Source organism: Streptomyces sp. NPDC048523, assembly GCF_043199815.1.
Classification (GTDB): Bacteria; Actinomycetota; Actinomycetes; order Streptomycetales; family Streptomycetaceae; genus Streptomyces.
The window spans coordinates 1-42,451 of the sequence record NZ_JBICWQ010000003.1; the positions used below are offsets into that span (position 1 = coordinate 1).

Genomic DNA, 42,451 nt, shown 5'->3' on the forward strand with positions numbered 1-42,451 from the left:
GGTACTGCAGGGGGGACCCTGTGGGAGAGTAGGACACCGCCGAACAATTTTTGGGAAAACCCCCGTGCCATTCGGCACGGGGGTTTTCTGCGTTTAGGGTAAATAGTATGCGCTATGACCTCGTCATCTTTGACAACGACGGTGTTCTTGTCGACAGTGAGCCGATTTCCAACCGGCACCTCGCCGCCTATCTGACGGAGCTCGGGCACCCGACCTCCTACGAGGACTCCATCCGGGACTACATGGGCTCCGCCATGCACCGGATCCACGACCTCGTCCTGGAGCGGACCGGACAGCGATTGCCTGGGGACTTCGACGACATCTTTCACGCGAGGGTCTTCGCCGCGTTCGAGCGGGAGTTGAAGGCCGTGGACGGCGTCACCGGGGTGCTGGAGAAGCTGACAGCGGATGGGGTGCCGTACTGCGTCGCGTCCTCCGGGAGCCATGAGCGGATCCGGGTGGGGCATCGGGCGGCCGGCCTTGACCGGTGGTTCGAGGACGAGCGGATCTTCAGTTCGGAGGACGTGGGGCGGGGGAAGCCGGCACCGGATCTGTTTCTGCATGCCGCCGAGCGGATGGGGGTCGAACCGGGGCGGTGTGTGGTGGTCGAGGACAGTCCGCTGGGCGTGCAGGCGGCCAACGCGGCACGGATGGACGTGTACGGGTTCACCGCCATGACGCCCGCCGCGAGGCTCGCCGGGGCCACCCAACTCTTCTCCGACATGGGCGAGTTGGCGGACCTGCTGGTCTGACATTTGTCATGCCGAGGTCCGGACGATCGTTTCTACTGGCAACCCCCGGCCGGACGAGAAGCTGAGGGCATGACGACGAAGACGAACTCGAAGCGCGCGAACCTGACTCCTCTGATCGTGGACGTGGCGGTGCCGATCGGGGCGTACTACCTGCTCAAGGACGGGCTCGGGATGAGCGCGTTGATGGCGCTGGGCCTCAGCAGTGTCGTCCCGGCCGTGCGGACCGGCTGGAGTGCGGTGAGGGAGCGGACGGTCAACGCTCTGGCCGCCCTCATCCTCGTGGTGAACGTCGTGGGGCTGCTGCTCAGCTTCGTGGCCGGCGACCCCCGGCTGATGCTCGCGAAGGACAGCGGGGTCAGCAGTGTGATCGGGATCGGCGTCCTCGTCTCCGTGGCGCTGGGCAGGCCGATGATGACGGCCGGGATGAAGCCCTGGCTGGTGAAGGGGATCGCGGAGCGGGAGGCCGCCTGGGCGCGGCTCCAGGACGAGTCGGCGGACTTCCGGCGGGCCGAGCGGCGGTTCTCCGTGGTGTGGGGTGTCGTACTGCTGACGGAGTGTGTGGTGCGGGTCGTGGGGGCATACACGCTGCCCGTGGACACGATGGTGTGGCTCGGGTCCGTGGTCATGGTCGGGTCGATGGCGGTCGCCTTCCTGGTCAGCGGGGCGATCGGGGCCGGGCCCATGGCCGGGATGCTGATCGCCGAGACGAAGGCCGGCGCCCCCGCGATGCCCGAGGTCGCCCTCGCCCGATAAAGCTGAGGGAAATTCATCTTTGGCTGGATCTACCCACGAGTACGCCGGGGCCCTACGCTCGCCGCCATGACAGATGTGCTGCGGCGCGGTAGGGCCTCATTGGCGTTCAGCTTCTTCGCGCAAGGCGTCGCCTTCGCTCTGCTGGTGACGCGCATCCCCGCGATCCAGGACCGGTACGGGGTCTCCGACGCGCTGCTGCCGGCCTTCCTGGCCGCCGTGCCGATCCTCGCCGGGGTCGGGAGCGTCTCGACCGAGCACCTGGTGAAGCGAATACGGCCCAGCCGGCTGCTGCGGTTCGCCCAGCCCGTCGTGCTCCTGGCGCTGCTCGGGGTGGGGGCCGGGGACTCGACGGTCGAGTTGGGTGTCTCGCTCGGTGCCTTCGGGCTTGCCGTGGGCATGCTCGACGCGTCGATGAACATGCTCGGGGTGAGTCTGCAGCGGTCGTACGGGCGCAGTATCATGCTGAGCTTCCACGCGGTGTTCAGTCTCGGCGGGATCGTGGGGGCCTCGCTCGCCTGGGTCGGGGCGCACTGGCATCTCGCGCTGTTCGTGTCCTATCTCCCGGTCGTGGCGGTGCTGGTGCCGCTGTGCCTGGTGGGGAGCCGGTGGTACGTCGACGGGGACATCACGGGAGTGGAGGAGAAGCCGCAGGGGGGCGACGGCGTCGTCTTCAAGCTGCTGCTGCCGCTGTGCCTGGTGATGACCTTCGCCTACATCGGGGACTCCACCGTCTCCAACTGGAGTGCGAAGTACCTCAAGGACGTGCTCGGCAGCAGCGAGCAGGTGGCGACCGTGCCGTACAACGTCTACATGGTGACGACCCTGCTGGGGCGGGCCGTGGGGGACCTCGGGGTACGGCGGTTCGGGGCGGCCGCGGTCGTGCGGCTGGGGGCGGTGGTGGCGGCCGGGGGGTTCGCGGTGGTGGCCGTGGCGCCCGGGCCGTGGGTGGGGATGCTCGGGTTCACGCTGTTGGGGATGGGCTTGTGCGTGCTGGTGCCGCAGACCTTCGCCGCGGCCGGGCGTTTGTTCCCGGGGGCGTCGGACGCGGCCATCGCGCGGCTCAATGTCTTCAACTACGTGGGGTTCCTGATCGGTTCGCCGTTGGTGGGGGCCCTGGGGGACGCGTGGAGCTATCGCGGGGCCATGCTCGTGCCGATGGTGTTGGTGCTGGTGACACTGGTGTACGCCAAGTCGTTCGAGGCTCAACCGGACCGATACGGTGGCGAGCATGAGCGGCCGCGCACAGCTGATGTGGGACGAGGCAGTAACGGGCTATGACTTCGGCCCGGACCATCCGATGGATCCGGTCCGGCTCGACCTGACCCGGCGTCTGGTGGACGCCTTCGGGCTGGACCGGGACATGGCGGTCGTGGCCGCGAAGGCGGCGGGCGAGTCGACGCTGCGGCTCGTGCACCGGGAGGACTACGTCCAGGCCGTGAAGGCGGCTTCCGTGGATCCCGGGGCGGCCGACCAGTCGTACGGGCTGGGGACGATGGACGATCCGGCCTTCGAGCGGATGCACGAGGTGTCCGCGCTGATCGCCGGGCAGTCGGTGGGCGCGGCGGAGGCCGTGTGGCGGGGGGACGCGCTGCACGCGGTGAACTTCGCGGGCGGGCTGCACCACGCGATGCCGGGAGGCGCCTCGGGGTTCTGCATCTACAACGACGCCTCGCTCGCCATCGCGCGGCTGCTGGAGCTGGGGGCGTCGCGGGTCGCCTATGTGGATGTCGACGTGCATCACGGGGACGGGGTGCAGGCGGCGTTCTGGGAGGATCCGCGGGTGCTGACGATCTCCCTGCACGAGCACCCCCGGACGCTGTTCCCGCAGACCGGGTGGCCGGAGGAGACCGGGGCGGACTCGGCCGAGGGCAGCGCCGTGAACGTGGCGCTGCCGGCGGGGACGGGGGACGCGGGGTGGCTGCGGGCGTTCCACGCGGTGGTGCCGGAGCTCATCGCGGACTTCCGGCCGGATGTGCTGGTGACGCAGCACGGGGCGGACACGCACTTCGAGGATCCGCTGGCTCATCTCGCGGTGTCGTTGGACGCGCAGCGGGCCGTGCAGGTGGCGTGTCATGAGCTGGCGCACGAGTACGCGGGCGGGAAGTGGATCGCGCTCGGGGGCGGAGGGTACGCCGTGGTGGACGTCGTACCCCGGTCCTGGACGCATCTGGTGGCCATCGCCGCGGGGCGGCCGGTCGAACCCGAGGAGATGATTCCCGAGGGGTGGCGGCAGCACGTGTTCGCCCGGACCAGGCAGTTGGCCCCGGCGCGGATGACCGACGGGCGGTGGCCGGTGTCCTACGCGGAGTGGGATGCGGGGTACGACCCCGCGGACCGGCTGGACCAGGCGGTGCTGGCGACTCGGCGGGCGGTTTTTCCGCTGCGGGGGTTGCTGGCGTAAGGCCGGCCGGGACGGCGCGGCGCTACTCCGACCGTGCGGTGTTTCCCCGTTCCCGTCTCCCGACCCGCCCTCATCCGCCAGCATCGCTCCCGTGTTGAGCACCGGTGCCCTCCGCGCCCATCTGCTGGCCGCTCGTCTGGCCGGACCCGTGGCCACCTCCCGGGAGGAGAGTCTGCGGAGTTATCGGTTGTTCGCTGCTCGGGACCCGAGGCTGCTGATCGGACTCGATCCTGAATGGGCATGGAATGAGCGTGATCTGATCGGTCTCATGGCTGACAAGTGCGGGGTTTCGGGCAATCCTCGACACACAACCGGCCGTGATGTGATCGATCCCGAACGGACGCTCGCCGCGCTCGACGCCTTCGCCGAGCGCCTCGCGGCAGTCGCCCAGCGCAGCGGGGCCGTGCTTCTCGGCACCGGCCATCCGCACCGGCTGCTCGGGTTCTACGCCGCTCTCGCGGACGCCCTGTCGGCGGCGGGATGTGCCGTCCTCACCCCTGCGCATGGTCGCCGTGTCGACATAACGACCCGGTTCGGTCTACGCACGTACAACCTCGAGTACGTACGAGGAGTCGCGCTCGTGCGGGGACCGGACGCGGAGAGCTCCGGTGGTGAGCCCGGCGCACACACGCATTCGCCGCTCCCGGTTCGTACCGCCCTGGCGGCCGCGGCGGAGAGCGGGGGGCCGCTTCCGGAGCTCGTGATCGGGGATCACGGCTGGGTCTGCGGAGCAGGTCAGCTGGGGTTCGAGGCCATGGGGCCGGCGGACACGGACGACCCCGCGCTCTTCGTGGGCGAGGCCGAGGGGGTCGTGTCCGTCGTCGTTCCACTTGATGACGGCGTGCGCTCCGATTACTACCTGCCGCTGACCCGCTACGTACTCAATCGAGCGTGTCTGTCACAGTAGGCCGCCGATGGGTGCACCTCTTCCCCACTTGCATCACCCGCCCCTACATTGGGGAGTGAGCACGCAGCGACGAAGAGTCACCGGAAGGGGAAGCCGGTGGCCGTCGAGTGCGGAAGGTTCAGGTGTGTCATGGCTGCTGAACAGAGGCCTCTGAGTGAGGTTCAGTTTCTGACCGTGGCGGAAGTCGCCTCGGTGATGCGAGTGTCGAAGATGACCGTGTACCGGCTGGTGCACAGCGGTCATCTGCCCGCGATCAGGGTGGGACGGTCTTTCCGTGTCCCCGAGAACGCGGTTCACGAGTACCTCCGCGAGAGCTATGTGGGGGTGGAGACAGCCTGACGACGACCGGACTCGGAGAGGTTCCCAGAGGTCTCAGGGCACTCGTGGACCCCTGCCGGATCTCCCCGGTTCACCTCGATTACGACCTCAGCGCTCGGGCGGGTAGGCTAACCCCTCGTAGGTCGTGTGGGCCCATGATGCCCAGCACCGAGTGATGAGAAGTGAGCGAGGGTAGTCGTGGGCTCTGTTATCAAGAAGCGGCGCAAGCGGATGGCCAAGAAGAAGCACCGCAAGCTGCTCAAGCGCACGCGCGTTCAGCGTCGCAACAAGAAGTAAGCGACGCCGCGGAAGCGTGCGTGTGGCCCCCCACCCGTTACCGGTGGGGGGCCACACGTGTGTCAGGACGCGCGCGTGGGCCTGATGTCGTCACCTCACGCAGTGGGCGGTCATCACAGCGCAACATCGAACCGCTAAGTTGGCGGGACACGGGGAACGCGGCACAGGACTGGGGCTGTACCAGAGCTGGACTACGGCTGGAAGGAAGGCGCTGATCTTGGGAAAGGTCGTGCTCGTTACCGGAGTGGCCCGACAGCTGGGGGGCCGGTTCGTACGACGCATACAGCGTGACCCGCAGGTGGACCGGGTGATCGCCGTGGACGCGGTGGCGCCGGAGCATCACCTGGGCGGCGCCGACTTCATCCAGGCGGACATCAGGCAGCCCGGCATCGCACGGGTCCTGGCCGAGACGGCCGCCGACACCGTCGTACACCTGGACGTGACGGCGATGGCGCTCGGCAGCGGGAGCCGGACCACGGTCAAGGAGACCAACGTCATCGGCACCATGCAGCTGCTCGGTGCCTGCCAGAAGTCGCCGAACGTGCAGCGGCTCGTGGTGAAGTCCAGTACGAACGTGTACGGGTCCGCGCCCCGCGATCCCGCCGTGTTCACGGAGACCACCCCGCCCAAGTCCCTGCCCTCCGGCGGCTTCGCCAAGGACACGGTCGAGGTCGAGGGGTATGTACGGGGCTTCGCGCGGCGGCGCCCCGACGTGGCCGTGTGCGTGCTCAGGTTCGCCAACATCCTGGGGCCGACGGCGGACACCCCGCTCGCCTCGTACTTCGCGCTGCCGGTGCTGCCGACCGTGTTGGGGTACGACCCGAGGCTGCAGTTCGTGCACGAGGACGACGTGATCGAGGTGCTCAGGATCGCCTCGCACGAACCGGAGCGGGGCACGCTCAACAGCGGCACCTTCAACATCGCGGGCGACGGTGTCCTGTTGCTGTCGCAGTGTTCGCGGCGGCTAGGCCGGCCCACCGTGCCCCTGCTGCTGCCGGCCGTCACCTGGGCCGGTTCGCTGGTGCGTACGCTGGGGATGACGGACTTCTCGCCCGAGCAGATCCGGTTGCTCACCCACGGCCGGGTCGTGTCGACGGTCCAGATGCGTGAGACGCTCGGATTCCGGCCGAAGTACACGACGGCCGAGACCTTCGCGGACTTCGCGCGCAGCCAGGGTCCCGGGCTGCTGCCGCCGGAGGCCCTCGAGAGGGCCGTCGACCGGATCGCCGCGCTGCCGCCTCTCGCCGGCAGCGGCCACCCCCCGACGCAGAGCGCCAACTGAGGAGCGCATCAACGATGGCGGACGCCAAGGTCATTCCGTTCGACGACGACCGGTCCCGCGCAGGCGCCGTACAGCGGCCGACGCGGCGCCGGAGCGCGGGGAGCCGGCGCAAGGGCACCGAGCCCGCGCTGGTCCGTGAGGTCCAGCCCCTGCCCAGCGGGGCTTTCGCGCAGGATGATGTTCCTGTGACGCGTGAGGAACAGCCGGCGCAGCAGGCGAACGACGAGGGCGGCCTGGAGCGGCGCATCGCCGGGGGCCTCAGCTTCCTGCGCCGGCGGCTCACCGGGGACTACGAGGTCGACGACTTCGGGTACGACGAGGAACTCACCGACCAGGTCCTGATGTCCCTGCTGCGGCCGGTGTACGAGAAGTACTTCAGGGTCGAGGTGAAGGGCGTCGAGAACATCCCGGCGGAGGGCGGCGCGCTGATCGTCGCCAACCACTCCGGGACGCTGCCGCTGGACGGCCTGATGATGCAGGTCGCCGTCCACGACCACCACCCCGCGAACCGGCATCTGCGGCTGCTGGCGGCGGACCTGGTGTTCATGCTGCCGGTGGTCAACGAACTCGCCCGCAAGCTCGGCCACACCCTGGCCTGCGCGGAGGACGCCGAACGGCTGCTCGGGCAGGGCGAAGTGGTCGGTGTGATGCCCGAGGGCTTCAAGGGCATCGGCAAGCCCTTCAGCGAGCGCTACAAGCTCCAGCGCTTCGGCCGGGGCGGTTTCGTCTCCACGGCTCTGCGGCAGCGCACGCCGATCATCCCGTGCTCGATCGTCGGCGCGGAGGAGATCTACCCGATGATCGGCAACGCGAAGACGCTGGCCCGCGTCCTGGGCTTCCCGTACTTCCCGCTCACCCCGACCTTCCCGTGGCTGGGCCCGCTCGGCGCGGTCCCGCTGCCGACGAAGTGGACGATCCAGTTCGGCGAGCCGATCCCCACGGACGGCTACCCGCCGGAGGCCGCCGAGGACCCGATGCTGATGTTCAACCTGACGGACCAGGTCAGGGAACAGATCCAGCACACGCTGTACAAACTGCTGGTGCAGCGGCGGTCGGTGTTCTTCTGAGGTTGCTTGTTGTACGACAGTGGGGGCGCTCTTCCTGAGAAGGGCGCCCCCACTGTCGTACCGGAAGAGCTAGTTCGCGTCCTCGCCGTTGATGCCCAGGCCGGGGAGGAGGCCTGGGAGGAGGGGTGGGAGGGTGACGTCCGGGTCGGCCGAGGGGGCCGGGGACGTCGGGGTGGCGGTGCCGGTGTCCTTCGGGGGGTCGAGGAGGCCGCCGGTGTTGCCGCCGAGCAGGCCGTCGTCCTCACCGCCGGACGGGGTGGACTTGCTGGGGCTGCTGCCGCCGGTGTGCTCCGGGGAGCCACCAGGACCCGGGGCCGTCGAGCGGCCGGAGCCGGTCGAGGTGTCCGAGGACGCCGAGCCGGAGCCGCCCTGCCGCTGCCCTCCCTTGCCGCCGCTCTGCGCCGGGGGTTCCGGGAGCAGGGACTGCAGCGGCGCGACCTCTTCGTCTATGGCGTCGAAGACCTCGGACACCTGCTCGCTGACATCGCCGAGCTGGACGGGCAGCCGGTCGCGGAGCGCGCCCCATGCCTCGCGGTGCGAGCGCGAGAAGCCGGCGAGGGCCTGGATGGGGCCCAGGGAGTTCGGGTCGCGCTCGTACGCCGCGTGCAGCAGGCGGTGGCCCTCGGCGGCGTCGTGCTGCATGCCCGAGAGCGCGCGGCGGATCTCGCCCACGGACTCGTGGTCGAGGTGACCGCCCCGGCCGCGCTCCATCAGACGGCGGGCCTCGTTCAGCCGGGTGGAGGCCTGGTCGAGGTAGGCGACACCGCGCTCGTCGTCCCCGTCGGACAGATAGGTGAGCTTGAAGTCCTCGATGCCGCGCTTGAGGCCGTACAGCGAATCCCCGGGCAGCGCGTCCGAGCTGGCCGCGGCCACACCGCCGAAGGCTCCGGCGGCGACTCCGACGCTCAGGCCGCCCGCGGCCAGGCCCTTGGTGAGCCGGGATCGCGGTCGCAGTTTCCCGAGCCCACTCGCCCGGTGGGTGCCCTTGGCCCGACGGGAGCGCTGCTCGGGGACCGCGGGTTCCGCCCCGTCGCCCTCCAGCAGCATGGCCTCCATCGCGGCCACCAGCTGGGCTCGCTGGACGACCTTGACCTTCGGGTCCAGCTCAGGTCTGGGCAGCTCGCCGAGACACTCCGCGAGGGCCAAAAGACGGTCCGGATCGGGGTGTTCCGCGGCGGCCGGCGCTGGTCCTTCGGACTGCTGCTCGGCCGCCGGTTCCCGGTCGGACTGCTCCTCCAGGGCCTGGGCGAAGGCGTTCGCCCGCCGGTGCGCCGATACGTTCGCGATCACTGGCGGCACCTCCTCTCGTCATGACGGTCGACTCCCCAGGGGGTCCTGAGGGTTGCACGCCCTGACCACAAGCACACGATCGGGTGATCGAAGTCGGCCAGGGAGTGACCACAGGGAGCCTGCATCCCGCACAACGAGTGGCGTGGCACTTGGGTTACGGACTGCGGATGATCGGATCGGGGAGTCAACGGACTTTCACCGAGAGCTAGTTGACGGTTACCGGACGTGTGCTCTCAGCGGGCGTCGTCCGGGAGGAGCCGGGCCAGGGTGCGGACGGCCCGGTACTGGAGGGTCTTGATGGCGCCCTCGTTCTTGCCCATCACCCGAGCGGTCTCGGCGACCGAGAGTCCTTGGAGGAAACGGAGGGTCACGCATTCCTGCTGCTGTGGGTTGAGCCGGCGGACGGCGTCCAGCAGCGCGGCGTTGGAGAGGGACTCCAGGACGGAGTCCTCGGGTGAGCGCTCGACCTCGTTGGCGTCGAGCATCTCGCCGGTGGTGATCTCCAGCCGGAAGCGGCTCGACTTGAAGTGGTCGGCGACGAGGTTGCGCGCGATGGTGACGAGCCAGGCGCCGAAATCGCGGCCCTGCCAGGTGAAGGTGCCGATCCTTCGGAGCGCGCGCAGGAACGTCTCGCTCGTCAGGTCCTCGGCGGTGGCCTTACCTCCTACCCGGTAATAGATGTACCGGTACACCGTGTCGCTGTACTGGTCGTACAGGCGGCCGAAAGCGTCGGCCTCGCCGGCCTGGGCGCGTTCGACCAGGTCCATCATGCGGGCGCTGTCGCTGTCCGCGGCCGGACGGCGGGCCGGTGCGGCACCGGTCGAACGCCCTCGTCTGCCGACGGCCGCGGAGCCCTCGGCCAGTGCGTAGCACGGGCCGATCGGTGCCGCGGCTACGGCGAAGGCGGGGACGGCGTACGCGGTGGGGACGAAGCCGCGCAACAGGTCTTGGACCGTTGTGCGCAGCGTAGCCAGGCCCGAGGCGTCAACCCCGACGTGTGGGTACACGGGACTCCCAGAGGCAGAGCTTCCATCACGTGCAGTGCGGGACCGTTCACCCGTCGTAGCGACGGAGGGGTACCGGATTGCGTCTGAGGAGAATAACGCTTAGTGCAGGCGCTGCTACACCCAGTTGCTCTATTCATCGATTACGTCGCTTCCGTAACCGATTGGGGGCCGTTCAAGTGCCTGAGAGTGACCGGTTGTTGATCGAAAACGGTCGTGTTCTGTCAGGGAACGGGGCGTGTTGTGGCCGTGTGCAGCCAATGCGCCTGCACACGGGGTTACGCGTACAAAACCCGGGGATTGGTGTGTTTGCCCGGTTACCGGCGGCGCTTGTGCAGGGCGATCGCCGCCGCCGTGCCGCCCGCCACCGCTCCCACGCCCGCGGCCGCCGGGATGCCGACCTTCGCCGCCTTGCGGCCCGTGCGGTAGTCGCGCAGCCGCCAGTCCAGTCGGCGGGCGTGCTTGCGGAGCTTGGCGTCCGGGTTGATCGCGTAGGGGTGACCCACCAGCGAGAGCATCGGGATGTCGTTGTGGCTGTCGCTGTACGCCGCGCAGCGCGACAGGTCGAGACCCTCCGCCGCCGCCAGGGCCCGGACCGCCTCCGCCTTCGCGGGGCCGTGCAGGGGTTCACCGACCAGCTTGCCCGTGTAGACGCCGTCCACCGACTCCGCCACCGTGCCCAGGGCGCCGGTGAGGCCGAGGCGGCGGGCGATCACCTGGGCGATCTCCACCGGGGCCGCGGTGACGAGCCACACCTTCTGGCCGGCGTCCAGGTGTGCCTGCGCCAGCGCGCGCGTGCCCGGCCAGATGCGCTCGGCCATGTACTCGTCGTAGATCTCCTCGCCGATCGACTGGAGTTCGGCGACGCGGTGGCCCTGCACGATGGAGAGCGCCGAGTCGCGGGCCTCCTGCATGTGTTCGGGGTCCTCGACACCGGCGAGGCGGAACCACGCCTGCTGCCAGGCGAATTTCGCCAGCTCGCGGGTCTCGAAGAACTTCCGTTTGTACAGGCCACGGCCGAAGTGGAAGAGGGCGGCGCCCTGCATCACCGTGTTGTCCAGGTCGAAGAAGGCGGCGGCCTTGTCGTCACCCAGAACCGGGAACACTGACGCCGGTTGCGTACCAGGGGTCTCCTCGACCTCCTGGGAGGACTTGCGCGCGGCCTCCGCCGAGGCCTCGCCTGCCAACACGCTTCGCGCCGTGGCGGAGCGCCTACGAGGAGTGAGCCATCCGAGAGCGGCCATGGCGTGAGCATAGCCATTCTGTTCGGTGGTTCCGGAGTCGAGAGGTTTGGAGGGTGTGAACACTCCACGACTGTGCCGTTAAACAGGCGGTCACGGTCGGCGGCGACGCGCGGGAGAATGGCCCGCATGAGTCCCATCTTCCGCCGAAAGCAGGCCAGGGCCCCCGAGGACCGGCTCGTCACCCTGATCCGCAAGCCCGGTTGTCATCTGTGCGACGACGCACAGCTGGTGATCGAGAAGGTCTGTGGAGATCTCGGGGTTCCCTGGGAGTACAAGGACATCGAGCAGGACCCCCGACTCCACGAGCAGTACTGGGAGCAGATCCCCGTGGTACTCGTCGACGGTGAGCAGCACACGTTCTGGCGAGTGAACGAGGAACGTCTTCGCAAGGCACTGACGGACTAGTCCACCTGGCCCGGCCGGTCGCTTAGGATCGATGGCGAAGTTGCCTCGGGGGCGGGATTGAAGAGGGAAGTGTGCGGTTTTGCCTCCGAGAGAGACACGCGTGACCCCGGTCACGTTGGCCGGGCAAATCGGACACCATCTTTGTGCACGCGTTCACAAAGACATAGCCTGCATTCGACGGGGCGGTCCGGGGACGTGTGACCGCCTACAGCCCCGCTCTACCCGCAGGAGCACCGTGGCAACTGGCCGAACTCACCGACCGGCGACCCGTAGCCGAGGGATTCCCGAGGCCACCGTCGCCCGCCTTCCGCTGTACCTTCGAGCCCTGACGGCACTGTCCGAGCGCTCGGTACCCACGGTGTCCTCCGAGGAACTCGCCGCCGCCGCCGGGGTCAACTCCGCGAAGCTGCGCAAGGACTTCTCCTACCTGGGTTCCTACGGAACGCGCGGTGTCGGCTACGACGTCGAGTATCTCGTCTACCAGATCTCCCGCGAACTGGGCCTGACCCAGGACTGGCCGGTCGTGATCGTCGGTATCGGCAACCTCGGCGCCGCTCTCGCCAACTACGGCGGCTTCGCGTCCCGTGGGTTCCGCGTCGCCGCGCTGATCGACGCCGATCCGGCGATGGCCGGCAAGCCCGTCGCGGGCATTCCCGTGCAGCACTCCGACGACCTGGAGAAGATCGTCGAGGACAACGGCGTCTCCATCGGTGTCATCGCGACCCCCGCCGGTGCCGCCCAGCCGGTCTGTGACCGGCTCGTGGCCGCCGGCGTCACCTCCATCCTGAACTTCGCGCCGACCGTGCTGTCCGTGCCGGACGGCGTCGACGTGCGCAAGGTCGACCTCTCCATCGAGCTGCAGATCCTCGCCTTCCACGAGCAGCGCAAGGCCGGTGAGGAGGCCGCCGCCGCTTCCGACGGCGCCGCTCCGGTCGTCGCCGGCCGCGGCGGCTCCGCCGACAAAGGGCCCGACGGGGACGTACCCGCCGTGATGCCGGCATGAGTCTCCTCGTCGTCGGGCTGAGCCACCGCAGCGCGCCGGTCAGTGTGCTGGAGCGGGCGGCGCTGCATGCCGATGCGCAGGTCAAGCTGGTCCAGGACACGGTCGCCGCGGAACCGGCCACGGAGGCCGCGGTGCTCGCGACCTGCAACCGGATCGAGCTGTACGCCGACGTGGACAAGTTCCACGCGGGCGTGGCCGAGCTGTCCACGCTGCTCGCCCAGCACAGCGGGGTGGGGCTCGAGGAGCTCACTCCGTATCTCTACGTGCACTACGAGGACCGGGCCGTCCATCACCTCTTCTCCGTGGCCTGCGGGCTCGACTCCATGGTCGTCGGCGAGGGGCAGATCCTCGGGCAGATCAAGGACTCGCTGGCGCGGGCGCAGGAGCTGCACACGGCCGGGCGGCTGCTGAACGACCTCTTCCAGCAGGCGCTGCGGGTCGGCAAGCGGGCCCACTCCGAGACGGGGATCGACCGGGCCGGGCAGTCGCTGGTCACCTTCGGGCTGGAGCAGCTGGCTCTGGGTGCCGAGGTGCCGGACTGGGCGCGGGGCAAGAAGGCGCTGGTCATCGGCGCCGGATCGATGTCCTCGCTGGCCGCGGCGACGCTGGCGCGGGCGGGTGTCCCCCAGATCGTGATCGCCAACCGTACGGCCGACCGGGCCGAGCGGCTCGCGGAGATCCTCAACGAGGGCGCTTCGGGCGGGGACGTGGTGGCCCGTGCGGTACCGATGGCTTCGGTGCCGGACGAGCTGACACGTGCCGATGTCGTGGTGTCCTGTACGGGGGCGACCGGGCTCGTCCTCAGTGCCGAGACCGTCGCCGCCGCGCGGGGGTGGGTCGCACAGCCCGGCGCCGACGAGGTGTCGCCCCTCGGCGGATCGGGAGCCGCCCCGGCGGCCCGAGTGCCCGCGGGCTCCGGAGCCGACGAGAACTGTCCGCTCGACCTGGCCCCCGTGCAGGCCACCGCCGGTTTCTCCGTGCTCGGTGAGGCCGCCGTGGCCGGAATGGCCGCCTCCGAGCTGGAACAGCACGCCGCCTGGGTGGACAACGCTCCTCGGCCGCAGAGCTCCGGGCCTGCCGTGACCGTGCTCGACCCCGCCGAGGAGGCCGACGCCATCGCCGCCCTCGCGGCCACCGCCGCCGTCATCGGGCGGGTGCCCGAGCGGCGCAGGCCCGAGCCCGTCGCCGAGATCCCGCGCCCCACCCCCTCGCTCTTCCTGCTCGACCTCGCCATGCCCCGGGACATCGACGCCGCCGTGCACCGGCTGGCCGGGGTACGGCTCGTCGACATCGAGTCGCTCGCCGACGCCTCGGCGGACGCTCCGATGGCGGCCGACGTCGACCAGGTCCGTCGTATCGTCGCGGACGAGGTCGCCGCCTTCGGGGCGGCGCTCAGGGCCGCGCACATCACGCCCACCGTCGTCGCGCTGCGGACCATGGCCGCCGATGTCGTCGCGAACGAGATCGCGCGGCTCGACGGGCGGCTGCCGGGCCTGGACGACAAACAGCGCGGGGAGATCACGCAGACCGTACGGCGAGTGGTCGACAAGCTGCTGCACGCGCCGACCGTACGGGTCAAGCAACTCGCGGCCGAGCCCGGCGGTGCCGGGTACGCGGACGCGTTGCGGACTTTGTTCGACCTCGACCCCGAGACGGTGGCCGCCGTCTCCCGCGCCGAGGACAGCACCACCGATGAGAAAGACCGAGGCTCGTCATGAGTACCAAGGCGCTACGGCTGGGGACCAGGCGGAGCAAACTCGCCATGTCCCAGTCGCGGCAGGTGGCGGACGCCGTGAGCCAGGTGACCGGGCGGCCCGTCGAGCTCGTGGAGATCACCACGTACGGCGATGTGTCCAGGGAGGCGCTCGCGCAGATCGGCGGCACGGGAGTGTTCGTGACCGCGCTGCGCGAGGCCCTGCTCAAGGGCGAGGTCGACTTCGCGGTGCACTCGCTCAAGGACCTGCCCACCGGGCAGCCGGACGAGCTGGCGCTGGCCGCGATACCCGCACGCGAGGACCCGCGGGACGTCATCGTCGCCCGGGACGCCCTGAAGTTCACCGACCTGCCCCGCGGAGCCCGCATCGGTACCGGTTCGCCCCGGCGCACCGCACAGCTGAACGCGTACGCCCGCGCACACGGACTTGATATCGAGACGGTTGCGATCCGGGGGAACATCGACACCCGGGTGCGGTTCGTGCGCGATGGTGAGCTGGATGCGGTGGTGCTGGCCGCGGCAGGGCTGCAGCGCATCGGCCGTATCGACGAAGTGACCGATTTCCTCTCGGTCGACACAGTTTTGCCTGCTCCCGGCCAGGGAGCACTCGCGATCGAGTGCACCGCGGACAACGCGGAGCTGATCGCAGCGCTCGGCGAGCTCGACGACCCGTTCACGCGGGTCGCCGTGACCGCCGAACGGTCACTGCTCGCCGCCCTGGAGGCCGGCTGCTCCGCCCCTGTGGGCGCGCTGGCCGACCTGCTGGCCGACGGGCAGATTGTCAAGGAAATGCGCCTGCGGGGCGTCGTCGGCACCACCGACGGCTCGCGCACGGTGCAGTTGTCCACCACCGGTCCCGTGCCCGAGACGTACGACCAAGCAATGGCGCTCGGCCGTGAACTAGCGGCCGAGATGCTTGCCCAGGGCGCGGCCGGTCTGATGGGGGAGCGAGCACTGTGAGCCCCACCACACTTCCCGTCGGTCCCGAACACGGGCACGTCACCTTCCTGGGTGCCGGACCCGGAGATCCGGGACTGCTGACTCTGCGCGCCGTCGAGGCGCTCACGAACGCGGACGTTCTCGTCGCCGGGCACGAGGTGCTCGACGTCGTGCGCGTCCACGCTCGGTCGGGCGTCGCCGTCGTGAACACGGACACCGAGTCGCCTTCGACTCCGGTTCCGGGCACGGGCGCGCCCCAACTGACAGTTGTTGACGGCACGTCAACAACCGCCCCTGCCCCCGCTGTACGGGATGCCGCACATCTTGTCATGGAGGCCGCGCGGGGCGGCAGGCGGGTCGTGCGTGCGGTGTCCGGGGACCCCGGGCTCGACGCGTACGCCGCCGAGGAGATGCTGGCCTGCGCCCGCGCGGGCGTGCCTTTCGAGGTCGTGCCCGGTGTCGCCGCGGCCGTCGGCGTGCCCGCGTACGCCGGTGTTCCGCTGCGCGACGCGCAGGGCGCGGACGTGCGGTTCGTGGACGCGCGGACGGCCTCCGACCGGTGCTGGACGGAGGTGGGGGTGTCGGACGGGACCGTGGTCGTGTCGACGACCCTGGACTCCGTGGGCGCCGCCGCCGGTGAGCTGGTCGCGGCCGGGCGCAAGCCCGATACGCCGATGACGGTCACCGTCGCCGGTACGACCACGCGCCAGCGGACCTGGACGGCCACCCTGGGCACCATCGCCCAGACACTCAAGCAGGCCAGGGTACTGCCCTCGCCCGAGGGCGGGCGGCCGGTGATAGCCGTGGTCGGTGAGCGTTCGGCCGCCGCGCAGCGCGACCAGCTGTCGTGGTTCGAGAACAAGCCGCTGTTCGGCTGGAAGGTTCTCGTGCCGCGTACGAAGGAGCAGTCGGCCTCGCTCTCCGACCAGCTGCGGTCCTACGGGGCCGTGCCGCACGAGGTGCCGACGATCGCCGTCGAGCCGCCGCGCACGCCCCAGCAGATGGAGCGGGCGGTCAAGGGGCTCGTGACCGGGCGCTACGAGTGGATCGCCTTCACCTCCGTCAACGCCGTCAAGGCGGTACGGGAGAAGTTCGAGGAGTACGGGCTCGACGCGCGTGCCTTCGCGGGGATCAAGGTCGCCGCGGTGGGCGAGCAGACGGCGAAGGCGCTGGTCGCCTTCGGTGTGAAGCCCGATCTGGTGCCGAGCGGTGAGCAGTCGGCCGCGGGGCTTCTCGAGGACTGGCCGCCGTACGACCCGGTCTTCGACCCGATCGACCGGGTGTTCCTGCCGCGCGCCGACATCGCGACCGAGACGCTGGTCGCCGGGCTCATCGAGCTCGGGTGGGAGGTCGACGACGTCACCGCCTACCGGACCGTGCGGGCCTCGCCGCCGCCGGCGGAGACGCGGGAGGCGATCAAGGGGGGCGGGTTCGACGCCGTGCTCTTCACGTCGTCGTCGACCGTGCGGAACCTGGTGGGTATCGCCGGGAAGCCGCACAACGTGACCGTGATCGCGTGCATCGGTCCCGCCACGGCCAAGACGGCCGAGGAGCATGGGCTGCGGGTGGACGTGATGGCTCCCGAGCCGTCCGTGCACAAGCTGGCCGAGGCGCTCGCCGACTTCGGTTTGAAGCGGCGTGCGGCGGCGCTGGAGGCGGGGGATCCGGTGACGCGGCCGAGTGAGCGGCGGCCGGGGGCCAGGCGTCGGCGGTCGACTACCTGAGGTCTGGGGTTGTCTGCGGGTTCGGTGGGGGCGGGCGTTGTGCGCAGTTCCCCGCGCCCCTGATGCCTGCGGCGGCCTGTTGCGGTCCGGTGGGGGCGGGTGTAGCGCGTGGGGTGCACGGGTCCCACCCAGGGGCGCAGGGGAACTGCGCGACCGGCCCCCACCGGCCCGCAGCCGCCTGGCAACCTCACCCGGCACCCCATGGGCGCCCCGTCCAAGTCCGACGCAACGTCGGCAAAGGGACCCTTGAGCCGGGCGTAGCGTAGGGATATGACGACGTACGGATCCTTTCCCGGTACGCGGCCCCGGCGGCTGCGGACCACTCCCGTCATGCGCCGCATGGTCGCCGAGACCCGGCTGCACCCCGCCGACTTCATCCTTCCGGCGTTCGTGCTGGAAGGGGCGAGTGAGCCCGTGCCGATCTCGGCGATGCCCGGGGTCGTGCAGCACACCCGGGACAGCCTGAAGAAGGCGGCCGCGGAGGCCGTGGCGGCCGGGGTGTCCGGGATCATGCTCTTCGGGGTGCCGGAGGAGTCGAAGAAGGACGCGGTCGGGACGCCGGGGACCGATCCCGACGGGATTCTGCAGGTCGCCATCCGGGACGTGCGGGCCGAGGTCGGGGACGACCTGCTCGTGATGTCCGACCTGTGTCTCGACGAGACGGTCGACCACGGGCACTGCGGGGTGCTGGACGCGGAGGGGCGCGTCGACAACGACGCCACCCTGGAGCGGTACGCCGAGATGGCCCAGGTGCAGGCCGACGCGGGCGCCCATGTCGTGGGACCCAGCGGGATGATGGACGGGCAGGTCGGGGTCGTCCGGGACGCGCTCGACCAGATCGGGCGGGAGGACGTGGCCATCCTGGCGTACACGGCGAAGTACGCGTCTGCCTTCTACGGGCCGTTCCGGGAGGCCGTCGCGTCCTCGTTGCAGGGCGACCGCAAGACGTACCAGCAGGACCCGGCGAACGTGCGGGAGTCGCTGCGGGAGCTCGCCCTCGATCTGGAGGAGGGCGCCGACATGGTGATGGTCAAGCCGGCCGGGCCGTATCTCGACGTGCTCGCGCGGGTCGCGGACGCCGTGGACGTGCCGGTCGCCGCCTATCAGATCTCCGGTGAGTACTCGATGATCGAGGCCGCCGCCGAGAAGGGCTGGATCGACCGGGACCGGGCGATCCTGGAGACGCTGACCGGAATCAAGCGGGCCGGAGCGCAGAACATCCTCACCTACTGGGCCACCGAGGTGGCGCAGAAGCTCGGCTGACGAAGCCGCCGGACGGCGTGTCACGGCAACGGTTCGAGCTCGGTCCGGATACGGGCCGAGCTCGTTCCGGCCAACGTCCGGATAACACCGCCCACTTAGCTCGGTGATCTTCTGGCGTTGTGTCCGTAATGCGCATCCGGATGTGGTGGATTTGTCGGGTTGCGTCGAGTCTTCCGCTTGATGGAATGCTTACATCCATTGAATTGACGAGTTCCCGACATCCTTCATATCTTCTGCGCCTGGCCTGATCCATTCGGAACGGTTCCGAGCGGCGATCTATGGGGGGACACCACCATGAGCTGGTTCATCGAGGCACTCAAGAAGTACGCGGTCTTCAGCGGGCGTGCGCGCCGCAAGGAATACTGGATGTTCGCCCTGTTCGCGGGGATCATCTACGTCGTGTTCCTCGCCATCGGCCTCGCCACCAAGCAGTCGTGGCTCCCGCTCCTCCCCTACATCGCCTTCCTGCTGCCCGGCCTTGCCGTCACCGCGCGCCGTCTGCACGACACGGGCCGCAGCGGCTGGTGGATCCTGTTCGCGTTCGTCCCGCTCGTCGGCGGCATCACCCTGTTCGTCTTCTCGGTGCTGGACAGCGAGCCGAGCGAGAACAAGTACGGCCCCAACCCGAAGGGCTTCGCCCCGGCGCACGTGTGATGCCGTAGCTCTGCTTCAAGAGGCCGCCCGGTCAGTGCCGGGCGGCCTTCTGGTTTTCCGCGGGGCTTGCCGCGGCCGCCTTGTGCGTGGCCGGGCCCTCGTCGCGTACGCCCTGACCGTCCTTGCAGCCCGTCAGCGCGGCGAGGGTGAGGAGGGCGAGGGCGGTCGCGGTGAGTCTGTGGGGGGTGTGGGGGTGGGTGGGCATGGGATCAGGCTGCGGGGCAGCGGGGGCGTTCGCCAGCTCTCGCGGGGGATTCGGGACGGCTCTGTGGCGGGGGATGTGTTGACCTGCGGGAATGTGGCTTCCCGAGTCCCTGCTGTGGGACGCGGGACGGGGCATGTCGGGCGCCGGGCACCATCAAGTCGCCTGGGGAGTTAGGTTCTTGGGCATCGCGGTGGTTGTCCGTTGAAGGACCGACACATTCACAGGGGAGGCGCCCATGTCCGGTGACGCGCTCAGCCAGGACCCGGCCGAGCTGGCCAAGAGGATCGACACCACCAAGGCGCATCCGGCCCGCGTCTACGACGTCTTCCTCGGCGGCAAGGACAACTACCCCGCCGACCGTGAGGCGGCCGCCGCCGCGCTCGCCGCCAACCCCCGCGGCTACCTCGACGTACGCCACAACCGCGACTTCATGCGCCGGGCCGTCGACCGGCTCACCGCGCGGGACGGGATCCGGCAGTTCCTCGACATCGGCACCGGGCTGCCCACCGGGGAGAACGTCCACCAGATCGCCCAGCGGATCCGGCCCGAGGCGCGGGTCGTCTACGTCGACAACGACCCGGTGGTGCTGGCGCACGCCCGCGCGTTGCTCGCGAGCGGGCCCGAGGGGCGTACGGACTACATCGACGCCGATTTCAAGAGTCCCGCGCAGATCCTCGAACAGGCCGCCAAAACCCTGGACTTCGACCAGCCGATCGCGCTGTGCCTGGTCGCGATCCTGCACTTCGTCGAGGACGACGAGGCCTATCCGATCGTGCGGGAGCTGGTGGAGGCCCTGCCCGCGGGGAGCCGGGTCGTGCTCAGCCATCTGACCGACGAGATGCATCCCGAGCCCACCCGCGCGGTCCAACGGACGTACACCGAGCGCGGATTCACCTTCGTGTTCCGGTCCAAGGCGCAGGTGGAGCGGTTCTTCACCGAGGTGCCGGGCCTGTCGCTGGACGAGCCCGGTGTGGTGCCCGCGCATCGGTGGCACCCCGGGCCCGCGCCCGAGCCGCCGGCCATCGACGCCGAGGACTTCGCGTCCCTCGACGACATCGCGAAGATCCGCTACCGGGACATCAACGACGTCACGGACGACGACATCAACGTCTACGGGGCGACCGGCACCAAGGCGTGAGCGGGTGCGGGACGTCCGTATCGCGGAAAGGTGCTTGTAGGCGGCATTCATTTGCTTAGGCTGCGCTGGACCCAGTCGTCGAAGTCCGCAGTCGCCAGTCCGCAGTCCGCAGTCCGCAGTCGCCAGTCCGCAGTCGAAGGAGCCGTGCCATGACGGTGCCCACGTTCGCTTCCGTGCCACCGCTCGCCGCCCGGGCCCGCTCGGTCGGTGGGTCGCCGGTACGGGACATCCTCGCCGTCACCGCCCGCCCCGAGGTCATCAACTTCGCGGGCGGGCTGCCGGCGCCCGAACTGTTCGACGCCGAGGGGATCGCGGAGGCGTACCGGGCGGTGCTGGAGGAGGTGCCCGAGCGGGCGCTCCAGTACTCGACCACCGAGGGCGAGCCCGTGCTGCGGGCCGCCCTGGCGGAGCGGATGTCGGTGCGGGGGCTGGGCACCGACCCCGACGACGTCCTGGTCACCACCGGGTCCCAGCAGGCGCTGTCGCTGCTCGCCACCGCGCTGATCGAGCCCGGGGACACGGTGCTCGTCGAGAGCCCCTGTTATCTGGCCGCACTTCAGGCCTTCGGGTTCGCGGGCGCCCGGGTGGTGGCCGTGCCGGGGGACGACGAGGGGCCCGATCCCGTGGCGCTGGAGGAGCTCGTCGTGCGGGAGCGGCCCAAGCTGCTCTACACCGTGCCCACCTTCCAGAACCCGACCGGGCGGACCATGTCCGCGGGGCGCCGGGCCGCCGTCGCGTCCGTGGCCGCGCGGTGCGGGCTGTGGATCGTCGAGGACGACCCGTACGGCGAACTCCGCTTCGAGGGCGAACGGGTGCCGTGGATCGCCGCCCACGAGGAGGTCCGCGACCGGGTCGTGCTGCTCGGGTCCTTCTCCAAGGTCATGGCCCCCGGGCTGCGGCTGGGCTGGCTGCGGGCACCCGGCGAGCTGCGGCGGGCCTGTGCGGTCGCCAAGCAGGCCGCCGATCTGCACACCCCGACCGTCAACCAGCTCGCCGCGGCCCGGTACCTGGCCGACCGCGACCTCGACGCCCATGTGCGGCGCGTCGCGCGGGTCTACGGGGAGCGCCGGGACGCCATGCTCGCGGGGCTGGCCGACGCCCTGCCCGAGGGGTCGGTCTGGACGCGTCCCGAGGGCGGCATGTTCCTCTGGGCGAGGCTTCCGTCGTCGTGCGACACGACCGCGCTGCTGCCGCAGGTCGTGGCGCGGGATGTGGCCTACGTCCCCGGCGCGCCCTTCTACGCCGGTGAGCCCGACCGCTCGACCCTGCGGCTGTGCTTCGTGACGCAGACGCCGGAGGAGATCGGGGAGGGGCTGCGGAGGCTGGGAGAGGCGTTCGGGGCGGTCCGGGACCAGGCTGAGGCACAGGGCGCGCAGGTGCAGGTGCAGGTGCCGGCGTAGGCCTAGGGCGAAGGTCGTAGGGGCGGTGGGGCCCTGGTCGGCGGACGGGGCGGCGGCCCTGTGCCTACGGTGTCGTCATGGCCGATGAGACTGTGCGGGACCCGGGCTTCGACCTCGGTGAGTATCTGGCGCGGATCGGGTGGGAAGGGGAGCGGCGGGCCGACCTGGCGACGCTCGCGGGGGTGCATCTGGCGCACATGCGGGGCATCCCCTTCGAGAACCTCGACGCCCTGAGCCGCAACGCCCCCTCCCTCGAACCCGGCGACCTGATGGCGAAGCTGGTGCGCAGCCGGCGCGGGGGCTATTGCTACGAGCACAACACCCTGCTCCTGCTCGCCCTGGAGGCACTCGGCTTCCGCGTGACCCGGCTGGCGGCCCGAGTCGTCATCGGCGCGGACACCGTCGAGAGCCGGCCCCGCACCCACATGGCGCTGCTCGTGGAGATCCCCGGCGACCCGCAGCCGTATCTCGCCGACGTCGGGTTCGGGGCGATCGGCGCGCTGCTGGAACCGGTGCCGTTGAGGCCGGACACCGAGTTCCGGGACGCCGGGCGCCGGCACCGGCTGGCGCGGGTGCCGCACCGGGGGCCGCTGGAGCTGTGGGTGCTGCAGGCCCACCGGGATGGGCGGGAGGGCTGGGCGGATCAGTACGCCTTCACCCTGGAGCCCTTCGAGGAGCCCGACTTCGAGGTCATCAACTGGCACATCGGGACCAACCCGCGCTCCCCCTTCACCCAGCGGATCTACGTCCAGCGCGTCACCACCGAGCGCCATCTCCTCCTCCACGGCAGCCTGCTCACGGAGACCCGCGCCGACGGCACCGCGCGCAAGCGGGAGTTGACCGGCGAGGCGGAGGTGCGGCGGCTCCTGGAGGAGGAGTTCGGCATCACGGCACCGGAGGGCACGCCGCTGCTCCCCGGCTGACTCCGGTCAGTCCCACCACGTCAGTCCCACCAGAAGGACCAGACGCGCTGGCCCAGCACCGCGTGCTCGGCGTACGCGCGCAGGGTCTCGTGATCCCCCTGGGTGATGTTGTCCGGGCAGAACGCGAAGTGCTCGGCGGCGACGGCCTCCGCCTCGTCCTTCGTCGTGGGCGGGGCGGCGACGGACACCGTCAACCGGTCGAAGCCGAGCGCGACGACGCGTATCCCGAAGCGGTCCTCCCAGGAGCGGAGAATCGCGCAGAGGCGGGCCACGTCGTTCTCGTAGTTCAGCGGTCCCGTCCAGCCGATGGCCGCCGGGATGTCCGCGCTGCGGCGCGCCGGGACCAGGGCGAGGCGGGGATCCTTGAACCACGAGCCCTCGTCGAGCAGTGCGTCCGCGGTCTCGGCGGCACGGGTGTCGGGGTCGGCGGGGAGTGACTCGGGGGCCGGGGCCGGGCCGGGCCAGGTCTCGTCGTACGGGGCGATCGCCTCGTCGAGGTCGCCGGGCTCCTCGATCGCGTACGCCCAGTACTCCGCCAGCAGTTCCTCCGGGTCGTGATCCCCGGGGTACGACATCTCCCCGGGCATCAACTCCCACTCCTCCGGCCCGCCTTGCGTACCGCCCACGTCGATCAGGACGGGCAGCAGCCCGGTCCGCGCCGCCTGGGTACCCAGCGCCGTCCAGGCCCCGGACGACGCCGTGTACTCGGCATGCCACAGCAACGGCTCGTGCCACGGACCGTCGTCCGTCTCGTCGATCAGTCTCCCGAGGGGGAGCCCGAGGCCGAGCGAACGACCACTCGGGTCTGCCGCGAGGGTGGGCAGCGGGTTGGGAAGAGTCGCCATGTCAGTGACTGTAGGGGGAGCCACTGACAATCGCGTTCGGCGTCAGAGCTTCTCGGGCGTCCTGATGCCCAGCAGCGCCATGCCCTGGTGCAGGGTGCGGGCCGTGAGGTCGCACAGGAACAGGCGGTTCTCCACGAGCTCCTGGGCCGGGCGGGGCCTGATCACCGGGCACTGGTCGTAGAACGTGGTGAACAGGGACGCCAGTTGGTACACGTACGCGGCGACCTTGTGGGGGGCGTACTCCGCTGTTGCCTCGAAGACCGTGGCGCCGAAGGCGTCCAGGTGAAGGGCCAACGCCCGCTCCGCCGGGGCCAGTTCGAGCTCCGGGTGCGGAGCAGGAGAGGCGTCCTCCGCCTTGCGCAGGATCGACCTGATACGGGCGTACGCGTACTGGAGGTACACGGACGTGTCGCCGTTCAGCGAGACCATCTGGTCCAGGTCGAACTTGTAGTCGCGGCTCGGCGAGGTCGACAGGTCCGCGTACTTCACGGCGCCGATGCCGACGTACCGGCCGTTCTCGACGATCTCCTCCTCGGTCAGGCCCACCTTCTCGGCCTTCTCGCGGACCACGGCCGTGGCCCGCTGCACCGCCTCGTCCAGCAGGTCCTCCAGCCGTACCGTCTCGCCCTCACGCGTCTTGAACGGCTTGCCGTCCGCGCCCAGGACCGTGCCGTAGCCCATGTTGTGCGCGGTGACGCCCTCGCTCAGCCAGCCCGCGCGCCGGGCCGCCTCGAAGACCATCTTGAAGTGCAGGGACTGGCGTACGTCCACCACGTAGAGGAGCGTGGTCGCCCGGAGGTCGACGACGCGGTTCCTGATCGCCGTCAGGTCGCTCGCCGCGTAGCCGAAGCCGCCGTCCGCCTTCTGCACGATCAGCGGGACCGGCTGGTCGTCCTTGCCGCGGATCTCGTCGAAGAAGACGACCAGCGCGCCCTCGGAGCGGACCGCGACGCCCATCTCCTCCAGGAGGCGGGCGGTCTCGGGCATGCCCTCGTTGTACGCCGACTCGCCGACGATCTCCTCGTCGCGGATCTCCATGTCCAGCTTCTCGAAGACCGAGTAGAAGTAGACCTTCGACTCGTCCACGAACTGCTGCCAGAGTTCGAGGGTCTCCTTGTCACCGGACTGCAGGGCGACGACCCGCTTCCGCGCCCGCTCCTTGAACTCCTCGTCGGAGTCGAAGACCACCCGGGACGCCTTGTACACCCGGTTCAGGTTCGACATGGCCTGCTCGCCGTCGACCTCGCCCGGAGGGGCCAGCTCGCCCGGGTTCTCGATCAGGTACTGGATGAGCATGCCGAACTGGGTGCCCCAGTCGCCGATGTGGTGCCGGCCGATCGTCTTCTCGCCGGTGAAGTCGAGCATGCCGCGCAGGGCGTCGCCGATCACCGCCGAGCGCAGATGACCGACGTGCATCTCCTTCGCCACGTTCGGCTGGGCGTAGTCGATCACCGTGATGCCGGGCTCGTCCTTGAGCGGTACGCCGAGACGGGCGGTGTCCGCGTAACGCGCGGCCAGGGTCTCGGTGATCGCCCGGTCGGTGATCGTGACGTTCAAAAAGCCCGGGCCCGAGACCTCGACGTCCTTGATCACGTCACCGGTCTCGATCCGGGAGACGACCTGCGTCGCCAGGTCCCTCGGGTTCGCCTTGGCCTTCTTGGCGAGGGCGAGGATGCCGTTCGCCTGGAAGTCCGCCCGGTCGCTGCGTCGGAGCAGGGGGTCCGCGGTGGCCTCCGGCAGGGAGGCGGAGATCGCGGAGGTGAGCTGCTGGTTGACGGCGTCGCTGAGGGACGTGACCGGGGCCATGGGAGTGGGTGCCGTTCTCCTCGGGGGATCAGATAGACACGGTCAGTATCCCATGGGGGGTAAAGCCGTTTTCTCCGGCGCGGGGCGGTCTGGGAGAATGAGGTGTCCATCAAGCCTTCAGTACTCCAGTACTTCAGTAAAAGAGGACGTGCCGATCGTGGCTCAGAGCACCGAGACCACCGACTGGGTCTCCCGTTTCGCGGATGAGGTCATCGAGGAGTCGGAGCGTCGGGCCCCCGGCAAACCCGTGGTCGTCGCCTCTGGGCTCTCCCCGTCCGGACCCATCCACCTGGGGAACCTCCGCGAGGTCATGACCCCCCACCTGGTCGCCGACGAGATCCGGCGCCGCGGCCACCAGGTGCGGCACCTCATCTCCTGGGACGACTACGACCGGTACCGCAAGGTGCCGGCCGGCGTCACCGGGGTCGACGAGTCGTGGGCCGAGCACATCGGCAAGCCCCTGACCTCCGTGCCCGCGCCCAAGGGGTCCGCCCACCCGAACTGGGCCGAGCACTTCAAGGCCGCCATGGTCGATTCGCTCGCCGAGCTCGGCGTCGAGTTCGACGGGATCAGCCAGACCGCGCAGTACACCTCGGGCGTCTACCGCGAGCAGATCCTGCACGCCATGGCGCACCGCGGGGACATCGACGCGATCCTCGACCAGTACCGGACCAAGAAGACCCCGGCCGCCGCGAAGAAGCAGCAGAAGCCCCTCGACGACGCCGAGGTCGAGGCCGCCGAAGGGTCCGGCGCGGCCGCCGAGGACGACGGCTCCTCCGGATCCGCCGGGTACTTCCCGTACAAGCCCTACTGCGGCAACTGCGAGAAGGACCTCACCACCGTCACCTCCTACGACGACGCCACGACCGAGCTGTCGTACACCTGCAACGCCTGCGGGTTCTCCGAGACCGTCCGGCTCAACGAGTTCAACCGCGGCAAGCTCGTCTGGAAGGTCGACTGGCCGATGCGGTGGGCCTACGAGGGCGTCGTCTTCGAGCCCAGCGGAGTCGACCACTCGTCCCCCGGCTCCTCCTTCCAGGTCGGCGGACAGATCGTCGGGATCTTCGGCGGGAAGCAGCCGATCGGACCGATGTACGCCTTCGTCGGGATCTCCGGGATGGCGAAGATGTCGTCGTCCAAGGGCGGGGTGCCCACGCCGGGCGACGCACTGAAGATCATGGAGCCGCAGCTCCTGCGCTGGCTCTACGCCCGCCGCAGGCCCAACCAGTCCTTCAAGATCGCCTTCGACCAGGAGATCCAGCGGCTCTACGACGAGTGGGACAAGCTGGACACCAAGGTCGCCGACGGCTCCGCGCTGCCGGGCGATGTCGCCGCGCACTCCCGCGCGGTGGGCACCGCCGGCGGGCCGCTCCCGACGACGCCCCGGCCCCTGCCGTACCGGACCCTCGCCTCCGTCGCCGACATCACCGCCGGACACGCGGACCAGGCGCTGCGCATCCTCAGCGACCTGGACCCCGACAACCCGCTCTCGTCGCTGGACGAGGCCCGGCCCCGCTACGACAGGGCCGAAGCCTGGATCAACACCCAGGTGCCCGCCGACCAGCGGACCATCGTGCGCAGCGAGCCCGACGCCGAACTGCTGAAGTCCCTCGACGAGGCATCCCAGCAGTCGCTCCGGCTGCTCCTCGACGGACTGGCCTCGCACTGGTCGCTCGACGGGCTGACCCACCTCGTGTACGGCGTGCCCAAGGTGCAGGCCGGATTCTCCGCGGACGCCACGCCCAAGGAACTGCCGGCCGAGATCAAGACCGCTCAGCGGACGTTCTTCGCCCTGCTCTACCAGCTGCTGGTCTCCCGGGACACCGGGCCCCGGCTGCCCACGCTGCTGCTCGCCGTGGGCCAGGAGCGGGTCCGGGCACTGCTCGGGGAGTAGGCAGTACGGAAAGGGGGCCCTTCGGTGAGAAGGGCCCCCTTTCGCGTGTCTCAGGCGATGTGGTCTTCCTGGAGCTCCGCGGTGTGACGGTTCGTGAAGCGGTTGACCATGCGCTCGGCCTCCCGCTGGGGGAGCACGACGCCGTACGTCGCCTCCACGTCACCCCGGAGCTGGCCGGGAGAGGGATAGCTGCCGTCTATCGACTTCTTGAAGACCTGGTAGAAGTCCTCCTCCGTCGGCTCCGGAGTGCCACCGCCCTCACCCAGCTCCCGGGTACGGCCGTTGCTCACCGGGATGGGAAAGCTGCCCGTCTCCTCCATCGAGGGCTCCCTGGGGGGCTCCTCGTACTGGATCTGCTGCAGCTCGTACTGCTCGGCCTCCATCTGCTCCTCGTACCACCGCTCGTACTGCTCGGCGGGGTCGTAGTTCGGGTTGTAGCCGCCGTGGTACTCGATCTGCTGCGGGGCCTCGAACCAGGGGCTCAGGTCGGGCTCCGGTTCCTGCTGGGCCTGCGGCTGCTGCGAGGTGCCGTTCAGCTCACGGCGCTGCTCACCGGCCGCCGCCGCCCGCTGCGGATCGGGAGCCGCACCGGCGTCACGAGCGCCCGCCACCACGTCGACCGCGGGAGCCGGCGGAAGCAGGACCGGCTCGATTCCCGCCGCCGCCAGTCCCGCCGGAGCCGTCTCCGCCAGCGGAACCCCGTACCTGGCCAGCCGGAGCGGCATCAGCGACTCCACCGGAGCCTTGCGACGCCAGGCCCGGCCGAAGCGGGAGTGCAGACGGGCCTGGTAGACAAGACGGTCCTGCTCGAGCCTGATGACCTGCTCGTAGGAGCGCAGCTCCCACAGCTTCATCCGGCGCCACAGCAGGAACGTGGGGATGGGGGACAGCAGCCAGCGGGTGAGGCGGACCCCCTCCATGTGCTTGTCCGCCGTGATGTCGGCGATCCGGCCGATCGCGTGCCGGGCCGCCTCCACCGACACCACGAACAGGATCGGGATCACCGCGTGCATGCCCACACCCAGCGGATCCGGCCAGGCGGCCGCACCGTTGAAGGCGATCGTGGCGGCCGTCAGCAGCCACGCCGTCTGGCGCAGCAACGGGAACGGGATACGGATCCACGTCAGGAGCAGGTCCAGCGCCAACAGGACACAGATGCCCGCGTCGATACCGATCGGGAAGACGTAACTGAAGTTCCCGAAGCCCTTTTGGATGGCGAGTTCACGAACGGCCGCGTACGACCCCGCGAAGCCGATGCCGGCGATGATCACGGCGCCGAACACGACCACGCCTATGAGAATGCGATGCATTCGAGTCAGCTGCATGGGCGCGGACACCCGTACTCCCCTCCCTGTACCTGTTGTTGCGCGCAACAGAGTGGCACATATGTGCTGCGCACGGATGGCCGGTACGTGCCGTCAGTACTTCTTCAGCCCGACTTCGCTGCCGACTTGGACGGAGATGCCGACTTCGAGGCGGACCCGGACGCGGACTTCGAGGGCGCCGCGGACGGGGACGCCGACTTCGACGGGGCCTTCGAACCCGACGCGGACCCGGACGGGGCCGGGCTCGCCGCACCCTCGCCGTTCGCCGCCGCCACCGCGGTCACCGTCTCCTTGGCGGCCCGCTCCGCGAGCTTCGCGAGGCTGTCCGCGCTCGGCGCCTTGTCACCGGCCAGACCCGCGCCGTTGTAGTCGACGGTCACCACGACGTTCTCCACGCGCGTGACCACCGTCTGCTGCTTGAAGGCGCCTTCCTTCTTCTTCAGGTCGTAACGCACCAGCGTCGCCGCGTCACCCGTCCCCGACACCGGCTGCGACTTGGCGTTCTTCGCACCGGCCACCGACTGGGCGTCCTGAATCTGCTGCTCGTAGTACTTCTGCGCCTGCGCCTCACCCGTACCGCGCGAGGTGTCCGACTCGAAACGCAGCAGGGACACATTCAGCCAGCGGAACTGAGAGCCCTTCACCCCGTTGTTGTCGAGGCTGCTCCACGAGCAACTGCCGCGCGTACCCGCCTCAGAGGTGCCCTTCTTGCCGGCCTTCGGCGCCTCGGGCACCAGCGACTTCAAGGTCTTCGCGGACAGCACCCCGCACGACTCGGGAAGCGACTTGTACGCCGCCGCCTGCACCGTGGGCGCCGCGCTCGCGGAGGCCGACACCGTCGCACCGGCGTCCGCGGCCTTGTCGCCACCGCTGCCGGAGCCGGAGTCGCCGGAGTCGGAGGAGCAGCCGGCGGCGATCAGCATCACCGGGACTGCGGCCGCGCAGACAAGGACGCGGTGAAGACGCTTCGCTCGCTGAACACCCTGGTCACGCTCTGCTCGTCGCTGCATGGTTCCTTCACTCATGACGCTTGTGGTTCCTGCCGTCGGATCGGGTCCGAGGGGCCACGGTACGCGGTGAGCATGCTGTGCGGTCCAGCTTCGAATGCCTCGTGCGCACGGGTGAGGGGCGTGTGAAGAGCACTCAGCCCGACAGCGACCCGGCCAGCTGAGAGGCCAGTTTCCGGGCGTTGTCCTGCATTTCCTTGCTGTCCGGGGTCACGCCGATCGTCGTCGGCTGCTCCTCGTACTCGATGGTCACGATCACGTTGGACGTGCGGAACGCCACAGTCACCTTGCGCTGCTGAGCCGTCGAACCCGAGTTGCTCAACACGTCGTCCAGGAACGCCTCGTCGCCCAGATCGTCCAGCACACGGGGCTGGAGATCCGACGGCGTGGTGGACGCCGAACCGCTCGGACTCGCGGAACCACTCGCAGTGGCCGTGGGAGACGCCGTGGGACTGGCGCTGCCGCTCTCCTCCACGTCGGACACGGCACTCGACGTCGCCGCCACCGGCAGATCGGCCTTCTCCTCGGCCTGCGCGAACAGCTGCTGCGCCTGGCTGTCGTCGCTGACCGCGTTGTCGTACGACACCACCCGCTCGAAGTCGACCGACAGGTACTCGGTGGCGTCCGTGGCCTCCACCTTCCAACGGCAGCCGACCTTGCGGTCGGTGTCGTAGGTGAGCGTGGCCTCGCCCTCGTACGCCTTGGCCCGCTGGTCCTCGTCGGCGATCTGCTGGATGCCGGGCAGCAGCACGTCCAGACTGCTCTGGCCGACCACGCCACAGGCCTCGGGCAGCGTGCGGTACTTGCCGGGCTGCGCCACGGCGGACGCGGTGCCGGCGTCACCGGGATTGGCGTTGTCCGTCGGGGTGTCGCCGCCGGAGCTGCCGGTGCAGCCGGCCAGCACCGCCGCGAGGAGGGCGGCGACACCGGGTACGTAGGCCTTCCGCTGCACGGTGGGGCTCCTCTCGGAATGTCTCCGACTCGTGGGGATCTCAGTGTCCCCGCAGGTTATTCGCTTGCCGCACGGGGGCGTCCCCAGCAGACAATGTGTATCGCACGCACTGCCGTGAACGCCGGTCCGTCATCCCATTCGTCGACCTTGGCGCCGGTTTTGCGATTCAGGACTTCTGTTTGCTTTCCGGGGGAATGAGGACGATATGTCGTACGTGGAGATGCCGGGCGCCAAGGTCCCGATCCGCATGTGGACCGACCCGGCGACCGTCGAGGACGTGGCCCTGCAGCAGCTGCGCAACGTCGCGACCCTGCCCTGGATCAAGGGCCTCGCGGTGATGCCGGACGTGCACTACGGCAAGGGCGCGACGGTCGGGTCCGTGATCGCGATGCAGGGCGCGGTGTGCCCGGCGGCGGTGGGGGTGGACATCGGCTGCGGCATGTCGGCGGTGAAGACGTCCCTGACGGCGAACGACTTGCCGGGGGACCTGTCCCGGCTGCGCTCGAAGATCGAGCAGGCGATTCCGGTGGGGCGGGGGATGCATGACAGTCCTGTGGAGCCGGGGCGGTTCCATGGGCTGGCTACTGGGGGGTGGGACGACTTCTGGGGGCGGTTCGAGGGGGTGGCGGATGCGGTCAAATTCCGTCACGAACGTGCCGGAAAGCAGATGGGAACGCTCGGAAGCGGGAACCACTTTGTTGAAGTGTGCACGGATACGACCGGTTCTGTTTGGTTGATGCTGCACTCCGGTTCCCGGAACATCGGCAAGGAACTCGCCGAGCACCACATCGGCGTGGCCCAGAAGCTTCCGCACAACCAGGGGCTGGTCGACCGGGACCTCGCCGTCTTCATCGCGCAGACTCCGCAGATGGCGGCGTACCGCAACGACCTGTTCTGGGCGCAGGAGTACGCCAAGTACAACCGCACGATCATGATGGCGCTCCTCAAGGACGTCGTCCGCAAGGAGTTCAAGAAGGCGAAGCCGGTCTTCGAGGCGGAGATCAGTGCGCACCACAACTACGTGGCCGAGGAGCGCTACGACGGCATGGACCTGCTCGTGACCCGCAAGGGCGCGATCCGGGCCGGTGCCGGTGAGTTCGGCATCATCCCGGGCTCCATGGGGACTGGGTCGTACATCGTGAAGGGCCTCGGCAACGAGAAGGCCTTCAACTCGGCCTCGCACGGCGCTGGTCGGCGCATGAGCCGCAACGCCGCCAAGCGGCGGTTCTCGACGCGGGACCTGGAGGAGCAGACGCGGGGCGTGGAATGCCGTAAGGACTCCGGTGTCGTGGACGAGATCCCGGGCGCCTACAAGTCGATCGACCAGGTCATCGATCAGCAGCGGGACCTGGTGGAGGTCGTGGCGAAGCTGAAGCAGGTTGTCTGTGTGAAGGGCTGAGCCGCGCTCACTTCGGGGCGTGCGTCACCGCGTAGATCATGACGAACGCCACGATGTGGATGCCGAAGAGGAAGTAGGCGAGCCACCACCACATGTGGCGTTCGTCGTGGGGGTCCTTCCGGTCCGGGGTCACAGGTCCCTGTGGACCTTTGTGTTGGAGGCCTGGGCGCGGGGGCGCAGGACCAGGAGGTCTACGTTGACGTGGCTGGGGCGGGTGACCGCCCAGGTGATGGTGTCGGCCACGTCGTCGGCGGTGAGGGGTTCGGCGACGCCCTGGTAGACCTTCTCCGCCTTCTCCTGGTCGCCGCCGAAGCGGGTCAGGGCGAACTCGTCGGTCTTGACCATGCCGGGGGCGATCTCGATGACGCGGATCGGCCTTCCCACGATCTCCAGGCGGAGGGTCTCCGCGAGGACGTGGGCGCCGTGCTTGGCGGCGACATAGCCCGCGCCGCCCTCGTAGGTGCCGTGGCCCGCCGTGGAGGAGACCACCACGACCGTGCCGTCGCCGCTCGCGTCGAGCTTGGGGAGCAGGGCCTGGGTGAGGTTCAGCGTGCCGATGACGTTCGTCTCGTACATCGAGCGCCAGTCCGCGGGATCGCCGGTGGCGACCGGGTCGGCGCCGAGGGCTCCGCCGGCGTTGTTCACGAGGACCCCGACCGTCTTGAAGGCGGAGGCGAACTCGTCGACCGCCTCGCGGTCCGTCACGTCAAGCTGGTAGGCCGTCGCCTGGTGGCCCGCCGCGTTGATCTCCTCCGCGAGCGCCTCGATACGGTCCTTGCGGCGGGCGGTCAGGACGACGCGGTAGCCGGCCGCGGCGAGTTGCCGTGCGGTGGCCGCACCGATTCCGCTGCTAGCCCCGGTGACGATCGCGATCCGGGACGCGGGGGACGGGGCGGCGGATGCCATGGCTGCTCCTCGGGCGGGCGTGGGTACGGGCTTCCGCCAGGATAGGTCGGCCCTGGTCCGAGGCTCCGGGCGGTCCGTATCGCGGGCCGGTCGGCGAGATGTCCTGAGTGCGGCCGCTCACTCGCCCCGCGGGGCGTACATGATCACCGCCATGCCCGCGAGGCAGATCAGCGCGCCCGCGATGTCCCAGCGGTCCGGGCGGTAGCCGTCGGCCGCCATGCCCCACAGGATCGAGCCGGCCACGAAGATGCCGCCGTACGCGGCGAGGATGCGGCCGAAGTGGGCGTCGGGCTGGAAGGTGGCGACGAAGCCGTAGGCGCCGAGGGCGAGGATGCCTCCCGTGGTCCACATCCAGCCGCGGTGCTCCCGTACGCCCTGCCAGACCAGCCAGGCGCCGCCGATCTCGAAGAGGGCGGCGACGACGAAGAGGGCGGCGGAGCGGGCTACGAGCATGGAGATCAGCCTCGCATGCCCGTCCGCAGGCGTCCCGGTGTCACCTGATGGAGGGCGCCTGTCGGCCGGCGTACGTGGGATACATCCCTGCGACCGCGGCGGTTCGGGCGGCTGGAGCGAGGAGTGGGTGGCATGCGGGTGCTTGCGGTGTGGGGTGCGGTGGTGGTGGCGCTGGCGGCGGGTGGGGGTACGGCGGTCGCGGTCGGCGGGCCCGAGGCGGATCTGGCGTATCACGGGGCCGCGTCCCTGTCCGGCGGGCTGGTGGACGTGCGGTTCACGCCGCGCAATCACGGGCCCGCCGCCGTGCCGGACGCGACCGTACGGCTGCGGTGGTCGGAGCCGCTCGTGGAGGCGCAGACGCTGCCGAAGGGGTGTGCGCGGTCCGAGGAACGGGTGGTGTTGTGCGCGGTGGGGGCGCCGGCGGCGGACGGGGTGGGGGAGCGGGTCGATATGCGGGTGCGGCTGCGGGGGGTGCCGTCGGAGGTGCTGCTGGAGATCGACACGGTGGGGAACGGCGGGACGGTGGACGGGAACCGGGAGAACGACCGGCAGCGGGTGCTGGTGCTGGACAGTGGGGACGAGTACTACTTCTGACGGGCCGCCGGTCGCGTCCCCGGTTGGTCCGGCGTCAGTCGGCCGCGGCGTCGTAGCGCTCTCTCGCCTCGTGGACTTCCTCGATGTGTGTCTCCGCCCAGCGCTTCACCGCGGTCAGCAGGCCGGCCAGGCTGTGGCCGAGGGCGCTGAGTTCGTAGTCCACGCGGACGGGGACGGACGGGGTGACCGTGCGGGTGAGGATGCCGTCGCGTTCCAGGGAGCGCAGGGTCTGGGTGAGCATCTTGGGGCTGACGCCGGCGATCCTGCGGCTGAGGTCGCTGTAGCGCATGGGGCCGGTGGACAGGGCCGAGACGACGAGGCTGACCCACTTGTCGCTGAGGCGGTCCAGGAGCTGGTTGGTGGGGCAGTCCTTGATGAACGCGTCGTACTCCTCGCGGGCCTGTTCGCGCCGCTGGGCCGCCGTCATGGTCGGCATGGCTCACCTCCGGGGTATGTAGGCACCTTCAGGTAACTACTTACCGATGGATAGTAACTCTTCCTAGGGTTGTTGACAGCGACGGAGATACCGGAGCGAACAGCGACCAATGGGGAGTTTCCAGTCATGCGTGCTGCTGTGGTGAGGACCTTCGGCGGGCCCGAGGCCGTCGAGGTGGTGGAGAGCGAACTGCCCGAGCCGGGGGCCCGGCAGGTGCGGATCAAGGTCGCCGGTGCCGCGCTGAACCCGGTGGATCTGGGCGTGCGGGCCGGCGTCTTCGGTGGGGCGGGCAAGCAGATCGGTCTCGGCTGGGATGTCGCGGGGACCGTGGACGCGGTGGGCGTCGCGACGGTGTGGAGCGTCGGGGACGAGGTGGTGGCACTCCAGGGGGGTGTGGCGAAGGCGCTGGGCACGCACGCCGAGTACGTCGTCGTGGACACGGACGCGGTGGCCAAGGCGCCGGTCACGGTCGACGCGGTGCACGCGGCGACGCTGCCGCTGAATGCCCTGACCGCCGTACAGGCCCTGGATCTGCTGGAGTTGACCGAGGGGCAGTCGCTGCTGGTCACCGGGGCGGCCGGTGCGGTCGGCGGGTTCGCGGTCCAACTCGCCGTGCACCGGGGGGTGTCGGTGACCGGGCTGGCTCGGGAGGGGGACGAGGAGTTCGTACGGTCGCTGGGGGCCGCGGAGTTCACGACCGCCGTCGCCGCTGCCGGGACCGTGGATGCCGTACTGGACGCGGCGGTGCTCGGTGAGGCGGTGCTGGAGCGGGTGCGGGACGGGGGTGCCTACGTCGGTGTACTGCCGGGGGCGCATCCCGGGTCGGTGCGCGGGGTGCGGACGGCGTCCGTCGCGGTGGAGGCGGACGGGGCGCGCCTGGCCGAGCTGGCGGGGCTGGTGGACAAGGGGGTGCTGACGCTGCGGGTGGCCGGGACGTACGCCTTGGACGAGGTGGTCAAGGCGCATGCCCGGCTGGCGGAGGGGGGTGTGCGGGGACGGCTCGTGCTGGTGCCGTAGGGGTGGGCCGGGTGGGTTCGCCCTCGCGGCGGAGGTGGTGGGGGTGAGTGAGGTCGATTGTCGGCTGCGGGTTGTGGGGCTGGTCGCGCAGTTCCCCGCGCCCCTAGGTGGGTGCGGTGGACGGAAGTCGTCGGGGATGCCGTGGGAATAGGTGTGGGGGCGGTGTCGTTCTCCGGGCACGCGGTTATAGTTGAACCGTAAACAACCTGGAGGGTGAGCGACCATGCAGTTCGGGATCTTCAGCGTCGGCGATGTCACGCCGGACCCGACGACCGGGCGTACGCCGACCGAGCGCGAGCGGATCAAGGCCATGGTCGCGATCGCGTTGAAGGCCGAGGAGGTCGGGCTCGACGTCTTCGCGACCGGTGAGCACCACAACCCGCCGTTCGTGCCGTCGTCGCCGACCACCATGCTCGGGTACATCGCGGCGCAGACCGAGAGGCTGATCCTCTCCACCTCCACGACGCTGATCACCACCAACGACCCGGTGAAGATCGCCGAGGACTTCGCGATGCTCCAGCACCTGGCCGACGGGCGGGTGGACCTCATGATGGGCCGCGGGAACACCGGGCCGGTCTACCCCTGGTTCGGCAAGGACATCCGGGAGGGCATCAACCTCGCCATCGAGAACTACGCCCTGCTGCGCCGGCTGTGGCGCGAGGACGTCGTGAACTGGGAGGGGAAGTTCCGGACGCCGCTCCAGGGGTTCACCTCCACGCCGCGCCCGCTCGACGGCGTCGCGCCGTTCGTCTGGCACGGGTCCATCCGGTCTCCCGAGATCGCCGAGCAGGCCGCCTACTACGGCGACGGGTTCTTCCACAACAACATCTTCTGGCCCGCCGACCACACGAAGCGGATGGTCGAGCTGTACCGGGCCCGGTACGCCCACTACGGGCACGGCACCGCCGAGCAGGCGATCGTCGGGCTCGGCGGCCAGGTGTTCATGCGGCGCAACTCCCAGGACGCCGTGAAGGAGTTCCGGCCGTACTTCGACGTCGCGCCGGTCTACGGGCACGGGCCGTCCCTCGAGGACTTCACCGACCAGACCCCGCTGACCGTCGGCTCCCCGGAGCAGGTCATCGAGAAGACGCTGAAGTTCCGCGAGTACGCCGGGGACTACCAGCGCCAGCTGTTCCTCCTCGACCACGCCGGACTGCCCCTGAAGACCGTCCTGGAGCAGCTCGACCTGCTCGGCGAGGAGGTCGTACCGGTGCTGCGCAAGGAGTTCGCGGCCGGGCGCCCGGCCGGCGTCCCGGAGGCTCCCACCCACGCGTCCCTGCTGGCCGCCGAGCAGAACAAGGAGGTCGCCGCATGAAGCTCGTCGTCGTGTCCGCGGGGCTGAGCGTCCCGTCGTCCACCCGGCTGCTGGGGGACCGGCTGGCCGCGGCGGTGGGACGGGCGACCGAGGTGGACGTCCAGGTCGTGGAGCTGCGGGAACTCGCCGTGGAGATCGCGCAGAACTTCACCAACGGTTTTCCGGGGCGCGCCTTGGCCTCTGCGCAGGACGCGGTGGCCGGGGCCGACGGACTGATCGTCGTGACCCCGGTGTTCTCGGCGTCGTACAGCGGACTGTTCAAGTCGTTCTTCGACGTGCTCGAGCCGGAGGCGCTGGAGGGCAAGCCGGTGCTGATCGCGGCGACCGGTGGCTCGGCCCGGCATTCGCTGGTGCTGGAGCACGCGCTGCGTCCGCTCTTCGCCTACCTGAAGGCCGTCGTCGTGCCGACCGGGGTGTACGCCGCCTCGGAGGACTGGGGCGCCGAGGGGTTGGACGGGCGCGTCGAGCGGGCGGCGGGGGAGCTGGCCGCGCTGATGGCGGGACTGTCGGTCGGGCGCGCGCCGCGTGCCGCCCGGGACGACGCGTTCTCGACCGTGGTGCCCTTCGAGGAGCAGCTCGCCGCGTTGCGTCCGACGGGGTGAGAGGCCAGTAAGAAGGGTCCCCGGTGAGCTGCTCATCACGTCGTACGACTCGGCGGGCACGGCACACTGAGGACGTGTCCCACAATGTGCTGCTCGCCGAAGACGACCGCGCCATCCGTCACGCCCTGGAGCGCGCCCTGACCCTGGAGGGCTACCGGGTCACCGCGGTCGCCGACGGCGTCGAGGCGCTGGCGCAGGCCCATCGGACGCCGCCGGACGTGCTCGTCCTCGACGTGATGATGCCCGGGATCGACGGCCTCCAGGTCTGCCGGGTGCTGCGCGCCGAGGGCGACCGTACGCCGATCCTCATGCTGACGGCGCTCGTGGAGACCCAGGACCGGATCGCCGGCCTGGACGCGGGCGCCGACGACTATGTGGTCAAGCCCTTCGACGTCGAGGAGGTCTTCGCCCGGCTGCGGGCCCTGCTGCGGCGGACCAGCCCCGACGGGATGGCTCCCGCGGCGGGCGCGGTGGTGAGGGCCCCGGCGCCGGAACTGCCCGAGGGGCGGATCGAGGCGGCCGGGCTGCGCATGGACATCCAGGCGCGGCGGGCCTGGCGGGGGACGCGCGAGCTGGAGCTGACCCGTACCGAGTTCGAGCTGCTGGAACTGCTCGTGCGGAACGCCGGCATCGTGCTCGACCACTCGACGATCTACGACCGCATCTGGGGCTACGACTTCGGGCCCGGCTCCAAGAACCTCGCCGTCTACGTCGGCTATCTGCGCCGCAAGCTCGACGAGCCCGGCGCCCCGCAGCTGATCCACACGGTGCGTGGCGTGGGTTACGTGCTCCGGGAGGACTGAGTGGGGCGGCTGGCTCGGCTGTGGGCCCGGCCGCGGCCCCGGCTGCTGTCCCTGCGGACCACGTTCGCGGTGTCCTTCGCCGCGGTGACGGCCGCGGTGACCGTGCTCGTCGGGGTGCTGTCCTACAGCGCCGCCGCGCGGCTGGTGCGGGTGGACCAGGAGTCGGTGTTCGACCAGGTCGTGCAGGATCTGCGGGACGAGGTGAGCCAGCACCGGATGACGCCGGAGGACTTCTCGTCCTCGGCACCGGGGCATGACCTGGTACGGCCCGCCCGTACGGATGTGCAGGTGCTGGGGCCCACCGGGGCCGTCGCCGATCCCGGGCGTCCCGGGCTGCCCGTGATCTCCGGGGACCGGCGGGTCGCGGCAGCCGGTGCGGCCGGGCGGATGGTCCTGCACAAGGAGGTCTCGGTCGGCAGCGACGTGTACCGGATCGCCACCGTCTCGCTGGGCCGCGGGCGGGGCGCCGTGCAGGTCGCGCAGGAGTTCAGCGACACCGAGGATCTGCTGCGGGCGCTTCAGCAGCGGACGTTTCTGCTCATGGCGGCGGTCGTGGTGGGCGCCGGGCTGTTCGGATGGTGGCTGGCCCGGCGGATCACCCGGCGGCTGGTGATCCTCACGTCCGCCGCGGAGGACGTGGCGCGGACCCGGCGGCTGGGCATCGAGGTGCCGGTCACCGGGTACGACGAGGTGGGGCGGCTGGGGCGGGCCTTCGACCGGATGCTGGGGCGGCTCGCGCAGTCCGAGGAGGACCAGCGGCGGCTGGTGCAGGACGCGGGGCACGAGCTGCGGACGCCGCTCACGTCGTTGCGTACGAACATCTCGCTGCTGCGGCGGATCGACGAGCTGCCGCCCGCCACCCGCGACGACCTGGTCGCCGATCTCACGCAGGAGGCACGGGAGTTGACCGATCTGGTCAACGAGCTGGTCGACCTCGCGGCGGGACAGGCGGACAGCGAGCCGCCGCAGCGGGTGGATCTCGCCGATGTCGCGGAGGAGGTGGCGGGGCTGGCCCGGCGGCGGAACGGGCGGGAGGTCCTGGTGCACGCGAGTGGGTCGACGGTGACGGACGGGCGGCCGGGGATGCTGCAGCGGGCGGTGTCCAACCTCGTCGAGAACGCGGCGAAGTTCGACCGGGACGGTACCGCTGCGATCGAGATCTCGGTGTCGGGGTTCACGGCGGCCGGGCCGGTGCGGGTGGAGGTGCTGGACCGGGGGCCGGGGATCGCCGAGGCCGATCTTGTGCGGGTGTTCGACCGGTTCTACCGGGCGGCGGACGCGCGGTCGTTGCCGGGGTCGGGGCTGGGGTTGTCGATCGTGCGGGAGGTTGCGCTGTCGCACGGAGGGGCGCCGTTCGCGTTTCCCCGGGAGGGGGGCGGGACGGTGATCGGGTTCACGGTGGGTGGGGACGCGTCCGGCGGTTGAGCGGTCTTCGTCTGCGGGTTCGGTGGGGGCGGGCGTTGTGCGCAGTTCCCCGCGCCCCTGAATGCCTGCGGCGGCCCGTTGCGGTCCGGCGGGGGCTTGTGCAGCGCGTGGTCCGTCCTGACGCAGGTGACCGCAACCCCCTGGGGGCGCGGGGAACTGCGCGACCAGCCACAACGTACCCGCACGACAACCCGACCCGGTACCCCCTTAGGCGTCCTGCCCAAGCCCGGCGCCGCGCAGTGGGGTCGTTTCCAAAGTTGCTCGGGCTGCCTTCAGAGCCGGATGGGTCTGCTGGGCGACCCGGTGGAAGGTTTCCTGGGCCGGGCGGGCCGGCCAGGCCGGGGGGAGGTGGCGGGCCGGGAGTCTCGGGTCCGTGCGGATGGTGCGGAGCCAGTCGCTGACCAGGCGCAGGCGGGTGCCGATCGGGTCGTCGTCGGTGCCGCTGACCAGGTGGGCGCTCCAGCGCTTGTCGAAGGCGACATAGCGGGCGGCGATGGACTCCAGGTCCCAGGTGTCGCGGATCATCTGCTCGATGTCGGTGACCTCGGCGGCCCGGGCGTGGAAGATCTTGACGTGGGCCGTGAGACCGAGGGCGGTGACCACCGCGGAGACGTCGACGTGGCCGGGGGCGATCCACAGGCCGCTGTAGAGGGCGCCGAAGCCGGACCAGGTGAGGCGTGAGCGCAGGTCGTGGCGCTGGCGTTTCCAGGAGTCGGGCAGGGAGAAGGCGAGCAGGGTCCAGGAGCCGTCCCAGTCGTCGTTGACGGCGCCCTGCTTCCAGATGCGGGTGCGGCCGTCGATCAGGACGCGGGTGGCCTGCGGGGTCAGGCCGAAGAACATCTTGCGGCCCTCGCGCTGCCGCTGGAGCAGGCCCCGGTTGACCATGCGGGTGAGGGTGGAGCGTACGGCCTGTTCGCCCACGCCCACCCGGCCCAGGACGTCGATGATGCTGCCCGAGTAGACGCCCAGGTTCCCCTCCTCCAGGACGTGGTTGCCGAAGAAGGTGAGCATGAGGGACTGCGGGCGCTGCTGCGGCCCCTCCGCGGTGTCCAGGATGTCGTCGTCCTCCACGGGGGCAAGGGTACGGCCGCCCGCCGACCGTTCGGCAGGCGGTCGTACGAGGTCACCGGCGGTCGGTGGGGTGGGCAAGGTCGTAGGGGCGCAGGTAGGGGGTGGGGCGGTACTGGACGTAGCGGGCGGGGGTGGTGGGGTCGGCCGCGGTGGCGCGGGCGTTGAGGGACGCCGGGTCGGTGCCCCGCCAGTGGCCGGTGGTCAGGCGGTCCTCCAGGGTGTGGAGGGCGGCCAGTTGTTCGGCGGGGCTGAAGGTGCAGTGGCCGGCGTTGTCGACGTAGGCCTGGCGCAGGAGGGGGGCGGAGCCGGCGGCCGTCACCGCGCGGCGCAGGGCGCTCTCCGTCTGGACGGGGACCAGGGGGTCGCCGATGGTGTGGATGGAGAGCTGGGGCTTGGCCAGTTTGCCGGTGAAGCTGCTGGTGCTGCTCATCCACGACACGGCGTTCTGATCCGCCTTGATGCGTGGGGCCCGGTTGAGGGCGGCGAGGTCCTTGGTCAGGGAGAGGCCCGCCTTCTTGTACAGCTCGGTGACCTCCTTGCGGACGGAGGACTTCCCGAGCAGACGGGCGTAGTCGACGCCGGTGTTCCAGGACATGTTGCCGCCTGCCCGGGCCTCGGCCTCCTGGCGCCGGTTGAAGGCGGCGATCTTGATCAGGCCCTTGACGGCGTCGTACTGGTTGGCCTGCTGGGCGTCCCAGTCGCTCGCGGCGGGGCGGGTCTGGGTGGGCGCGTTCCAGACCGGGATGTTGTGGAGGGCCGCGGCGAGGGCGATACGGGCCCGGCCCTCGGTCGTGGACTGGGCGGAGTCGACCTTGGCGGTGAGGGTGTTGGCCGCGTCGGTGGCCGCCTGCTGGGTGGGGAGGTTCACCAGGGGGACGTCGGAGCCCAGGAGTGTCTTGAGGGCGAACACCGGGTCGAGGGTGTTGTTCCAGTTGGCGACTCCGCCGTGGACCAGGCCGCACATGGAGAGCGAGCCGTCGATCGCGTCCGGGTGGCGCTCGGCTATCGCCGTGGTGACCAGGCCGCCGTACGACCGTCCCCAGGCGAGGGTGCGGGAGGCCTGCCCGAAGCGGGTGGTGAAGGCCTTCAGGGTGGCCAGTTGGTCGGGGACCGCGTCGGTGACCGCCCAGCCGGTGGACGCGTAGGAGGAGCCGATGAGGGCGTAACCCTGCTGGAGGAGAAGGGGCTTGGTGGCGGCGTCCGGAGCGTCCTGGGCGGGGTTGGCGGGGCCCGCGTTGTAGCCGTGGCTGAACAGGAGGACGGTGCCGTTCCAGTTGGTGGGGACGTCCATCATGTACGTGGCGCCGGAGGGGAGTCGGCCGTCCACGTGGGTGGGGTCCGCGTCGGCCGCCGTGGCCGCGGGTGCGGTGGTGAGGGTGAGCAGGAGGGCTGCCGTGCAGGCGATGCGGGTGCCGTGCTTCATGCGGTGATCTCCTCCGTGCTGGCGGGGGTGGGGAGCCGGCCGTTCACGTGGGTGGTGCCCGTGGCCGACGCCGTCGCGGCGGGTGCGGTGGTGAGGGTGAGCAGGAGGGCTGCCGTGCAGGCGATGCGGGTGCCGTGCTTCATGCGGTGATCTCCTCCGTGCTGGCGGGGGTGGGGAGCCGGCCGTTCACGTGGGTGGTGCCCGTGGCCGACGCCGTCGCGGCGGGTGCGGTGGTGAGGGTGAGCAGGAGGGCTGCCGTGCAGGCGATGCGGGTGCCGTGCTTCATGCGGTGATCTCCTCCGTGCTGGCGGGGGTGGGGAGCCGGCCGTTCACGTGGGTGGTGCCCGCGGTGGCCGACGCCGTCGCGGCGGGTGCGGTGGTGAGGGTGAGCAGGAGGGCTGCCGTGCAGGCGATGCGGGTGCCGTGCTTCATGCGGTGATCTCCTCCGTGCTGGCGGGGGTGGGGAGCCGGCCGTTCACGTGGGTGGTGCCCGCG

General features: G+C 70.3%; 45 protein-coding genes. 27 read left to right on the forward strand and 18 right to left on the reverse strand.

The window, feature by feature from the left end; all coding sequences use genetic code 11:
* The first annotated feature begins 107 nt into the window (after positions 1–107).
* The 9 genes from ACGFWE_RS15740 to ACGFWE_RS15780 all read left to right on the forward strand — a co-directional run bounded on the left by ACGFWE_RS15740 (position 108) and on the right by ACGFWE_RS15780 (position 7,777).
* Entirely contained in the window at positions 108–752 is a 645-nt protein-coding gene (locus tag ACGFWE_RS15740; RefSeq protein WP_352390795.1) for an HAD family hydrolase, read from the forward strand.
* 69 nt (positions 753–821) lie between these two features.
* Positions 822–1,505 carry a VC0807 family protein gene (locus tag ACGFWE_RS15745; RefSeq protein ID WP_393600221.1) on the forward strand — a complete coding sequence of 228 codons (684 nt, stop codon included), beginning with the start codon at positions 822–824 and terminating at the stop codon, positions 1,503–1,505.
* Positions 1,506–1,571: 66 nt separating this feature from the next.
* Entirely contained in the window at positions 1,572–2,783 is a 1,212-nt protein-coding gene (locus ACGFWE_RS15750; protein ID WP_352390793.1) for an MFS transporter, read from the forward strand.
* Positions 2,734–3,906: an acetoin utilization protein AcuC gene (locus ACGFWE_RS15755; RefSeq protein WP_352390792.1), complete on the forward strand. Its 1,173-nt coding sequence runs from the start codon at positions 2,734–2,736 to the stop codon at positions 3,904–3,906. Before ACGFWE_RS15750 ends, ACGFWE_RS15755 begins: the two co-directional genes overlap by 50 nt.
* A gap of 91 nt (positions 3,907–3,997) precedes the next feature.
* On the forward strand, positions 3,998–4,813 hold the full coding sequence (locus ACGFWE_RS15760) for a phosphatase (RefSeq protein WP_393600222.1): 816 nt from the start codon (positions 3,998–4,000) through the stop codon (positions 4,811–4,813).
* Between the two features lie 129 nt (positions 4,814–4,942).
* Entirely contained in the window at positions 4,943–5,152 is a 210-nt protein-coding gene (locus ACGFWE_RS15765; protein ID WP_016437488.1) for a helix-turn-helix domain-containing protein, read from the forward strand.
* A 177-nt stretch (positions 5,153–5,329) separates the two neighbouring features.
* Positions 5,330–5,428: a 30S ribosomal protein bS22 gene (locus ACGFWE_RS15770; protein WP_003948845.1), complete on the forward strand. Its 99-nt coding sequence runs from the start codon at positions 5,330–5,332 to the stop codon at positions 5,426–5,428.
* Positions 5,429–5,645: 217 nt separating this feature from the next.
* Entirely contained in the window at positions 5,646–6,710 is a 1,065-nt protein-coding gene (locus ACGFWE_RS15775) for an NAD-dependent epimerase/dehydratase family protein (protein WP_352390790.1), read from the forward strand.
* A 14-nt stretch (positions 6,711–6,724) separates the two neighbouring features.
* A complete protein-coding gene (locus ACGFWE_RS15780; protein WP_393600223.1) occupies positions 6,725–7,777 on the forward strand; it encodes a lysophospholipid acyltransferase family protein in 1,053 nt (350 codons plus the stop codon).
* A gap of 69 nt (positions 7,778–7,846) precedes the next feature.
* Here the strand turns inward: ACGFWE_RS15780 and ACGFWE_RS15785 are convergent, their stop codons facing one another.
* The 3 genes from ACGFWE_RS15785 to ACGFWE_RS15795 all read right to left on the reverse strand — a co-directional run bounded on the left by ACGFWE_RS15785 (position 7,847) and on the right by ACGFWE_RS15795 (position 11,315).
* Positions 7,847–9,067, reverse strand: a complete 1,221-nt coding sequence (locus ACGFWE_RS15785) for a DUF5667 domain-containing protein (RefSeq protein WP_393600224.1) — start codon at positions 9,065–9,067, stop codon at positions 7,847–7,849.
* A 233-nt stretch (positions 9,068–9,300) separates the two neighbouring features.
* Positions 9,301–10,074 carry an ECF subfamily RNA polymerase sigma factor, BldN family gene (locus tag ACGFWE_RS15790; protein WP_352390787.1) on the reverse strand — a complete coding sequence of 258 codons (774 nt, stop codon included), beginning with the start codon at positions 10,072–10,074 and terminating at the stop codon, positions 9,301–9,303.
* A 314-nt stretch (positions 10,075–10,388) separates the two neighbouring features.
* Positions 10,389–11,315, reverse strand: coding sequence for an HAD-IB family hydrolase (locus ACGFWE_RS15795; protein WP_352390786.1), 927 nt, complete (start codon positions 11,313–11,315; stop codon positions 10,389–10,391).
* 117 nt (positions 11,316–11,432) lie between these two features.
* Between ACGFWE_RS15795 and ACGFWE_RS15800 the strand changes: the two genes are divergently transcribed.
* From ACGFWE_RS15800 to ACGFWE_RS15830, 7 genes are all read left to right on the forward strand, one after another.
* A complete protein-coding gene (locus tag ACGFWE_RS15800; RefSeq protein ID WP_352390785.1) occupies positions 11,433–11,720 on the forward strand; it encodes a glutaredoxin family protein in 288 nt (95 codons plus the stop codon).
* 235 nt (positions 11,721–11,955) lie between these two features.
* The gene (locus ACGFWE_RS15805) at positions 11,956–12,723 is read left to right on the forward strand and encodes a redox-sensing transcriptional repressor Rex (protein WP_393600225.1); all 768 of its coding nucleotides are present in this window, start codon (positions 11,956–11,958) and stop codon (positions 12,721–12,723) included.
* The gene (locus tag ACGFWE_RS15810) at positions 12,720–14,441 is read left to right on the forward strand and encodes a glutamyl-tRNA reductase (protein WP_352390783.1); all 1,722 of its coding nucleotides are present in this window, start codon (positions 12,720–12,722) and stop codon (positions 14,439–14,441) included. The genes ACGFWE_RS15805 and ACGFWE_RS15810 overlap by 4 nt, the downstream gene beginning before the upstream one ends.
* Entirely contained in the window at positions 14,438–15,397 is a 960-nt protein-coding gene (gene hemC, locus ACGFWE_RS15815; protein WP_393600226.1) for a hydroxymethylbilane synthase, read from the forward strand. The genes ACGFWE_RS15810 and hemC overlap by 4 nt, the downstream gene beginning before the upstream one ends.
* Entirely contained in the window at positions 15,394–17,100 is a 1,707-nt protein-coding gene (locus ACGFWE_RS15820) for a uroporphyrinogen-III synthase (RefSeq protein ID WP_393600227.1), read from the forward strand. Before hemC ends, ACGFWE_RS15820 begins: the two co-directional genes overlap by 4 nt.
* A 270-nt stretch (positions 17,101–17,370) precedes the next feature.
* Positions 17,371–18,363 carry a porphobilinogen synthase gene (gene hemB, locus ACGFWE_RS15825; protein WP_352390780.1) on the forward strand — a complete coding sequence of 331 codons (993 nt, stop codon included), beginning with the start codon at positions 17,371–17,373 and terminating at the stop codon, positions 18,361–18,363.
* 294 nt (positions 18,364–18,657) lie between these two features.
* Positions 18,658–19,017: a DUF805 domain-containing protein gene (locus tag ACGFWE_RS15830; RefSeq protein ID WP_352390779.1), complete on the forward strand. Its 360-nt coding sequence runs from the start codon at positions 18,658–18,660 to the stop codon at positions 19,015–19,017.
* A gap of 31 nt (positions 19,018–19,048) precedes the next feature.
* Here ACGFWE_RS15830 and ACGFWE_RS15835 read toward each other — a convergent pair whose 3' ends face one another.
* On the reverse strand, positions 19,049–19,222 hold the full coding sequence (locus ACGFWE_RS15835; RefSeq protein ID WP_352390778.1) for a hypothetical protein: 174 nt from the start codon (positions 19,220–19,222) through the stop codon (positions 19,049–19,051).
* Between the two features lie 235 nt (positions 19,223–19,457).
* On the opposite strand from ACGFWE_RS15835, the gene ACGFWE_RS15840 reads away from it, so the two are divergent.
* The 3 genes from ACGFWE_RS15840 to ACGFWE_RS15850 all read left to right on the forward strand — a co-directional run bounded on the left by ACGFWE_RS15840 (position 19,458) and on the right by ACGFWE_RS15850 (position 22,683).
* Positions 19,458–20,360, forward strand: a complete 903-nt coding sequence (locus tag ACGFWE_RS15840; RefSeq protein ID WP_352390777.1) for an SAM-dependent methyltransferase — start codon at positions 19,458–19,460, stop codon at positions 20,358–20,360.
* Between the two features lie 149 nt (positions 20,361–20,509).
* Positions 20,510–21,760 (forward strand): PLP-dependent aminotransferase family protein, encoded by a 1,251-nt coding sequence (locus ACGFWE_RS15845; protein WP_393600228.1) that lies wholly within the window; start codon positions 20,510–20,512, stop codon positions 21,758–21,760.
* Positions 21,761–21,837: 77 nt separating this feature from the next.
* Positions 21,838–22,683: an arylamine N-acetyltransferase gene (locus ACGFWE_RS15850; RefSeq protein ID WP_393600229.1), complete on the forward strand. Its 846-nt coding sequence runs from the start codon at positions 21,838–21,840 to the stop codon at positions 22,681–22,683.
* A 20-nt stretch (positions 22,684–22,703) separates the two neighbouring features.
* Here ACGFWE_RS15850 and ACGFWE_RS15855 read toward each other — a convergent pair whose 3' ends face one another.
* Both ACGFWE_RS15855 and argS read right to left on the reverse strand, forming a co-directional pair.
* Positions 22,704–23,528 carry a DUF4253 domain-containing protein gene (locus tag ACGFWE_RS15855; protein ID WP_393600230.1) on the reverse strand — a complete coding sequence of 275 codons (825 nt, stop codon included), beginning with the start codon at positions 23,526–23,528 and terminating at the stop codon, positions 22,704–22,706.
* A 42-nt stretch (positions 23,529–23,570) separates the two neighbouring features.
* Positions 23,571–25,334, reverse strand: a complete 1,764-nt coding sequence (argS, locus tag ACGFWE_RS15860) for an arginine--tRNA ligase (protein WP_393600231.1) — start codon at positions 25,332–25,334, stop codon at positions 23,571–23,573.
* A gap of 148 nt (positions 25,335–25,482) precedes the next feature.
* On the opposite strand from argS, the gene lysS reads away from it, so the two are divergent.
* Positions 25,483–27,228, forward strand: coding sequence for a lysine--tRNA ligase (gene lysS / locus ACGFWE_RS15865; protein WP_393600232.1), 1,746 nt, complete (start codon positions 25,483–25,485; stop codon positions 27,226–27,228).
* Positions 27,229–27,278: 50 nt separating this feature from the next.
* On the opposite strand, the gene ACGFWE_RS15870 is transcribed toward lysS, so the two are convergent.
* From ACGFWE_RS15870 to ACGFWE_RS15880, 3 genes are all read right to left on the reverse strand, one after another.
* Positions 27,279–28,538: a DUF2637 domain-containing protein gene (locus ACGFWE_RS15870; RefSeq protein WP_352390771.1), complete on the reverse strand. Its 1,260-nt coding sequence runs from the start codon at positions 28,536–28,538 to the stop codon at positions 27,279–27,281.
* Between the two features lie 119 nt (positions 28,539–28,657).
* Entirely contained in the window at positions 28,658–29,578 is a 921-nt protein-coding gene (locus ACGFWE_RS15875) for a DUF3558 domain-containing protein (RefSeq protein ID WP_393600233.1), read from the reverse strand.
* A gap of 118 nt (positions 29,579–29,696) precedes the next feature.
* Positions 29,697–30,512, reverse strand: a complete 816-nt coding sequence (locus tag ACGFWE_RS15880) for a DUF3558 domain-containing protein (protein ID WP_393600234.1) — start codon at positions 30,510–30,512, stop codon at positions 29,697–29,699.
* Between the two features lie 205 nt (positions 30,513–30,717).
* On the opposite strand from ACGFWE_RS15880, the gene ACGFWE_RS15885 reads away from it, so the two are divergent.
* Positions 30,718–31,911 (forward strand): RtcB family protein, encoded by a 1,194-nt coding sequence (locus ACGFWE_RS15885; RefSeq protein WP_352390768.1) that lies wholly within the window; start codon positions 30,718–30,720, stop codon positions 31,909–31,911.
* Positions 31,912–31,918: 7 nt separating this feature from the next.
* Here the strand turns inward: ACGFWE_RS15885 and ACGFWE_RS15890 are convergent, their stop codons facing one another.
* The 3 genes from ACGFWE_RS15890 to ACGFWE_RS15900 all read right to left on the reverse strand — a co-directional run bounded on the left by ACGFWE_RS15890 (position 31,919) and on the right by ACGFWE_RS15900 (position 33,270).
* Complete coding sequence (locus ACGFWE_RS15890; protein ID WP_280850021.1) at positions 31,919–32,044, reverse strand: hypothetical protein; 126 nt, start codon at positions 32,042–32,044, stop codon at positions 31,919–31,921.
* A complete protein-coding gene (locus tag ACGFWE_RS15895; protein ID WP_352390766.1) occupies positions 32,041–32,817 on the reverse strand; it encodes an SDR family NAD(P)-dependent oxidoreductase in 777 nt (258 codons plus the stop codon). The genes ACGFWE_RS15890 and ACGFWE_RS15895 overlap by 4 nt, the downstream gene beginning before the upstream one ends.
* A 117-nt stretch (positions 32,818–32,934) precedes the next feature.
* A complete protein-coding gene (locus ACGFWE_RS15900; RefSeq protein WP_352390765.1) occupies positions 32,935–33,270 on the reverse strand; it encodes a YnfA family protein in 336 nt (111 codons plus the stop codon).
* Between the two features lie 132 nt (positions 33,271–33,402).
* Between ACGFWE_RS15900 and ACGFWE_RS15905 the strand changes: the two genes are divergently transcribed.
* On the forward strand, positions 33,403–33,864 hold the full coding sequence (locus ACGFWE_RS15905) for a hypothetical protein (RefSeq protein ID WP_393600235.1): 462 nt from the start codon (positions 33,403–33,405) through the stop codon (positions 33,862–33,864).
* A 34-nt stretch (positions 33,865–33,898) separates the two neighbouring features.
* Here the strand turns inward: ACGFWE_RS15905 and ACGFWE_RS15910 are convergent, their stop codons facing one another.
* On the reverse strand, positions 33,899–34,300 hold the full coding sequence (locus tag ACGFWE_RS15910) for a winged helix-turn-helix transcriptional regulator (RefSeq protein ID WP_393600236.1): 402 nt from the start codon (positions 34,298–34,300) through the stop codon (positions 33,899–33,901).
* A 126-nt stretch (positions 34,301–34,426) separates the two neighbouring features.
* Between ACGFWE_RS15910 and ACGFWE_RS15915 the strand changes: the two genes are divergently transcribed.
* From ACGFWE_RS15915 to ACGFWE_RS15935, 5 genes are all read left to right on the forward strand, one after another.
* Positions 34,427–35,317, forward strand: a complete 891-nt coding sequence (locus ACGFWE_RS15915) for an NADP-dependent oxidoreductase (protein ID WP_393600237.1) — start codon at positions 34,427–34,429, stop codon at positions 35,315–35,317.
* A 223-nt stretch (positions 35,318–35,540) separates the two neighbouring features.
* Positions 35,541–36,632 carry an LLM class flavin-dependent oxidoreductase gene (locus ACGFWE_RS15920; RefSeq protein WP_352390761.1) on the forward strand — a complete coding sequence of 364 codons (1,092 nt, stop codon included), beginning with the start codon at positions 35,541–35,543 and terminating at the stop codon, positions 36,630–36,632.
* A complete protein-coding gene (locus ACGFWE_RS15925) occupies positions 36,629–37,234 on the forward strand; it encodes an FMN reductase (RefSeq protein ID WP_393600238.1) in 606 nt (201 codons plus the stop codon). The genes ACGFWE_RS15920 and ACGFWE_RS15925 overlap by 4 nt, the downstream gene beginning before the upstream one ends.
* A gap of 86 nt (positions 37,235–37,320) precedes the next feature.
* On the forward strand, positions 37,321–38,037 hold the full coding sequence (locus ACGFWE_RS15930) for a response regulator transcription factor (protein ID WP_352390805.1): 717 nt from the start codon (positions 37,321–37,323) through the stop codon (positions 38,035–38,037).
* On the forward strand, positions 38,038–39,462 hold the full coding sequence (locus ACGFWE_RS15935; RefSeq protein WP_393600239.1) for an ATP-binding protein: 1,425 nt from the start codon (positions 38,038–38,040) through the stop codon (positions 39,460–39,462).
* A 207-nt stretch (positions 39,463–39,669) separates the two neighbouring features.
* Here ACGFWE_RS15935 and ACGFWE_RS15940 read toward each other — a convergent pair whose 3' ends face one another.
* The 5 genes from ACGFWE_RS15940 to ACGFWE_RS15960 are packed head-to-tail and all read right to left on the reverse strand — an operon-like array spanning position 39,670 to position 42,388.
* Entirely contained in the window at positions 39,670–40,533 is an 864-nt protein-coding gene (locus ACGFWE_RS15940) for a PaaX family transcriptional regulator C-terminal domain-containing protein (RefSeq protein ID WP_393600240.1), read from the reverse strand.
* A 52-nt stretch (positions 40,534–40,585) separates the two neighbouring features.
* On the reverse strand, positions 40,586–41,956 hold the full coding sequence (locus tag ACGFWE_RS15945; RefSeq protein WP_393600241.1) for an alpha/beta hydrolase family protein: 1,371 nt from the start codon (positions 41,954–41,956) through the stop codon (positions 40,586–40,588).
* Entirely contained in the window at positions 41,953–42,099 is a 147-nt protein-coding gene (locus ACGFWE_RS15950; RefSeq protein WP_393600242.1) for a hypothetical protein, read from the reverse strand. Before ACGFWE_RS15950 ends, ACGFWE_RS15945 begins: the two co-directional genes overlap by 4 nt.
* Positions 42,096–42,242, reverse strand: coding sequence for a hypothetical protein (locus ACGFWE_RS15955; RefSeq protein WP_393600242.1), 147 nt, complete (start codon positions 42,240–42,242; stop codon positions 42,096–42,098). The genes ACGFWE_RS15950 and ACGFWE_RS15955 overlap by 4 nt, the downstream gene beginning before the upstream one ends.
* Positions 42,239–42,388, reverse strand: coding sequence for a hypothetical protein (locus tag ACGFWE_RS15960; RefSeq protein ID WP_352390756.1), 150 nt, complete (start codon positions 42,386–42,388; stop codon positions 42,239–42,241). Before ACGFWE_RS15960 ends, ACGFWE_RS15955 begins: the two co-directional genes overlap by 4 nt.
* Between the last annotated feature and the right edge of the window lie 63 nt (positions 42,389–42,451).

Coding starts and splice junctions, on each gene's coding strand:
- ACGFWE_RS15750 (WP_352390793.1), top strand. CDS start 1,572: ATGACAGATGTGCTGCGGCGCGGTAGGGCCTCATTGGCGTTCAGCTTC.
- ACGFWE_RS15745 (WP_393600221.1), top strand. CDS start 822: ATGACGACGAAGACGAACTCGAAGCGCGCGAACCTGACTCCTCTGATC.
- ACGFWE_RS15845 (WP_393600228.1), top strand. CDS start 20,510: ATGACGGTGCCCACGTTCGCTTCCGTGCCACCGCTCGCCGCCCGGGCC.
- ACGFWE_RS15780 (WP_393600223.1), top strand. CDS start 6,725: ATGGCGGACGCCAAGGTCATTCCGTTCGACGACGACCGGTCCCGCGCA.
- ACGFWE_RS15950 (WP_393600242.1), bottom strand. CDS start 42,099: ATGAAGCACGGCACCCGCATCGCCTGCACGGCAGCCCTCCTGCTCACC.
- ACGFWE_RS15855 (WP_393600230.1), bottom strand. CDS start 23,528: ATGGCGACTCTTCCCAACCCGCTGCCCACCCTCGCGGCAGACCCGAGT.
- ACGFWE_RS15925 (WP_393600238.1), top strand. CDS start 36,629: ATGAAGCTCGTCGTCGTGTCCGCGGGGCTGAGCGTCCCGTCGTCCACC.
- ACGFWE_RS15900 (WP_352390765.1), bottom strand. CDS start 33,270: ATGCTCGTAGCCCGCTCCGCCGCCCTCTTCGTCGTCGCCGCCCTCTTC.
- ACGFWE_RS15960 (WP_352390756.1), bottom strand. CDS start 42,388: ATGAAGCACGGCACCCGCATCGCCTGCACGGCAGCCCTCCTGCTCACC.
- ACGFWE_RS15870 (WP_352390771.1), bottom strand. CDS start 28,538: ATGCATCGCATTCTCATAGGCGTGGTCGTGTTCGGCGCCGTGATCATC.
- ACGFWE_RS15920 (WP_352390761.1), top strand. CDS start 35,541: ATGCAGTTCGGGATCTTCAGCGTCGGCGATGTCACGCCGGACCCGACG.
- ACGFWE_RS15800 (WP_352390785.1), top strand. CDS start 11,433: ATGGCCCGCATGAGTCCCATCTTCCGCCGAAAGCAGGCCAGGGCCCCC.
- ACGFWE_RS15765 (WP_016437488.1), top strand. CDS start 4,943: ATGGCTGCTGAACAGAGGCCTCTGAGTGAGGTTCAGTTTCTGACCGTG.
- ACGFWE_RS15895 (WP_352390766.1), bottom strand. CDS start 32,817: ATGGCATCCGCCGCCCCGTCCCCCGCGTCCCGGATCGCGATCGTCACC.
- ACGFWE_RS15755 (WP_352390792.1), top strand. CDS start 2,734: ATGAGCGGCCGCGCACAGCTGATGTGGGACGAGGCAGTAACGGGCTAT.
- ACGFWE_RS15875 (WP_393600233.1), bottom strand. CDS start 29,578: ATGAGTGAAGGAACCATGCAGCGACGAGCAGAGCGTGACCAGGGTGTT.
- argS (WP_393600231.1), bottom strand. CDS start 25,334: ATGGCCCCGGTCACGTCCCTCAGCGACGCCGTCAACCAGCAGCTCACC.
- hemB (WP_352390780.1), top strand. CDS start 17,371: ATGACGACGTACGGATCCTTTCCCGGTACGCGGCCCCGGCGGCTGCGG.
- ACGFWE_RS15905 (WP_393600235.1), top strand. CDS start 33,403: ATGCGGGTGCTTGCGGTGTGGGGTGCGGTGGTGGTGGCGCTGGCGGCG.
- ACGFWE_RS15795 (WP_352390786.1), bottom strand. CDS start 11,315: ATGGCCGCTCTCGGATGGCTCACTCCTCGTAGGCGCTCCGCCACGGCG.
- ACGFWE_RS15740 (WP_352390795.1), top strand. CDS start 108: ATGCGCTATGACCTCGTCATCTTTGACAACGACGGTGTTCTTGTCGAC.
- hemC (WP_393600226.1), top strand. CDS start 14,438: ATGAGTACCAAGGCGCTACGGCTGGGGACCAGGCGGAGCAAACTCGCC.
- ACGFWE_RS15885 (WP_352390768.1), top strand. CDS start 30,718: ATGTCGTACGTGGAGATGCCGGGCGCCAAGGTCCCGATCCGCATGTGG.
- ACGFWE_RS15955 (WP_393600242.1), bottom strand. CDS start 42,242: ATGAAGCACGGCACCCGCATCGCCTGCACGGCAGCCCTCCTGCTCACC.
- ACGFWE_RS15810 (WP_352390783.1), top strand. CDS start 12,720: ATGAGTCTCCTCGTCGTCGGGCTGAGCCACCGCAGCGCGCCGGTCAGT.
- ACGFWE_RS15850 (WP_393600229.1), top strand. CDS start 21,838: ATGGCCGATGAGACTGTGCGGGACCCGGGCTTCGACCTCGGTGAGTAT.
- ACGFWE_RS15945 (WP_393600241.1), bottom strand. CDS start 41,956: ATGAAGCACGGCACCCGCATCGCCTGCACGGCAGCCCTCCTGCTCACC.
- ACGFWE_RS15835 (WP_352390778.1), bottom strand. CDS start 19,222: ATGCCCACCCACCCCCACACCCCCCACAGACTCACCGCGACCGCCCTC.
- ACGFWE_RS15830 (WP_352390779.1), top strand. CDS start 18,658: ATGAGCTGGTTCATCGAGGCACTCAAGAAGTACGCGGTCTTCAGCGGG.
- ACGFWE_RS15910 (WP_393600236.1), bottom strand. CDS start 34,300: ATGCCGACCATGACGGCGGCCCAGCGGCGCGAACAGGCCCGCGAGGAG.
- ACGFWE_RS15915 (WP_393600237.1), top strand. CDS start 34,427: ATGCGTGCTGCTGTGGTGAGGACCTTCGGCGGGCCCGAGGCCGTCGAG.
- ACGFWE_RS15840 (WP_352390777.1), top strand. CDS start 19,458: ATGTCCGGTGACGCGCTCAGCCAGGACCCGGCCGAGCTGGCCAAGAGG.